We start from the raw sequence: 57,671 nt of genomic DNA, 5'->3' as shown, positions 1-57,671 counted from the left end.
CGCGCTTTCAAACCTCGCCGGTCCTCGCGCAGATTATCGATCAGGCGCGACCGGCTTCCTCCAAGATGCGATGTCATCAGAGCTGTCGCTTGCGACGCATCTCCTTCCCGCACGGCATCAAGAATTGCGCGATGCTGCTGCCACGCACGCGCAAGCGCGTCCGCGTCGCGCACTTCAAGCCAGCGCGCCCGTGACAGCCGCTGCATGGCATCGCGAACACCACGGCTCAGAAATTCATTGCCTGAAAGTCGCGCGAGTTCGATGTGAAAATCCATACCCACACGATGCCACTCCTCGCGTGTGCTTGTGGCATCGCAACTGTTGAGCATTTCGGCAATCGCCTCCACGCCACTGCGATCTTCCAGCGCGCAAGTGACATTGAGGGCGGCTATCTCCAGCGCTTCACGATAAACGCCGATCTGTTCAATCTCCGCAAGATTGATCGGTGAAACAGTCCAACCGCGCCCTTCCCGCCCCACAAGCCCTTCCGCCTCAAGACGCAAAAGCGCTGCGCGGATCGGCGTGCGCGAAGCATTAAACTGCGCTTCGATCCAGCGTTCAGTCAGCCGCTCACCCGGCCCCAGTTCAAGCCCGAGGATCATATCGCGTAGCTGTTCTTCGACTTGACGCATCTGTGACATTGGACCCTCAATAATTCTGGCGCGCGACTGATTGACAAGCCGTCAGGACAGGCGCATGTGTGTATTCCGTTTTGGTATCCCAAAATGGCATACAATGCAATCACGCATAAAAACACGGAACACAGCATGAGCACCCAGCACGCCACAAGCGGCGGCAAGGCCACAATCAACGCGGATGCGAAAAACACGACCGTCGCAGACGAAATTCACGAGCGCTACTGGAAGCAGAACCTTCTCATCTGCCTGATCGGTTCGTTCACCACGCTTGTTGCCATGTCGCTGCTTCTGCCGTTCCTACCGCTTTATGTCGAACAACTGGGCGTCGCCGATCATGCCGCTATCGTGCAGTGGTCAGGCATTGCCTATGGCGCGACCTTTCTCGCAGCCGCAATTGTAGCTCCATTCTGGGGCAAGCTCGGCGATCTTTATGGCCGCAAGCTGATGCTGATCCGGGCGAGCCTTGGCATGGCTATTGCCATGTCGCTGATGGGCATGGTCACAGATATCTGGCAGCTCGTCGCACTCCGCCTGTTCGTCGGCATTGCAGGCGGCTATTCGTCCGGCTCCATGATCCTCGTCGCAACCCAGACACCAAAGGATAAGACCGGCTGGGCGCTCGGCGCACTTTCTGCCGGCATCATGGCAGGCAATCTAGCTGGCCCTCTGCTGGGTGGCGCGCTTCCACCGCTGATAGGCATCCGCGCAACCTTCTGGCTGGCTGGCAGCGTGATCTTCCTGACCTTCCTTGCAACAACATTTCTGATCCGCGAAGATCGTAAACCGCCCAAGCGAAACAAGGAACAAAAGAAGCAATCGATATGGGCAGCAGTTCCCGACCGCAGACCCGTCATTGCCATGCTTGCGACCGGTATGTTGTTGATGTTCGCCAATATGTCGATCGAACCGATCATCACCGTCTATGTGATGCAGCTGATGGATGACCAGACCAAGGTCACTCTGATTTCCGGTGTCGTGATGGCTGCGGCAGCGCTCGGCAGCATCCTGTCGGCCTCGCGTCTTGGCCGTCTGGCAGATCGTATCGGCCATACCCGCGTTATCACTGGCGCTTTGGCGATTGCCGCAATCCTGCTGATTCCGCAGGCTTTCGTAACCGAAGCCTGGCAGCTGATCGGTTTACGCTTCCTGATGGGCTTGGCGCTCGGCGGCCTTTTACCCTGCATCAGCAGCGTCATCCGGCACAATGTCCCTGACCGTGTTGCAGGCAGCGTGCTTGGCCTCTCTGTTTCGGCGCAATATGTCGGACAGGTTGCGGGTCCGGTCGCCGGTGGCTTTGTCGGCGGACGCATGGGTATGCCGTGGGTGTTTATCGGCACCTGTCTCTTGATGGCGATGGGCGCGCTTTATAACTGGATGGTTTTACGCAGGGCTTCACAGAACTGACGTATGGCGGGAATAGGTACACCCATCAATTGAGTCCTTTTTGAAAGCCTGACATGACATTCCAACCATTCGCGCCCTTCGATGCACTGGCAGAACAGCTTCTGCCGCACGCCCTGGAGGCAAAAGCCGACGGCTCGCATGATCTGTCCCACATTGCGCGCGTATGGAAAAATGCTGCTGCAATTCAAAAGTCGGAAGGCGGCGATGCGGAAATACTCTTCGCCGCCGCCCTGCTCCATGATTGTGTCAGCGTCGAAAAGAATTCGCCAGATCGCCATCGCGCATCAGGACTGGCCGCTGAAAAAGCGTCCAATCTCCTGCGTGAGCTTGGATGGAATGAAGAACGTATTGCTGCCACCGCCCATGTGATCGAGGCACACAGCTTTTCGGCCAATATAGAGACGCGCACGCTTGAGGCAAAGATATTGCAGGATGCGGACCGGCTGGATGCGATTGGTGTGATTGGTGCCGCGCGCTGCTTTTATATTGCAGGGCGCATGGGCAGCGCACTTTATGACAGCAACGATCCGATGGCCGAAAATCGCCCGCTGGATGATAAAAACTATGCGCTGGATCACTTCCGCACCAAGCTTTTCAAACTTGCTTCCGGCTTCAAAACTGAAACCGGAAGCCAGATGGCGGCGGCACGCCATGAAAAACTGGAAGCCATATTCAATGACTTCCTGAGCGAAGCGGGTTATTAGAGCGCGTCCCGAAAAGTGCGAAGCGGTTTTCGGAACAAGATGCGCGGAAGTACGAATAAATAGAGCATTTCCAACGATTAATAAAAACCGGAAATGCTCTAGATCGAATACCCGCCATCGACGCTAAGCGCGGTTCCAGTCACCATCGATGATGCATCCGATGCCAGGAAGAGTGCGGCTTCCGCCACATCTTCCGGTTTGGAGAAACGGCCAAGCGGAATGGTGGCTTTCAGACCTTCACGCGCCTTCGGTGTGTCTTCCGCCAGGAACAACCCGAGAGCCTCACCCTCGCTTTCGGCGGGGCAGATGCAGTTGACGCGGATATTCTTCTCAGCAAGTTCAAGCGCCATCGCCTTGGTGGCGCTGACAACCCAGCCTTTGGAAGCAGCAAACCATGTGAGGCCCTTGCGTGGACGATTGGCCATCGCCGATGCGGTATTGATGATGACGCCGCTGCCCTGGTGTTCCATGATCGGCGCGACAAGCAATGTCGAATAATAAATCGCCTTCATGTTGACCGCATTGATGAGATCGAAATTATGCTCATCTACCTCCGTCAAAGGCATGTTACGATGCGTAAAACCGGCATTGTTGACCATGATGTCGATACGACCGAACTTGTCGAATGCCGCACGCGCCAGCCGCTCCATATCATCCTTGCGCGAAACATCAGCCTGCACAGACAATGCATTCTCGCCAATATCGGCTAGCTCGTCTTCAAGGCGCTTCACATTGACATCAGCCAGCACGACTTTTGCACCTTCGGCTGCAAATCGGCGCGCTATGGCAGAACCGAAACCCGATCCCGCACCTGTGATGATCGCAACCTTATCCTGCAGCCTCTTCATGTCATTCTCCTTTTGCGGATGAGAGATATGATCCGCCCGTCAAACCATTAAAAACTTTGTTCAGCACAGCTGTGTTCATGCCTGAATATGGCTCTATGTTGAACATGTCATCTATGCATATGCGGTTAACCGGAATGCAAAGACAGCTGTAATTGGCAACATTCGCGAGAATGTTATATTGGACGGTTGAATTTAAATCGATTAGATTATAGACAAAGGCTGCACGAAAATCGCAATCTGCAATTAGAGCGCCGTACGCCCTCTTGGGCGTACAAAGGACGCTCTAAATTATTCAGTCTACGCATCGTGCTTTCCAAAAATCGATTCCGATTTTTGGGCAGATGCTATAGCACAGTGATTTGCGTCAGAAGTGGAAGAGAGCAATATATGACCAGCCAGATAATACCGGTAGAGCCCTTCGATTGTATCGTTTTCGGCGGTTCCGGCGATCTTGCCGAGCGCAAACTGATTCCTGCGCTTTATCAGCGCCAGCGTGCAGGTCAGCTCAGTGAGCCGACGCGCATCATCGGTGCTTCGCGCAGCGCCATGACCGATGAGGAATATCGCAAGTTTGCCCGCGATGCGATCAACGAGCATGTCAAAGCTTCTGAAATCGACGCCAAGGAAGTCGAGACTTTCATTGCTCGCCTTACCTATGTTGCAGTCGATGCGAAGTCGGAAGACGGCTGGGCCGCTCTGAAAGATGCCATTGGCAAGAAGCCTGAAAAGATTCGCGCATTCTATCTGGCCGTAAGCCCGACGCTGTTTGGCGATATTGCAAGCCGCCTCAAGTCGCATGGCCTTATCACCCGCGACACGCGCATTATCGTAGAAAAGCCGATTGGCCGCGATCTTGAATCCGCCAATGCGCTGAACGACACCATCGGCAGCGTTTTCCGCGAAGACCAGATTTTCCGTATCGACCATTATCTGGGCAAGGAAACTGTTCAGAACCTTATGGCTCTGCGCTTTGCCAATGCTCTTTATGAGCCACTGTGGAATTCCGCACATATCGATCATGTGCAGATCACGGTTGCCGAAGCCGTCGGCCTTGAAGGCCGTGCAGGCTATTACAACACCGCAGGCGCGCTTCGCGATATGGTGCAGAACCATATTCTGCAGCTTCTCTGCCTCGTCGCCATGGAGCCGCCTTCGTCGCTCGAAGCAGATGCCGTGCATGACGAAAAGGTCAAGGTGCTGCGTTCGCTGAAGCCAATCACCACGGCCAATGTCGAAGACGTTACGGTTCGCGGTCAGTACCGCGCTGGTGCATCCGCAGGCGGCCCTGTTAAGGGCTATCTCGAAGATCTCGGCAGCGACGACAGCAACACCGAAACCTTTGTTGCGCTGAAGGCTGAAATCGACAACTGGCGTTGGGCTGGCGTTCCTTTCTACATGCGTACGGGCAAGCGTCTTGCATCGCGCGTTTCGGAAATCGTCGTCACCTTCAAGCCGATCCCGCATTCGATCTTCGGCGAAAATGCTGGCAAGGTCGTCGCCAACCAGCTCGTCATCCGTCTGCAGCCTGATGAAGGTGTGAAGCAGTGGCTGATGATTAAGGATCCAGGTCCGGGCGGAATGCGTCTTCGTCACGTTCCGCTCGACATGAGCTTCGCCGAGTCGTTCAATGAACGTAACCCGGATGCATATGAACGCCTGATCATGGACGTTGTTCGTGGCAACCAGACCCTGTTCATGCGACGCGACGAAGTTGAAGCTGCATGGCGCTGGGTTGACCCTATTCTCAAGGGTTGGGATGTGAACAACCAGCAGGTTCAGGGCTACACGTCAGGCACATGGGGTCCGTCGTCTTCAATCGCTCTTATCGAGCGTGACGGACGGACCTGGCACGAAAGCTGATAAAGCAAAGACCCGGAGACGTTGACAGACATTTCCGGATCAGTCTTTGTGCCAAAAAGAAAGAGCGAGCGCGAATACCTGGTAGGGGGTGCTCGCTCTGTCCTGACTTGAAAGGTATGGCATGAGCATCGAACGGCACGATTTTACCAGCGGAACGGAATTGGCACAGTCGCTTTCTGAAGCGATTGCGGACAAGCTGGCTGCCGCTATCGCTGAGCGGGGGCAAGCGACAATCGCTGTTTCCGGCGGCACAACGCCGCTCAAGCTGTTCGACATCCTGTCCCGCAAGATGATCGACTGGACGCTTGTTACAATCACGCTCGTCGATGAGCGTTTTGTTGCACCAACCAGCGAGCGTTCCAACGAAAAGCTGGTGCGCGACCACCTGTTGCGCGATCATGCAGGCGTTGCGAAGTTTGTGGGCCTCTATAATCCGGCAGCGACCGCAGAAACCGCAGCACTTGCAGCAGCAAATCGCATCGATGCATTGCGTCGCCCGTTTGATGTTGTTGTGCTTGGTATGGGCAATGATGGCCACACAGCTTCGTTCTTCCCGAATGCTGACAGGCTTGATCAGGCAATCGATCCCAAGACCAAAGCCGTCGTTCTGCCAATTCATGCGGAAGGCGCAGGCGAAAAGCGTCTGACACTGACTTTGCCGCTGTTGGTGGAAGCGGACATGCTTGTTCTGCATATCGAAGGCGCTGCCAAGCAGGCAACGCTTGAGAAAGCACTTGCCAACGACGACGAAAATGAAATGCCGGTTCGCGCCGTGTTCCGTCACGCGCGCAAGCCGATACAACTCTACTGGACGAGCTAACAGTCCCATCGAACGCAGCAGTTTGCGTTTGGGACTGTGGGTTTTATAATTAGCCACAGGCAAGCCTGGCAATATTTCAGCAGGTGATACCCATGACGACGCAGACTGCGCATACCCGCATCAAAGCCATTACCGAGCGTATCATTGAGCGCTCGAAACCGACCCGCGAAGCCTATATTGGGCGCGTTCGCGAGGCGGCTTTTCGCAAGCCGCATCGCTCGATCCTTGGATGCGCCAATCTCGCCCACGGTTTTGCCGCCTGCGGCCCGAATGACAAGGCGGCTCTGACCGCCGATGTCGTACCAAACCTCGGCATTATTACCGCTTACAATGATATGCTTTCGGCCCATCAGCCGTTTGAAACCTATCCGGAGCTGATCCGCACAGCCGCGCGCGAAGCAGGCGGCGTGGCGCAGGTTGCGGGCGGCGTGCCTGCAATGTGCGATGGCGTTACGCAAGGCTTTGCCGGGATGGAGCTTTCGCTGTTCTCCCGCGAAGTCATTGCCATGGCAGCAGCCGTCGGCCTGTCGCATGATATGTTCGACGCTGCGGTCTATCTCGGCGTTTGCGACAAGATCGTACCGGGGCTGATCGTCGGCGCCCTCACCTTTGGACATTTGCCAGCGGTCTTCATTCCGGCCGGGCCGATGACAAGCGGTCTGCCGAATGACGAGAAAGCAAAGACCCGTCAGCTTTATGCAGAAGGCAAGGTTGGTCGCGCGGAATTGCTCGAATCCGAGTCAAAATCCTATCATGGCCCCGGCACCTGCACTTTCTATGGCACGGCCAATTCCAATCAGATGCTGATGGAGATCATGGGGCTGCATTTGCCCGGCTCATCCTTCGTCAATCCCGGCACGCCATTGCGCGACGCACTGACCCGCGAAGCTGCCAAGCGCGCGCTGGCGATTACGGCTTGTGGCAATGAATATACGCCTGTAGGCGAGATGCTCGACGAGCGGTCTTTCGTCAATGGTATCATTGGGTTAAACGCCACTGGCGGCTCGACCAATCACACGATCCATCTGATTGCGATGGCAGCCGCCGCCGGTATCAAACTGACGTGGCAGGACATTTCGGAGATTTCAGACGTGGTGCCTTTGCTGGCGCGCGTTTATCCAAACGGTCTTGCCGATGTGAACCATTTTCATGCTGCGGGCGGTATGGGCTTTTTGATCCGCGAATTGCTCGATGGCGGCATTTTGCATGAAGATGTTCGCACCGTTTGGGGTGAAGGCCTGCGCCCTTATGCGATTGAGCCAAAGCTCGGGCAAAATGGCACGGTTGTTCGCGAGCCCGTTCCTGAAAAGAGTGGCGACGACAAGGTGCTGGCAAAGATCGGCTCGCCCTTCCAGCCAAGCGGTGGCATCAAGGTTCTAACCGGCAATATTGGCAATGCGATCATCAAGGTTTCAGCCGTCAAGCCGGAGCGCCATGTCATTGAAGCGACAGCGAAAGTCTTCAACGATCAGGCCGAATTGCAGGCGGCCTTCAAGGCTGGAGACCTGACCGGCGACTTTATCGCAGTTGTGCGTTATCAGGGGCCGAAAGCCAATGGTATGCCCGAACTGCACAAACTGATGACGGTGCTCGGTATTTTGCAGGATCGCGGACAGCGCGTGGCGCTTGTTACCGATGGTCGTCTTTCCGGCGCGTCCGGCAAGGTGCCGTCTGCCATCCATGTGACGCCGGAAGCACTCGATGGTGGCGCAATTGGGAAAATCCGCACCGGCGATATTGTTCGTCTTGATGCCGTGAACGGTACTCTGGACGTTCTCATCAGTGATGCGCTCCTTGATGAACGTATCGAACAGTGCCCCGATCTTTCAGCCAATGAACATGGCATGGGACGCGAACTTTTCCGCGCTTTCCGCAACATCGCCGGGCGAGCTGACGAAGGCGCTTCGGTCTTCTGAAATCTGACGTGTTAAAAATAAGGCAAAGCGGTTTTTATGCCGCTTTGCCTCTTAAACTGACGAAAACTCACAAAAAGGCGCAAAAAACGCCTCTCAATTGTGTCAAAATACTGGCTTTTCGAAGTCAACACTGCGGCAAGCAGCCGTCAAAGTGTTGGCCATCAGCATAGCGATGGTCATCGGACCAACGCCACCCGGAACCGGCGTAATGGCACCTGCCACCTTTTCCGCATCCGCAAAATCGACATCGCCAACTAGACGTGTCTTGCCTTCGCCCTTTTCAGGTGCAGGGATGCGATTGATACCAACATCGATCACTGTTGCTCCCGGCTTGACCCAGTCGCCTTTGACCATCTGCGGACGACCTACAGCCGCAACCAGAATGTCGGCGGTGCGGGCAATCGCTGGCAGGTCCTTAGTACGGCTATGTGCTACGGTTACTGTTGCATTGGCTGCGAGCAGAAGGTTGAACATCGGCTTGCCAACGATATTGGAACGACCAATCACAACGGCATTAAGGCCCGACAGATCACGGCCATGAATGCGCTCGATCATAATCATTGCGCCAGCTGGCGTACATGGAACAAAAGCCGTGTCGACTTCGCCGGTGCCAAGCTTGCCCACATTGATGAAATGGAAGCCGTCAACGTCTTTTTCTGGCGAGATTGTCTGGATCACGCGACCTGAATCGATGTGCTTTGGCAGCGGCAGCTGCACCAGAATACCGTGGATGGCAGGATCGTTATTCAGGCTGTCGATGAGATCGAGAAGCTCCTGCTCAGAAGCATTCTCAGTCAAATCGTGCTGAACGGAAACAAAGCCGCATTCCTTGGCTTTCTTGCCCTTAGAGGCGACATAAACCTGGCTTGCCGGATCTTCACCGACAATCACCACTGCGATGCCCGGCACAACGCCGGTCGCACTAACGAGCTTTTCGGTCTCACGCTTCACCGTGGAAACCACATCCTCGGCGAGCTTCTTGCCATCGATCAATTGGGCCATATCGAATGCTCCGTTTTAAACAGGCGATGCCTTGGGATACAGCGCCTTGATCCTGAAAACATGCCAATAAGCGTCATCGACTGAGATGACAATCTCAGAAAAGGCAAGTTTCAGGATAAAGTCGCAAAATGCCGGAGCGTGAAGGCTATTTCATAGAGGAGCGCGACGCTGACAAAGATCGCATGATAGCGCCGGTTATCGGTGAACATCGCTATGAGACTGCCCGCGATCAGCGCACCGACACGAATTGGGTATTCGATCCCGTAAAGGTTATAGTGCTCCATGCCTTTGATTAGCGTATCGATGACATCAGCGACGTAAACCAGCGCGAGAATGCCGAAGAACCATTTTCGCCGCGAGAGGAAATAATCGCGATAGCCGGTATATTCTTCCATGCTGTCGGGAAAGAGCAGCGTGCAGAGCAGGAAATAAAGCCCGGCATAGAAAATGACGAAGAAATATTTCTCGAACGTCCATAGCGGAATGGTGCGCAGGCTAAACTCGAACCACCAGAAATGGATGACGGAAAGCAGAATGAAAGCCACCCAGCCCAGATGAACCGGGTAGATTTTCTGCTTGCCTGGATGCTGGATGAAACGCGCGAAACCCGTCAGAAGGCGGGATACGCAAAGACCAAGAATAATGCCGATGATGATGCGAACATGCGTGAAAGCTTCCGCAGGTGGCACGCCAGTCGTTAATGCCGGATCCATTGTTCCCCTCAATGCAATGTGCACCGCATCTTGGAACATAAAGAGTAAGCAATCAATAAATCACAATAAAATTATAAAAAGAAAGTGGCGCCAACTTACGTCAGCGCCACTTATTATGAATAACAAAAGCCTGCGCTTAGTTACTAAGCATTAGTTGATCGAGTTCAGGAAGCTTTCCCAGCTTTCCGACCAATGCGCACGGCTCTTTTCATCAGCTGAACGCACATTGCATGTCTGCAAGTCGCTCTCAGGAATATCTTTTTTGGTCGGTCCGCATACCCATACATCGTTATTTTCAGGCACAGTTGACGCTACGACGCTGACGATCTTGCCATCTTTAATGCCGAAAAGGACATCAAAATCGGCCTCTTCATTGTTGAAGACCCATGAGCAATACTCGTCAAAGTCCGGGCGATTTTCATCTGGCTTGCCACAAGCTTTGTCGTGATCAGGAGCCAGCTTATCCATAAGTGCTTTGCCTGCGGGTGACGAAATAACAAGATCAGCATCGGACAGCTTGCTGATTTCCTTAACGGCCCATTCCGGACCGTTTGGCGTTTCGGCGACGGCTGCACCTGCGGTCATAACACCGGCTGCAATTGTAGCCACACGCACGATATGGAAAGCTTTTCCAAGCATTTGCTCACCTTTTAAAGCAATGATTTACAACAGATTTTATTAGGTCGTAACTATTTTCCAGAAAGAGACCTATCCATAAAACAGCATCTGTTCAACAAAGAATTGATTGCAAGTTTGAAACATTAAAGCCTGTCTCTTCTCCAGAGTTTTTGCCTTCGCGCCTTGCGGTTTGTGTTTATGGAGGGCTATATCGGACCCAACAAACGACAGTGCTTAAACACTCGATTCATGAAGGTGGAACTTTCTCATGCAAGATACAGTCATTCTCGTCGGTTGCGGTAATATGGGCTTTGCCATGCTCAAAGGCTGGCTCGACAGCGGCATTTTACAATCCGAGAATGTGCATGTGGTTGAACCTTCCGAAGCCCTTCAGAGCCGCGCAGCGCTTGCAGGTGTAAATGCCTGCTCAAGCGCCGACTCCCTCTCCGATGATCTCAATCCGCGCATGGTGCTGGTTGCCGTCAAGCCGCAAGTCATGGGCGATGTATTGCCTGCCTATAAGCGCTTTGCACCGAATGCTACCTTTGTCAGCGTGGCTGCTGGCATTCCGGTTTCATTCTTCGAACAGCACCTGGGCAGCGATGCAAAAATCATGCGTTGTATGCCAAACACGCCTGCCGCAATCGGCAAGGGAATGCTTGTCACCTATAAGAATGCCAATGTCCGCGATGACGACGCTGCTTTCGTAAAGAGCCTGCTCAAAACATCTGGCAAGGTCGCAAGCATCGACGATGAAGCACAAATGGATGCCGTGACTGCCGTTTCCGGCTCCGGCCCTGCTTATGTTTTCCACTTCATTGAAGCGCTGACCGATGCTGGTGTGACCGCTGGCCTGCCGCGCGAAACGGCAGCGCTTCTTGCCATGCAGACCGTCATGGGAGCAGGTGCATTGGCTGCCGCAAGCAGCGACAGCCCAACCAAGCTGCGCGAGCAGGTTACAAGCCCCAACGGCACAACTGCCGCAGCACTGAACGTCTTAATGGGTGAAGATCGCCTCAAGAATCTGGTGGCCGAAGCTGTTGACGCGGCACGCAAGCGTTCGATTGAGCTTGGAAAAGCCTAAGTCGATATTTTCGGCACCGCATCGATAAGCGCCTTTGTAACAGGCGCTTGCGGTGCCGCGATTAACTCCCGCGCCGGGCGGCATTCGACAATTCGCCCGCGTTCCATCACAGCAATCCGATCGGCCATTTGTGCAGCAACCGCCAGATCATGCGTGATGAAGAGATAGGCCGTGCGTTCGGCCTTCTGTATTTCCTTCAATAATTTCAGAATAGAGCCACGCACCGTCACATCGAGCGCCGACACCGCTTCATCCAGAACGATGAGCGTCGGTGTTGTTGCAAAGGCCCGCGCAATTCCCACCCGCTGACGCTGGCCACCGGAAATCTCATGCACTCCGCGTTTGCTCAACTTGGGATCAAGGCCAACCTTTTGCAAAAGCTCGGAAATATCGCGTCTTATCCCATGAATGCGCAGCGGTTCGCTGAGCAGATCATGCACCGTTGCGCGTGGATTGAATGCCGAAAGCGGATCTTGAAACACCATCTGCATCCGTGCGCGACGCTTTCTTAGTTTGCTGCCTTTGAGCGCAAGCCAATTCTCATTCTCAAACTGGATAAAACCGGATTCAAGCGAATGCAGCCTTAGAAGTGCGCGCGCCAATGTGGATTTACCACTGCCGGAAGGCCCGACCAGCGCCAGCGTTTCACCTGCTGCAATCTCAAGATTTACATGATCCAGCGCCAGCTTCTCGCCATAACGCACGGTCAAGTCAGTCGCCTGCAACAAAGTCCTATCCATGTTGCGGCTCCAGCTTGGGAACGGCTGCAATCAGCGCTTTTGTATAATCGCTCTTTGGGTTTGCTATGATCGCACGCGCCGGACCGCTCTCCACCAGTTCGCCATGACGGAACACGGCAATACGATCCGCCAGATTGGAAGCCAGCGCAATATCATGTGTGATGAAGATCAGCGTCATGCCGTCAGCCTGAACCAAGGCGCGCAGCAGTGCTACAATTTCTTGTTGCACAATGGTATCGAGCGCACTGGTTGGCTCGTCCGCAATCAGCAGTTTGGGGTTGGCTGCGATGGCAAGAGCTATAGCGATACGCTGTTTCTGCCCACCGGAAAACTGATGCGGATAGCGCGAAAAACTTGAATTAGGCTCTGCTATCTGAACGCGCGCTAACAGCTTGAGCGCCTTATCTTTTGCCGCATGACGATCAATGTTTTCGTGGGCACGGATTGTCTCAACCAGTTGCGCACCAACGCGCATCGAGGGATCGAAACTTGAAGCCGGATCCTGAAACACAAAGCCCACATCACGGCCCGGCCTTGGTTCTCCATTCGGCCATTGGATCGAGCCTGAAACGCGAGCATTGGCTGGCAGCAGGCCCGCAAGGGCCAACGCCAATGTGCTTTTTCCGGAACCGCTTTCACCGATAATGGCAAGCGTTTCACCGGTATCTATATCGAGATTAAGATTGTTAAGCGCTGTATCGCTGCCATAGCGCACGCCGAGGTTTTCAATATGGGCGAGCACGCTCATGCCTGCACCTCGCGCCGCGATGCAGCCTGCGTGATGCCTTCACCCGCGAGATAGACACCAACAACGGTCAAAGCCAGCGCAAGTCCGGGCAGAATGGACAACCAAGGCGCAGAGCGTAAAACCGTGCGGCCTTCGGCAATCATGCCGCCCCATGTCACGCGATTGGGATCACCAAGCCCCAGAAATGACAACGCTGCTTCAATCAGAATTGCAGAGGCGACAATCACCGGCACAAGCGCCAGCACGGGCGGCAAGGCATTGGGCAGGATTTGCCGGAAAGCAATTTCCAACGGGTGCATACCGATAACGTGGGCTGACGCTACATAATCGCGCTCACGGATCGACAACACCTGCCCGCGCGTAAGGCGTGCAGCCTGCGTCCAGCTTGAAAGCGCTATCGCCGCAACCAAGATCGGCAGCGAGGGCCCGGCTATGCTGACCAGTGCCAGCGCCAGCAGAAAGCCCGGCACAGTCTGAAAAGCTTCCGTGATGCGCATCAGCACTTCATCGACCAGACCACCCGCGAAACCTGAGAGTGTACCGACAATGCTGCCAATCAAAATAGATGCAGTCGCTGCGGCCAGCCCTACGACCAGCGATGTACGACTCGCATGGAAAAGCTCGGCCAGCACATCACGACCCAGCCTGTCTGTTCCGAGTGGAAAGGATGCATTGTCGAATGGCGCAAGCATCGGCGTTGCAACAATACGCAGCGGATCGCCGGGAAAGAGCAGCGGTGCAAAAAGCGCTGCTGCGATAAGCACGAGCAGAATAATCGCGCCTGCAACGCCCTCGCCAGATCCGAAGTAACGTCTCATCCCACTCATGGCCGGACCTTTCCCGCAGATATGCGCGGATCAAGCCAGAGATAGAGAAGATCGACGACAAAATTGACGGCAATCACCATGATGGCACTCGTCAAAATGACGCCCAGCAGCAAAGGCGTATCGCGGCTGGCGACCGCCTCCTGTGCGAGCCTTCCAAGGCCGGGAACTGCAAAGACGCTTTCAATCACCACGCTGCCACCCAGCATGGAAGCAGCTTGCAGCCCAAGCATGGTGACAAGCGGCGAGAGCGCGTTACGCGCCACATGACTCAGCACAATGCGCGGGCGTGATATGCCTCGCGCTTTCAGTGCGCGGACGAAATCCATACGCCAGATGTCAGCCATGGAAGCGCGCATCACACGCAGATAAAGGGCCAGATAAATCAGCGCCAGCGAGACCACCGGCAGCAGGAGATGACGCGCTATATCAAGCCCACGCGCCAGACCTTCCTTGCCGGAAGCAATGGTCTCAATGCCGCTTGAAGGCAGCCAGCGCAGCCGGATTGAAAACAGGATGACCAGCACAAGTGCCAGCCAGAAACCGGGAATTGCATAGAGTACAAGCGAGGCAACCGACAGGAAACGATCGCGAAAGCTTCCCGGTCTTGCGCCTGCGACAATCCCCAGAGCCGAACCGACCGCGAAAGACAGCGCCGTCGCAGCGCCCATCAGCAAAAGCGTATTGGGAAGGCGCTCAAGAATGACATCGAGAATGGGGCGATTGAAACTGACCGACCAACCAAGATTGCCCTGCAAAAGTGCAGCAAGATAGGCAGTCAACCTGTGCCAAACGGATTGATCCAGCCCCCAGCGAGCGCGCATTTCAGCAATGGCATTCGCATCACCGCCGAAGCTTACCGCATAGGCATCAACAGCATCGCCCGGTGCTGTTTCCAACATCAAAAAACAGCCAATAATAACAATCAGCAGCACAATCATGCTGCTGATCAGACGTTTCCTGAAAAGGGTTAGAATCTGCGCCACGCCGCGAGCGTACAATCAAAGCAACGCTTCGTCACAATATTTCGTCACTGTGCAATAAACACATCTGCCCAGTTGGAAACTGCCCAGCGCGGATTGTTGGAGACATTCTTAACACGCTCATTGGCAACCGTGATAAAGCCCCATTCCGCCACATTGATGAGCGGCAGATCAGCTTCGACCAGTTGCTGGAACTGTTGATAAAGCGCGGTGCGCTTTTCCTCGTCAATTTCATGTGCAGCCTTGGCAATCACCGCGTCCAATTCCGCATTGGCATAACCACCCTGATTGGAGAACGGCACACCTGCTGCAATCCCGCTTTCCACCAGAATAGTCGTCGAAATTGCGGGGTCGCCGCGATAGACGGTCGGTGCGATGGCGAGATCAAAATCGTGATCGGTATAGACTGCCTTTTGATGTGCTGCTGAATCATTGTTGACGATACGCGCATCAATGCCGATTTCCGCCAACGCCTGCCGCAGATAATCGCCAAACTGCTTGGTTTCGTTGAAATATGGGGCTGGCAGCAGCTTCAGTGCAAAGCGCGTCCCGTCCTTGCCGCGCTTATAACCCGCCTCATCCAGCAGCGCATTGGCCTTCACCACATCGAAAGGATAAGCGGCAACATCGCCGGTATAAAACTGGCTGTCATATTGCGGAACTGGCCCAGTCGAAGGCTTGGCATAGCCCAGAAAAATCGTCTTCACGACGAAATCGCGATCAATCGCGTGAGCGATTGCCTGACGAACTTTAAGGTCTGAGAGTTCCTTGCGGCGATGATTGATTTCGACGACCAGCTGATATGTCAGCGCTTCATAGCCTTTGGAAATGACACTGATCCCCGGCACTTTTGAAATGCGGTCGAGATCAGCCAGAGGCACGGCGGAAAACGCAGCAAGGTCAATTTCCTCGGCTTCCAGCGCACCTGCTGCGGCAGCACGATCCGGCAGCACACGATAGATGATTTCATCGAGATAAGGCTCGCCCTCGCCCCAATAATCTTCATTTTTCGCAAGGCGATAATATTCACCGGTCTTGTGCTCGGCATATTGGAATGGGCCAGTGCCAATCAGCTTCTCATTGGCGGGATTGGCGGCAATATCCGTGCCCTCAAACACATGCTTCGGCAGCACTGCGGTCAGCGCAGGCAGCGCATTGCGAATAAGCTGAAACGGTGTTGGTTCGCTGAAGTGGAAAACTGCCGTATGCTCATCCGGCGTTTCGACTCTCTCCAAGGCCTTGAACACCACGCGGCCGAGATTTTGCAGCGGTTTCCAGACCTGCAACGCCGAAAAAGCAACGTCTGCGGATGTGAAGGGCTTACCGTCATGCCATTTGACGCCATCACGCAGGCGGAAGGTTGCGGTCAGACCGTCACCAGAACCTTCCCAACTGATTGCAAGGCGCGGCTCCAGACCGTTTTCACCGTCGAAGGAAGCTTCGGCCAAAGGCTCGATTACCTTGCTCGCCACGAAGAAAACGCCGTTGGAAGCGACAATGGCCGGATTGAGATTGCGTGGCTCGGAATCTGCGGCAACGACCAGTCGCCCACCTTTTTGCGGAGTGTCTTCGGCCCGCGCCCAACGGGGTAACAGCGGCAAAGCCGCAAGCGATGTCGAACCAATCAGAAATGCCCTGCGTGATGCAATAAACCGAGCCATATTGCTGCCCCTGAAATTCAATTCCCTTTGTATTTGTCTACACCGGGCCTCAGCGAATTGCAGGGAAAATCCTGTCACAGTGGCAATAAATATCGAAAACTGTTTCTCTTTTTCGAATGAATGTCATTTTCAAATAAGCCCGAAAATCCCACAAAACAGCGGTCAAAAGCAATGTTGACCGTCTTAAGGGAAGCGAACTGATTTTCCCCTTCCGGCTCGTTTAAAGAAATTTTCTCCTTGCCAAACACCCTCCCTTGCATAGATCATGGTTAATTATGTGTTGTCGTATTTCGTGAGGAGAAATTGATACGGCACACAGTTGAAGAGCCGAGATCAGCTCTTTTGAACCGCATTTGCGGAGTCCTGTGTGAGAGTATTAGAGCAACCTTTATGTGCCCAGGAGGGCGAACGACGCTCTAAAGTTCCGTAAGTGCCTGTAGCTGAACCACCATTGGAAGAGAGGAAACAGAAATGTCTAGTTTGCTGCCCCCACTTCATGACGGTCATGCACCGATCTATTTGCATCACGCATTTCAGGACGCAGTGGATGCTTATGAAGACTGGAATCTTGAAACGGCCGAACCAGTCGTAGCAATCAATGGTAAGATCACGCGTATCAGCGTCGTTTTCCGTCGCTTGTGGCGCTGCACCGATACAGTCCCTCGCCATACGCTTGAAGCATTGAGGGATATCGTTCCGTCAAATCTTATTCATACGGAACGCTGGAAAGACAATGCCACATTCGCCGAAGCTGCCCATATGATGCGGACAGCACTTGAATGGCGCAAAGCACGGCGCGTTCCTGTCGTCTGCTAAGCCAGACTAACTTATGCTGCGGGCGGGATTTACCCCGCCCGTTTTCAATCACAATCTCTAATTCAAAGCTTGCGGAAACGCACACGCGCACTGCGCTCAATGGCTGCAACGGTCAGCTCATCCAGTGCCCAGCGATCACGAAGCATCTGAAGAAACTCAAGCTCTTCCTGCTCGACATGCAGGTCAGCCGCCGCCACTTCAACCGCCAGTGCATAGGCTGTGTCGTAAAGCTTTTCCGGCATTGCATCATGCGCAAGATCGAGAATGCGCTCCAGACCGTCGTCATAAGAAAGCATTTCGAGGCAATCACTCGCCAGCTTTGGCAATCTCGCAGCATCAAAGCCCTGAAAAACTGGAAGGCGCGACACCACATTGCTGATCGACGCCAGCTCTGCATCAGTCATGGTTGTATCTGCGGCGGAAGTCGTCACCATGATGTAAACGAGCGCGTCCTGCGGCGAAATATTTTTCATCGAATGCTCCTGCATCGTCTCACCGGAATCATAGTTTCGGCTAATTTCCAAGAAAATTAGGGAGCCTGTAAGACTTGCGCAAGGAAATTCGGTCGGAATTGCCGCGGCAAAGATTGACGTGTGAGTTCCACCGCGCCATAGAGCAATGACACGTTTCAGTGTAAAAGATTTCAACAAATAAAGCCCTTCACAGGACATCAGGATAAAATCATGACTTCGCACCGTCTTCCCGAAATTACGCTGACCCCGGAACTGACCGCGGCGGCTGCGGAAGCGAAATCGTGGCCTTTTGAAGAGGCAAAGAAAATCCTCAAGCGCTATGAGAAGACCGGGTTCCCTGAAACCGTGATCTTTGAAACCGGCTATGGACCATCGGGCCTGCCGCATATCGGTACGTTCGGCGAGGTCGCACGCACTTCGATGGTGCGGCACGCTTTCCGCATTCTGACGGAAGACAAGGTCAAGACGCGCCTGATCTGCTTCTCGGACGATCTCGACGGGATGCGCAAGATCCCGGACAATGTTCCGGATAAGTCAGCCCTTGAGCCATATCTGCAACTGCCGCTTTCAGCCGTGCCAAACCCGTTTGGCGGCGAATACAAGAGCTTTGCCGAACATAATAACGCAATGCTCTGCCGATTCCTCGATACTTTCGGCTTTGATTACGAATTTGCGAGCGCGACCGAGTACTACAAGTCTGGCAAGTTCGATGCCGTGCTGTTGAAAGCTGTCGAGCGCTACGACGACATCATGAAGGTGATGCTGCCTACACTCGGCGAAGAGCGTCAGGCGACCTACAGCCCGTTCCTGCCGATCTCGCCAAAGTCTGGCCGCGTGCTTTACGTGCCGATGAAAAGCGTGGATGCCAAGGCTGGCACCATTACCTTTGACGATGAAGATGGCGTTGAAACCACGCTGCCTGTCACCGGCGGCAATGTGAAGCTGCAATGGAAGCCGGATTTCGGTATGCGCTGGGCAGCGCTCGGCGTCGATTTTGAAATGTTCGGCAAAGATCACCAGACCAATGCGGGCATTTATGACCGCATCTGCGAAATTCTGGGCGGTCGCGCGCCGGAGCATTTTGTTTACGAACTCTTCCTCGACCAGATCGGCCAGAAGATTTCGAAGTCGAAGGGCAACGGCATCGCGATTGACGAATGGCTGGCCTATGCGCCAACTGAAAGCCTTGCACTCTATAACTTCCAGAAGCCAAAGACCGCGAAGAAGCTCTATTTCGACGTGATCCCGAAGGCCGTGGACGAATATTTCACCTATCTCTCGGCTTATAACCGTCAGGAGTGGAAAGACCGACTGAACAATCCGGTCTGGCACATCCATTACGGCAATCCGCCAAAGGTTGAACTGCCGGTTACATTCGCGCTGATGCTCAATCTGGTGAGCGCATCGAATGCAGAAAACCCAAGCGTTCTCTGGGGCTTCATCTCGCGCCATGTGCCGGGTGTTACACCGGAAAACAATCCGGAACTCGACGCACTCGTTGGCTATGCGATCCGCTACTTCAATGATTTCGTCAAGCCAACCAAGCAGTTCCGCACGCCGGATGATGTCGAACGCGCAGCACTGGAAGGCCTTGATGCCAAGCTTGCAACGCTGCCTGCCGGTACTGATGGCACCGACATCCAGAACGCCATTCTGGACGTTGCCCGTGCAATCGAGCGTTATCAGGATCACACCAAGAAGAGCCCTGAAGGTGGTCCGGGCGTATCGGTTTCCTTCTTCCAGATGCTCTATGAAGTGCTGATCGGTCAGGAACGCGGCCCACGCTTTGGTTCATTCGTTGCTCTTTATGGCATCGATGAAACCCGCGCACTCATTCAGAAGGCTCTTGCTGGCACCTTGTCATAAGCGCTTGATATTTTTATGCGAAGCCTCACCCGGAATCGTACCGGGTGAGGCTTTTTTATGCCCGGTCTTTAAGCATGTCGCGGAAAAGTGGGAACCGGTTTTCCGGAAACGACATGCGCAAAAATATAGAGATAGAGCAAGCGCAATGACTACGATTAAATGCGAGCCGCTCTAGCCGGAGCAGAAATGATCTACCCCCAATGCGACCCCTTCGCCAAAGGCCTGCTGGCTGTATCAAACGGCAATGAAATCTATTGGGAGGCATCGGGCAATCCGGAAGGAAAGCCAGCGCTTTATCTTCATGGCGGGCCGGGAAGCGGCTTGCGCACGGGCAGCTATCGGCAGCGCTTTAATCCCGAAAAATACCTTATCATCGGCATTGACCAGCGCGGTTGCGGGCGCAGTCGTCCGCTGGTGATTGATGATCTCGACCAGCTTCATCTCAATACGACCCAGACGCTGATTGAAGATATTGAAACAGTCAGAAATCATCTTCGCGTCAATGCCTGGCTGATCGCAGGTTCATCATGGGGTGCTACGCTTGCGCTCGCCTACGCACAAGCGCATCCCGACCGGGTGACTGAATTGGCACTCGTTGCCGTCACGACCACGAGCCGTGAGGAAGTGAACTGGATCACCGAAGGCGTTGGATGCCTTTTTCCGGAAGAATGGGAACAGTTCGAGAAAGCCTCTTCAAGGTGCGCGGGTGAGCGGGTTGTTGAGGCCTATGCGAGACGGCTTGCCAATGGCAGTCTGGAAGAACGCTTGCAGGCCGCGCAGAATTGGAATGCCTGGGAATCGACGCATATCTCGCTTGATCCCAATTGGACACCAATCGAAAGCCGTTTCTGTGATCTGCAAGGCCTGGCCTTCGCAACGCTTGTTACGCATTACTGGGCCAATGACGGCTTCCTTCGCAATGGCGCTGAAATTCTGGCGAATATGGGCCGGATCGCACATATTCCAGCGTTTCTGATTTGCGGACGCAGGGACTTCAGCAGCCCTGTGATAACCGCATGGAAGCTCCATCAAACATGGCCTGCAAGTCGGCTGTGCGTTATCGAAACGGAAGGCCATGGCGGCCCGCTCTCAACGAATGAAATGCGGATGGCGCTCGACGCGTTTGCCCTTGGTCAAAATCAGCTCCGTTGACTCAATCCTCGTTAGTAGGTAGTACGACCTAACTACTGACGAGGCAGGACTATGAGTATCGAAAAAGCTCCATCGGAGAGTGCGCGCGACAAGCTGCTCAAAGCCGCTGCTGTTCTTTTTTATAATAACGGTGTCGGTGGCACCGGTATTGACGCTATTGTTGAAAGAGCGGGCGTTGCAAAGAAGAGCCTTTACAACAACTTCGCCTCGAAAGCTGATCTGGTAAACCAGTATCTCGAAGCACGACATGCCGAATGGTTAGGCCTTTATCATGCACGATTGGAACATGCGGCGACGGCCAAAGGCAGAGTTCTTGCCGTTTTTGACGCCTATCAGGACCATGCCGAGCATGAATATGAACGCGGCTTTCGCGGCTGCGGCCTGCTCAATGCTGCGGCAGAACTAGCCGCAGACGATATTGGGCGGCAGGCAGTCAAACATCACAAAAGAGAGGTTGAGGCGCTACTCGTCACGCATTTGACAGAGCTTCTGCCCGACGCCCCCGATCATGCTGCTGCACTCGCAAGACATATGTCTTTTCTGCTTGAGGGATCAATCTCAAGGGCAGGTCTCGAAGGTAATAGCGGCTGCGTTCAAGATGCCCGTGCAATCGTCTCTGATATGCTGGAGGCATTGTGAGCAATTCATCCCGTGATTACACAATTGGTGTGTCTGCCGTTCTCTTCTCATCCGTTGTATGGGGAACGACTGGCACTGCTGCCACTTTCGCGCCCGAAGTCAGTGCAGTTGCAATCGGTGCCGCAGCCATGGGGATCGGAGGCTTGTTACAAGCTCTACTCGCCGGGCGCGGGATTGTGCGCAGCTTGTCCCTTCTGAATAAGCAATGGGCGCTTCTTGTTTTAGGTGGGCTTGCGGTTGCCATTTACCCACTGGCTTTTTACGCATCCATGCGGATGGCTGGTGTCACAATCGGAACGGTCGTCACCATCGGCTCGGCACCACTGCTTTCCGCTCTCATCGAATATCTGTTCGACGGCTCACGCCTTTCGCGTCAATGGCTCGTGGGCGCTTTGATTGGACTGATCGGGATCGTCTTGATTACGGTCGCAGAAGGTGCAGACCATGCAGCTATAGAAACAAATAGCTCCGTTATTACAGGCATTTGTCTGGGACTTCTTGGTGGCCTCACATATGCGCTTTATTCATGGACAGCGCGCCGCATGATGCTCAATGGCGTTCGGTCCTCTGTTGCCATGGGCGCTACATTCGGGCTCGGCGGATTATTACTTATGCCGGTTTTGATAGTGGCCGGCGGTCCATTTCTGGCGTCATGGAACAATGCAGCAGTCGGCATCTATATGGCTATTGTGCCAATGTTTCTTGGCTACGTCTGCTTTGGGATCGGTCTTGCGCGTATTCCGGCCAGCATGGCGACAACTATCACACTGATCGAACCGGTAGTCGCTGCGATACTGGCCATAATCATTGTAGGCGAGCGTTTGCCGCTGATGGGTTGGTTTGGCGTGGTACTTGTTATCTCATGTCTCGCTGTGATCACGATCCCACTCAGGAAGCCTTTGAGACAGGAACAGAAAGCCGTGGTCGGGACATAAGCAGATCGCAGGCTTCAGAAGCAGCAAGAGAAGAAATCAGTCCGGCGAACTGATTTCCTTGCGGAGGCGCTTCGCACTTCTGCTGGCAAAGCTATAACTCAGTTTGCTGGAGCGGGTACTGTGGGCGCCGGAGGAAACTCGCCTTGCTGTGGTGACGGCGAAGTCGGCACTGGTTCCGTCTGTGGTGCGAGCGGAGAAGGATTCTCCAACGCCCCACCATTATCAGGCTCCAGACTTTGAAGGGATGCATCAGGCTTGTTCCCGAAGATACCCAAACGATTGTCTTCGGCTTTTTGCCCTGCTTCCTGATAGGCACCGCCCGCGACAGCTTTCGCCCAACCATTGGCAACCAACCACTGTGCGGGATCTTCATTGCCAACACTGCACTGCGTTGAAACAGCAGCACCACTGTCATTTTGTGGCAAACGACACATGACTGCACGCGCCCGCAACCATTGCCGAAACGCCGTGCGCGCCTGCATGCCACAAAGCCAGCTTTCACCAGAGGACGACTGACAGGTTTGTTCAATTGGCATGGGTTCTATACCCTGCAGATCAACAGTCCTGCCCTGGCTCTCGAGCTTACCCGCGGCAATTGCAACAGGACGCTGCAAAAGCTGCATCGGCTCGCCCTCGTCTACAGATGCGGCAGGTGCTGGCGGCTCTGGTGGTTTTGGCGTTGAGGCCAGCCCCAGATCACTCAGAGGTGGGCGCGCAGGCTCGCGCTCCAGTCCATCCTGCTGCGATCCGCTTTGACCACTCTGACTGGCAGAGTTCTGCTCATTAGTGTTTGGCGCAGCTTCTGGAACCGGTGTCTCTGGCGCCGCAGGATTATCTGCTCCTGTGTCCTTATCAGGCTCGTTATAATCGAACTGCTCGACGACAATTCCATTGCCCGAACCCGCTTCCGGTTTGCTTTGACCGTCGCCACTTTCGACAACAGTGATCGGGCGGTCAAGCGCGCCATAAAACGGCGCGACAAATGCGGCCACAAGAATGGCCCCGGTTATGCCTGCGAAAACACCAAAAACAATGCGTGCATGGCTCTTTGTCTGCTGTTTTGCCATTACTGACTCGCCCATAGAATACGGGCGATCCACTCGACATCCTTGGTCTCAAAGGAACGGTTTGGAAATTCTGGATTGAACGAGTGAAGTTCAATCGTACGCGGTGTCTGGCGATGCAGGATTTTAGCCATAACCTCTCCGTCTTTGGTACGAACAACCACGCGGTCGCCGCGGCGAACCGGTGCATTGGGTGCTACAACCAGCGTATCGCCATCACGATAAAGCGGCAACATGGAGTCGCCAGAAACTTCCAGCGCATAAACATTATCGGTGGGTGCGGCTGGAAACTGCACGACATCCCAGCCCTGGCCTGCAGGGAAACCAGCATCATCAAAATAGCCCCCCCCGCCTGCTTCTGCCATGCCAAGCAGAGGAATAGCGCTCGGCTCCTGCAAATAGTCACCATAATTAGGCGTCGAGGCTTCGCCACGAATGAGCCGGGTCAACTCATCGAATGTTGCGCCCGTCGCTTCCATGACTTTAGCCAGCGATTCCGTCGATGGCCAACGTGCGCGTCCATCAGAGGCATACCGCTTGGATTTATTGAAAGTGGTCGGATCAAGCCCTGCACGGCGCGCAAGACCGGACGCACTTAAAGAATTGCGTTCTGCCAAGGCATCGATCGCAGCCCATACGCTATCATGAGAAAACATTGCTATAACCCGCCAAAGAGGATTTTAAACCTAATCATCCATCCTATATTGTGCCAAACCTAGCTGAAAACCTGATTTTACGCAAGATGTGCTATTTTACAGGGAAAATTTTCTTATTCATAAATAAAAACGCGCGACATCGGAATGCCGCGCGTATTTTTAATAGCTAATGGAAATAGCAGATCACGCTGCTTTCTTGGCCTCGCCCTTATATGGGTTGAATCGCTGATAAAAGCTTTCGCCATTCTCTGCCATATCAAGGAGCAGCTTCGGTACCTTGAACTGTTGGCCGTATTGGCGCTGCAACTCCTTGGCAAGCTTGACGAATTTCTTCGCTCCCATGCCATCGATATAAGAAAGCGTACCGCCAGTATAAGGTGCAAAACCAAAGGCCAGAATGGAGCCGACATCGGCTTCACGCGGGTCGGTAACGATACCCTCTTCCATCACGCGTGCAGCTTCCAGAGCGATCGTCACGAGGAAGCGCTCTTTCAGCTCCTTCACGTCAATTTTATCCGGGTTCTGCTGCGGATAGAGGTCTTTCAGACCGGCCCAGAGATGCTTCTTGGCAGGCTTGGCTGGATATTCGTAGAAGCCCTTGCCGTTCTTGCGGCCCTTACGGTCAAACTCATTGACGAGCTTGTCCACCAGCTCCACATGACGCGGATCAACGGCCTTTTCGCCAAGATCGGCAAGTGTGGCCTTGAGGATTTTTTGCGAGAGATCGATTGCCGTTTCGTCGTTGAGCGCAAGCGGGCCAACCGGCATACCGGCCATACGGGCGGCATTTTCGATCATCGCAGCCGGGACACCTTCAACAAGCATGTTGTAGGCTTCCGACATATAGCGCAGCACGCAACGATTGACGTAGAAACCACGCGTGTCGTTAACGACAATCGGCGTCTTCTTGATCGCACGAACATAATCAAGGGCTACTGCCAATGCCTTGTCGGACGTCTTCTTGCCCAGGATCACTTCCACCAGCATCATCTTATCGACTGGCGAGAAGAAGTGGATGCCGATGAAGTTCTTTGGACGTTTGGAGACTTTCGCAAGGCCAGTGATTGGCAAGGTCGAGGTATTGGACGCAAAGACCGCAGAAGTTTTCAGCACTTCCTCAGCCTTTTCGGTCGCCACACGCTTGACTTCGCGGTCCTCAAACACGGCTTCGATCACCAGATCGGCACCTTCAAGCAGCGCATAGTCAGGCGTTGCGGTGATGAGCGACAGAAGTGTTTCCTTGTCGGCTTCCGTGGCACGGCCCTTCTGCATTTCCTTGATGATAAGATCAGCCGTATGCGCCTTGCCCTTATCGGCAGATTCCTGATCGCGATCGATCAACACCACCGGAATGCCAGCCTTGGCCGTCACATAGGCAATGCCTGCCCCCATGAAGCCAGCGCCAATCACACCGATCTTCTTGAACTTGGTTGGCTTTTCTTCAACCGGGCGACGTGCGCCCTTGTTCAATTCCTGCAGCGACACAAAGAGCGAACGGATCATCATGCCCGCTTCGGTCGTCTGAAGGATTTCAGTGAAATAGCGCTGTTCGATCTTAAGGCCGGTATCGAATGGAACCAGAAGGCCTTCATAAACCGATTTCAGGATAGCGAGCGCCGCCGGATAATTGCCGGAGGTTTCGCGACGCAGAATAGCGGTTGCAGCAGGCCAGAGATTTGCACCAGCAGCAGAATAGATCGCGCCGCCCGGCAGCTTGAAGCCTTTTTCATCCCATGGCTGAACCGGCTTGAGACCACCCTTGATAAGCTTCTTGGCGGTTTCAACGAGCTTTTTGGCAGGTGCTACTTCAGTGACAAGACCCATCGCCTTGGCGCGCTGCGCCGTCAGGCTTGAGCCGGTCGTCATCATCTGCAAAGCGTCCTGCTGGTTGGCAAGGCGCGGAACGCGCTGCGTGCCGCCAGCACCCGGAAACAGACCGACTTTCACTTCCGGCAGACCCATCTTCACGCCCGGTGCATCGGATGCTACGCGAGCATGGCAAGCGAGCGACATTTCAAACGCGCCGCCCATGCAGGTGCCATTAATGGCCGAAACCCATGGCTTGCCCGAGGTTTCCAGCTTGCGGAACAGTCCGCCCATACGACCTACATTGTCGAACAATGACTGGACAGCAGCCTGCTTGTCCTTTGCCTTTTGCTTCTGGAATTCCTTGAACATGCCTTCGAGCATGGTCAGGTCTGCGCCACCGGAGAACGTGTCTTTGCCGGACGTGATAACCACGCCCTTGACCTTTTCGTCAGCGGTCGTCGCGTCGATGATGGCATTCAGTTCCTGCATCGCATCGACGGTGAAAACATTCATCGACTTTTCAGGCATGTCCCATGTGACGAGAGCGATGCCATCTGTGTCGGTTTCAACTTTGAAATTTACATAAGCCATTATTCGCCTCCTCCCCTTACACGCGCTCGATGATCGTGGCCGTACCCATGCCGGCACCGATGCACAAAGTGACCAGTGCGGTGTTGAGGTCGCGGCGTTCCAATTCATCCAGCACCGTGCCGAGGATCATGGCACCGGTTGCACCCAGCGGGTGGCCAAGCGCAATCGCGCCGCCATTGACGTTGATCTTGTCGTGCGGAATGTCAAAAGCCTGCATGTAACGCAGAACCACGGCAGCGAAGGCTTCGTTCAACTCGAACAGATCAATGTCCGAAAGCTTCATCTTGGCCTGTTTGAGCAACTTTTCCGTTACATCAACCGGGCCAGTCAGCATAAGGGCTGGTTCAGAACCGATATTGGCAAAAGCACGGATACGCGCGCGCGGCTTGATATCAAAGGCTTTGCCAGCCTTCTTCGAGCCAACGAGAACGCCTGCTGCACCATCAACGATACCAGACGAATTACCGGCGTGGTGAACGTGATTGATGGTTTCGACTTCTGGATGCGCCTGAATGCCAACAGCATTGAAGCCGCCCATTTCGCCGGGCATCACGAAGGATGGGTTGAGCTGGCCAAGCGCCTGCATATCAGTGCCGGGACGCATATGCTCGTCATGGTCAAGAATGGTGAGGCCGTTCTGATCCTTGATCGGAATGACCGAATTCTTGAAATAACCCTTTTCCCACGACTTGGCGGCGCGCTTCTGGCTTTCGACTGCATAAGCATCAACGTCATCGCGCGAGAAGCCGTATTTCGTGGCAATCAGATCGGCGGAGACGCCCTGCGGCATGAAAAAGCCCGGAAAGCCAACAGATGGGTCCATGTACCAGGCACCGCCCGACATGCCCATGCCGACGCGGGACATGCTTTCAACGCCACCAGCAATCACCAGATCGTCGGCACCGAACGCAACCTTGGCAGCAGCGAGATTGATGGCATCAAGACCAGATGCGCAGAAGCGCGAAATCTGCATTCCCGGCGCCTTGAAGTCGTAACCCGCTTCAAAAGCCGATGAGCGCGGGATGACAGCTCCTGCTTCGCCGACAGGATCAACGCAGCCGAAAATAATGTCATCGACCTTCGCCGTGTCGATGCCGTTGCGGTCGCGCAAGGATTCCAGAACCTTCGCGCCCAGACGAACGGCAGGCACTTCATGCAGGCTACCGTCTTTCTTGCCACGTCCGCGCGGTGTGCGGACGTGATCGTAAATATAAGCCTCAGCCATTTTTTCTCCTTCCCGCTAAGTTCGAAAACTTAGCCTGATCTCTAACTCAAAATGCGTCTGCGTTAAGCGCCATCATGCTATCCGCACCCGACTGGATGCGCGCGAGATGGGCCACACTTTCCGGCATGATCCGCTCGAAGTAGTAGCGCGCTGTGACAAGCTTTGCTTCAAGATAGGCCTTATTGCCTTCGCCCGATGCCAGCTTTTCTTCGGCAACCTTCGCCATGCGCGCCCACATGTAACCAAGCGCCACCAGACCAAAGAGATGCATGTAATCATTCGATGCCGCACCAGCATTGTCGGGCTTTGCCATCGCGTTCTGCATCAGCCACATGGTTGCAGCTTGAAGATCGTTGACGCCCTTCTTCAGATGCTTAGTGAAGAATGAGAGCTTTTCATTTTCGCGGTTGGTTTCGCAGAACTCGCCCACTTCTTTGAAGAAAGCAGTGATCGCACGACCACCATTCAGCGCCAGCTTGCGGCCAACCAGATCAAGCGCCTGAATGCCGTTGGCACCTTCATAGATCATGGCAATACGCGCATCGCGCACATATTGGCTCATGCCATGTTCTTCGATATAGCCGTGACCGCCGAACACCTGCTGCGCCATGACAGCATGTTCAAAGCCCTTGTCGGTCAGAACGCCTTTTAGCACCGGCGTCAGCAGGCCAACCAGATCGTCAGCCGCCTGACGCTCTGCTTCATCGCCAGAGCGATGGGCAATATCGGAATTGAGCGCAGTCCAGAGGATAAGCGCACGACCGGCTTCATTGAAGGCGCGGATATTCATAAGGTTGCGGCGGATATCCGGATGCACAATGATAGGATCGGCCTTCTTGTCAGGTGCTGCCGCACCTGAAAGCGCACGGCCCTGAATACGCTCACGCGCATAGATCGCGGCGTTCTGATAAGCAGTTTCGGCAATCGAAAGCCCCTGCAAAGCTACACCGAGACGCGCTTCATTCATCATGGTGAACATGGCGCGCAGGCCTTTGTGTGCCTCGCCAATCAGGAAGCCGGTCGCATCGTCATAGTTCATCACGCAGGTTGCATTGCCGTGGATGCCCATCTTCTCTTCGATGGAACCACACGACACGCCATTGCGCTCTCCCGGATTGCCATCAGCATCCAGAATGAACTTTGGCACGATGAACAGCGAAATGCCTTTCACACCTTCCGGTGCGCCGTCGATACGAGCCAGCACCAGATGGATGATGTTTTCCGACATGTCATGTTCGCCAGCCGAGATGAAAATCTTCTGGCCGGAAATCTTGTAGGAACCATCTTCCTGTGGTGTCGCCGTTGAACGCAGCAGACCCAAATCCGTGCCGCAATGCGGCTCGGTCAGGTTCATGGTGCCAGTCCATGTGCCTTCCACCATCTTTGGCAGATAGGTGTCTTTCTGCTCATCCGTTCCATGGGTAAGGATCGCTGCAATCGCGCCCTGCGTCAGGCCCGGATACATGGTGAGCGCCATATTGGCAGACGACATATATTCGCCAACCGCTGTATGCAGCAGATAAGGAAGCCCCTGCCCGCCATATTGCTCAGGCACCGCCAGACCAAGCCAACCGCCTTCGCGATACTGGTCATAAGCTGCTTTGAAACCCTTTGGCGTTTTCACCGAACCATCAGATGCACGGGCGCAGCCTTCCTGATCGCCGGTATGGTTGACCGGAAACAGCGTGCCTTCGGCAAGCTTCGCGCCTTCGGACAAGATCGCCTCGACGACATCGGGTGATGCATCGGCAAAACCCGGCAGATTGTTATAACGCTGATAATTCAGAACGTCATTGAGAACGAAATTTGTATCCTCAACTGGCGCGCGATAGCTCGGCATCGAAATCCTCCAAATCAATTACCCGCTCGGCTCCGCATGAAGCGGAACAGGCTCCCACCTGCATCTAAAGCGCGGCGCGCTTTAGTTTTATTCTCTCGCATATCGCGATCCCCGGACGGGCTTCCCCTCCAAGGAAGATATGCTTTCAGAATGATTGTCACAGCAAATGCTCAAATGCGTGACATCATGCCCTTCGCAACAAAAATGGGGTTAAAAATTCAAAAAACCAGCCAGTTTTGCTACTTTTGAAGCTCTCGCCGCTCTGAAATTGATGACGAGACTCCAATTCCGAGCCGAAACTAGCGCACTTTGACGTTTCCGTAAACGTCAAAAATTACACTTGTTTGTGCGCTGCCGATTTTCGGTGAATTATAGACGTCTATCGGGTTAATCTTGCGCTTTGGTGGACCATTCGTTGTGATGGTTCTGCCAAATTGTGAATCTAATCATGGGCCAGAAGCGTCCTCTTCTGCAGGCCATTTCGTCAAAATTTGCAAGGATTCTTAAAATAGGAAACTTGTTCACCCGCCGATGATCAAGGAGCAATGCGCAATCGAGGATAACGGAGTCTGGCATACTGAACGAGGCTCGATATTGCTGCCAGATGGTCTGAACTGGTTTCCGTGCTTGCGGGAATGTTATTCCCAAGCTGATCGCGCGTCGGAATTTGTTTCGGCAGTATCTTAATTGAAGCGGGCAGCGGTTAGCGATGCAAGCGCTGCTGGCCAACTGATCTCAATGTCGCGACACCTGTTTGTAAACGATCTGCCCTTTAACCGTTCTGGAGTGAAGGTCGGTTGATTGCCTAAACACTGAGGTAGCGACGCATACAATAGAGCAGCGCTGCTTGTTTTTCATTCTCACGAATATCGATTACGCGCCCAAAAAGGATGCGGTGTGTGGCCTCATCGACGGCATTTGTTAATTCGCACTCAAAGCTGACCGAAGCACTGGCAAGGACCGGAACTCCAGTGAGTCCCTCCACCCATTCCCCATAGGCGAACCGGTCCTCCACCGACGTCTTACCACCGAAGTGGTTCGAGATATCCTCCTGGCCGGGCATCAATGTGTTGACGCAGAAATAGCGCGCGTTCTCAAAGGCATGAAAACACGAGCTCTCCCGATTAAGGCAGACAAGCAGTGTCGCTGGAGTGTCGCTGACACTGCAGACAGCGGAGGCGGTAAAGCCGTAACGCTTCCCGCCGAACTTTGTGCTGGTGACACTTACCGCCGAACCCAGCCGTGACATGCCATTACGAAACGTGGCTTTATCTACAATGTGGAACCGGCGTTCCACCATATTCATGTCGGCCTCCTGCTGCCCAGCCACAACTAAGCCGAAAGCTCTCTTCTGATAATTTCAGCACCCGCAGTTAAAGCCTTCAGCTTGCCCGTTGCCACCCGACGAGACAAAGGCGCCATTCCACAGTTCGTGCAGGGATAGAGCTTGTCGGCATCCACGAATTGCAGTGCTTTCCGCAGAGTATTGGCAACTTCCTCAGGGGTCTCGATCGCGTTATTGGCCACATCAATGGCCCCTACCATAACCTTTTTACCTCGAATGAGTTCGATCAAGTCGATTGGAACATGCGAATTATGGCATTCGAGAGAGATCAGATCGACACTGGATTTCTGCAGTTTTGGGAAGGTTTCTTCATATTGCCTCCATTCTGATCCGAGAGTTTGCTTCCAGTCGGTGTTGGCCTTGATACCGTAGCCATAGCAAATATGGACAGCAGTTTCACACTGAAGTCCCTCCATTGCTTTTTCCAGCGTTGCAACGCCCCAGTCGTTTACCTCATCGAAGAAAACATTGAATGCCGGCTCGTCGAACTGGATGATATCGACACCAGCAGCCTCCAACTCCTTGGCTTCTTCATTGAGGACTTTGGCAAATTCCCAGGCCAGCTTTTCGCGGCTTTTATAATGAGCATCATAGAGCGTATCAATCATGGTCATGGGACCCGGCAAAGCCCATTTGATGGGCTGCTTCGTCTGCTGACGCAAGAATTTGGCATCTTCGACAAAAACAGGTTTTGGACGTGAGATGGCGCCGACAACTGTCGGCACACTTGCGTCATAGCGATTGCGAATTCGGACGGTCTCGCGCTTCTCGAAGTCGACACCGCTGAGATGCTCAATGAAGGTCGTGACAAAATGTTGGCGCGTCTGCTCGCCGTCGCTGACAATATCAATGCCTGCCTGTTGTTGGTCGTCCAGCGACAAACGCAGAGCGTCCTGTTTGCCAGCAGCTAATTCCTCATCCTGCAATTTCCAGGGTGACCAAAGTTTCTCGGGTTGTGCAAGCCAGATTGGTTTTGGCAAGCTGCCAGCCGTTGAGGTGGGCAACAGTGGTTTCATTCTAGGCAACCTTGTGTTTTGGTTCGTCAATGAACGCTATTGGCAAACCATTCCTCAAGAAGGGTCTTGTATGGTTTGATGAAGTGCTCGTCCGCAAACTTGCCCTGTTCGACAGCCAACCGGCTACGCTCTTCGCGGTCGTAGACAATTCGTGTCAGCGAATAGTCCTGATGCTTCAAATCCGGTTGATAGCAGGCGCCCGCCGCAGAGTTGGCGTTGTAAATCTCGGGCCGATAGATCTTCTGGAAAGTCTCCATCGTACTGATGGTTCCGATCAGCTCAAGATTGGTATAATCGGCAAGCAAATCGCCGATAAAATAGAAAGCCAAAGGCGCAACACTATTCGGAGGCATGAAAAATCGAACCTCCAATCCCATTTTTTTGAAGTATTGATCAGTCGAAGAGAACTCGTTCTGCTCGTATTCAACCCCTAATACGGGGTGTTGATTTTCAGTTCGACGATAGGTCTTGCTGCTTGAAGCACTCAGACATATTACAGGCGGCTTACTGAAGTTCTCTTTATAAGCATTTGAATTTAGGAAACATTTAAAGAGGTTTCCATGCAATTCGCCGAAGTTGTCAGGCGTGCTGAATTCAAGCCGATTCTTATTATGCTTTGGCAATAATACGCTGAAGTCGTAATCTCGCACGTAGGACGAGAAGTTATTCCCGACAATGCCCTCAATGCGCTCGTCGGACTTGCGATCCATGATATTGGTTTTCAATATTTCAATCACCGGGAAAGCATCGTTCTTGCTTTCAGCACCAATATTCATTTCAACCGAAATGATTTCCAGTTCGACCGAATACCGATGGCCTTCCGGGTTATCCCAATGCGCCAGAGCGTTGAAACGATTGTCAATCATCCTGAGTGCATTGCGCAGGTTTTCTTGGCGATTGTTACCTCTCGCCAAATTAGCAAAGTTGGTCGTGATACGAGTATTTTCTGAGGGATGGTAATCCTCATCAAAGCAAATACTCTTAATGTTGAATGTAAAATCTCTATTCATCGCGACATGACATCCCAATCTATGATTTAAATTCACTTTGATGTCTTTGCTTTCTTTAGTTTCTATTTCTACTCAGGCCTTCTGCAAAGTCTGTATTGATACGGACTTCGGATAAGAGCGTTAAACCTCTTATGCCGAAGGCGTTGAACGATTAAAATTGATTTCATTTCATACAAGCATGAGCCACGTTCATAAGTTGGCGGATTAGGCCGACTTTGACAGAACACCGCACCCGAATATGAATGCTTGACGCAATTGTTATGAGCCATGGGCCGAAAGGCTTGACCGGACAGTTGGCATAGGACATTGGTTCACTGTCGTGGTTCTGCGGATTTAAATCCGTAGCTAAGAGGGAATTCGGTCAAACGCCGGAGCTGCCCCCGCAACTGTAAGCGGTTAGCAAACGTCCAATTTTGTCACTGGGTCTACCCCGGGAAGACGGACGAGAGCGATTACCCGTGAGCCAGGAGACCTGCCACGTCAGATAACGTTCACGGGCGGGGTGTCCCGGAGTGCCGCTTTCGCGACCGGTATTCCGTGCCGTCGTTTCTGCGCCATTTCACCGCCCAGCTGAAATTTGATGGCTGTACTGGTGACAAGTACAGATGAGTGAAGGCGGAAATAATCATGCTGGACAGACAACATCTGTCAATCCTGCGCGAAGTTGATCGCATGGGAAGCCTGACGGCGGCGGCGGAAAAGCTGAACGTTACACAGTCGGCGCTTAGTCACACCATCCGTAAGCTAGAAGAACGCTATGGCGTGGCCATGTGGGAGAAGAATGGCCGCAATCTTCGTCTCACCGAGGCTGGACGCTATATTGTGACACTTGCACACCGCATTCTGCCACAGATCGAAAGGGCGGAGGATGTCTTATCAGATTATCGCTACGGGCAGCGAGGCTCCCTCAGGATTGGGATGGAATGTCATCCCTGCCATCAATGGCTGATGGGTGTAACAAAGCCTTTCCTGGTGGAATGGCCGGATGTTGATCTGGAACTAACGACATCATTTGCATCCGGCGGCGTTGCAGCATTGACGGGATACGAAATCGACATTCTGATTACGCCAGATCCGATTGAGACCTCCGGCATCCGTTATGTGCCAGTGTTCGACTACGAGCTCGTGCTTGCCGTTCCTGACGGTCATCCTTTATCGCTTCTGGACAATGCAGAGCCTGCCAATTTGCTGGAGGAAACCCTATTCACTTATCCCGTACCACCAGAAAGGCTTGATGTCTTTACGCAATTTCTGGTGCCTGCCAATTGCCGCCCACGGCACCATCGAAATGTCGAGACTACGGAAATGATGCTGCAACTTGTTGCGGCAGGCCGCGGCGTCAGCGCCATTCCAAACTGGCTGGTGCGCCAAGAAGCAAAGACACTCGGCGTTCACCCCGTCAGGATCGGCAAAACGGGAATTCAGAAAAGCATTCATCTCGGTCTAAGAAGCGGTGACGAAACCATCGATTTTGTCGACGGATTCCTTGCGACGTCGCGGCAAGCATCAATGCAACTTTGAACACGATAGACCTGAGCGCCTGTTCGCACGGCCGGCCGATGCTATTTCTTCTGCAGCGCTTTGACTTGCAGGGCAATATTCCCGCGATCCAGTTCCGAAACAATGATCTCGGCGGGAACCTGCGGCTTTAAACGGAAGATTTTAGCGCCAGACCTCTGATACGCCGCATCAGGGGTTTCAGGCTTGCCCACGCATTTCGAAACGAAAGCTGCAACCGCTTTCACGGTCGTATCTTCAACAACGCACGACCAGCTGACCGAAGATACGCTCGTGCGCAGAACAACACGGCAAGAATTGCTGCCGGTTAATGTGAGCTTTGATGGATAAACATCCACATCCTGGGGAGCTGCATCAGCTGTAACATTCTTGAAGTTTATCTTCGATTCTTTGATGACCTGCTTCAACGTGGAGCAATCTTTCTGAGCATCCAAAGCATAGGCCGAGCTGGATGCGAGAACCAAAACCGATACAAATGCAGACGTGAATAAAGATTTCATAAGATCCTCCGAATAAGTGAGGCATAAACGATTGAAAAGGATCAAACAATCATGTTGTTGTCGGACCGCGCCCCTGATCGGCAAAGTGACGATTACGCCCCTGACTTCACGCGATAAGCCATTCCAAGGGATCGTGGCGCAGTTTCATTAAAGCCGAATTGCTCATAAAGCTTATTCGCTGGCACATCAGCAATCAGGCTTACATAGGCAGAAGACGGAAGTTCGGTATTAACATAGTTCATGATGGCGCTCATGATGGCTTTGCCCAAGCCTCGCCCCTGATGTTGCGGCTCAACGGCAATATCCACCACCTGAAAAAAGCAACCGCCATCCCCGATCAACCGACCCATTCCGATTGCAGAGCCATCGTGCAAAACAAGTACAGAATAGACCGTGCCTTCGAGCCCTTTGGCAGCGGCGGCTTTCGTGAAGGGGCTAAGGCCCGCCACCGCACGAAGATGCAAATATTCCTCCACCGATGGGCAGCGGGCTACAGTGTTATAGGTTAGCTGGCTCACATTCATCTCCTCTGGCGACAGATATGAGCTTTAGCCCAAGAACGATTGATTCAACAATATTCATGATGATGCTGAAAGATTTTTCCTAAGTAGTTGAGTTCCCACTCTTCTTGATATCTAAGTATTTTCAGTATCAAGCTCGTCCGGATCATCACAGTGACCACAGAACACGCTCCTTCCAACGTTATGCTCTCGCGCACTGCAGTCACCAGCACTGCGATGATCTTCGGCCTGACCTACAGCCTAAGCGCTGCACTTATCGCTCTTGATCTTGATGAGATGGGCTTCAGCGAAGCAATCATTGGCGCCAACGCGGCCATGCACGCCGTCGGCGTGCTTTGCATGGCATTCCTTTTGCCGCGACTGAGCGCGTGGCTTGGAATGCGGTCGCTGGTGATTGTCGCACTTGCTGCGGCTGCAGTCCTGCTGGGCCTATTTCCCGCAGTTCCGTTGATCTGGCTGTGGTTTCCGCTGCGTATTCTGTTAGGCGCCGCATCTGAAACCCTGTTCGTGGTTTCTGAAACCTGGCTCAACTCGCTGAGCACCGATGAGAACCGCTCGAAGACCATGGGCATCTATACAGCGGCATTGTCGCTTGGCTTTGCGCTTGGACCGCTCATTCTCTCGATTGTCGGCTCAAGCGGCTTCCTGCCTTATCTCGTTGGTTCAGTCCTTGCCCTTCTTGCAGCGCTCTTAATCGCCAACCCAAAGGTTAGTGCGCCGCCGATCACCGACAAACCGCACGGAAGCCCGCTGCATTATCTGGCACTTGCACCTGTCGCGCTTGCAGCAACCGTACTCAATGCAGCGATTGAATCTGCAGGCCTGTCGTTCCTGCCGCTTTATGCCGTCGATCTTGGCTGGAGTGAAAATCAGGCGACACAGCTTATGTCGGTGATGATGTTCGGTGCGATTGTACTGCAGATTCCAATCGGCTTTCTGGGCGACCGCATGAGCCGCCAGACACTTCTCATCATCCTTGCAGGCTTGTCTGCTGCGGGAGCCGCGATCTGGCCATGGGCCCTCACCCTGCCATGGCTCACCTACACGTTGCTGTTTGTGTGGGGTGGCGCATTTGTCGGCATTTACACAATCATGCTGAGCGTTGTCGGCAGTCAGTTCAAAGGCGCGCAGCTTGTGGGCATTTATGCCAGCATGGGCCTCATGTGGGGCGTCGGCGCACTGATCGGCCCGCTCTTTGCAGGCATCGCGCAGCAATATTTGACACACGGCCTCCCGGTCTTCGTCACGGTTGCCTGCCTGCTGTTTCTCGCGCTTGCACTTACCTTGCGTCCACGCACAGTACTTGTCGCCGAATAATCCCTATTTTTCTGAAACTTAAAACAATCGCAGCCTCCCCAAAGGAGGCTGTTTTTATGCAATCGATGATAGATTTTAATAACTTGTTTACCACGTTTGTAAGAATATAGCCTCAGCAAATATGGCTTCGACTCATTGGTGAATTCGGCTCTCGGCTGTTTCTATTTTTGGAAAAGTGATTTCACATGGCAAACAACCACCAGGCATCCGGTTCACGTTCCATCATTGACGAGCTTAACGCCTTGCGCGAGCGCCATGCGCCTATCGCGCCGAAGTCGAGCGCTATGAACGAATTGCACAACACTTTGGCGGAACTGGAAAAGCGTCTCGGTCATATTGGAAACGCAGCACCCCATCCACGCTCGCCTGAGCCAAAGGCTGAAAAGCACATCACCGGCCTTGCGGAGATTGCAGAACATCTGCGCCGCCTTACAGAAGAGCAGAACCGGGCTGAACAATACGATGCCCGCCCCTCCATGCCCCTAGCTCCCCGTTTCGCTGAAATGCGCGAAGAGCCACGCGCACCGCGGTCGGAAAACAATACATTGCGCCAGATCGACAGCCGTCTTGATGAAATAAGCCGGGCTGTGATCGCTGCCAATCGTCATCCGCACTCAGATCGCGAAGAAACATTACGTCTTGAGCGCATCGAACAGCGCCTGAACGAACTGACACATCAACTGGATAATTCGGTCGCCGAACAGAATGCGGACACACTGTTTCGCCGCCTTGGCGAGCTCTCGCAACGCATCGATGCACTGAGCGAAGGATCGCAGTTGCCTGAGCAGGCCATTGATCAGCTCGCACAGCAGATCAACCTCCTTGCCCATCAAGTCGGCAAGGTTATGGAGAATTTGAGCCAGTCGGACTATCACAGTGTTGAAGTCCGTCTGTCGGCTATCGATCAGAAGCTGGCAGCAGCAGAAAAGCTCGCGCATGAACCAAATCCCGCTGTTCTTGATAAGATCGACAATCGCTTCAAGGAACTGACCAAGCGCCTTGATGCGCAATATGCGAGCCATTACGCCGAAGGCGGTATGCTCCATGCGATTGAAGGTCGTCTCGACGACATCTCGCAGCAAATTTCGTTGAGCCTGCTGCAGACCCCACAGACTGAAGAAGTTGCCCACGCTGAGCGCGAAGCCATTCGCGGTCTGGAAAACCAGATTGCAAACATCGCTCGCCAGCTCAACAAGCCTTCAGCCGAACTGGCCGAATTGAAGCCGCGCCTGGATTCCATTGAGCGCTCCATCGCTGACAATCGTGAAACTGTTCTGGATGCAGCACGCGAAGCGGCAGAAACAGCCGTTGCGCATGTACTCAAGCATGGTTCGCAGAACGACACGGCGATTGCTACGCAACTTGCCAATGATATCAAGTCGCTCGAAACGCTTGCCCGCAATGCCGATGAGCGTAACGGTAAGACTTTTGAAGCTGTTCATGAAACGCTGGTTAAAGTCGTTGATCGCCTGTCCAATCTGGAACAGCAGATCGAAACACAGCCCCATCTACCTCAGCCAGCAGTGGCCAAGACAAAGCCAGTTGTTAATCCGTTTTCAGCGGCACCACAGTCTTTCCCATCGGTGGCAGTAGAGAAGACAGACAAGCCAGCCAGCCCGGCAATCGATGCGCCGGTGGCAAGCGAAAAGCTTGCAAAGCTTACGCCAAAAGCACGCCAGGAACCGGAACTCAGCGCTTCGCTCGATTCCGTCCAGCCAGACAATGACAGCGTGCTTGATCTGAACACGATTATGAAGCGTGTTCGTGAAGAGCGAAGCCAGCAGGACACAGCCAAGACAGAAACCAGCCGCAAGGCGGATTTGATCAGCGTGGCACGTCGTGCAGCTCAGCAAGCGGCCGAAGAATCCAGCAAGCTTGAAGCGCAGCAGGAAAGCGATACCGACAAAAAGAAGGGATCGATCAGCAGTCTCTTTAACCGTCAGCGCAAGCCGATACTGCTGGCAATCGGTGCGATCATGCTTGCCATTGCTGGCTTGCAGGTTGGCTCGGTCTTCCTCGAAGAAAGCCAGCAGACAGAATTGACGGCAAAGACCGAGACGCCAGCAATCGACAAGGGCACAACAGCCTCAATCGCACCCGCGAAAACTGAGACACCGGCCCCAGCAATGCAGCCAATGCCGGAAGTTGTGGTGCCTGAAACCACAATTGCCAAGCCACAGCAGCAGAGCAGCCTGACTACTCCGCAGCCTGCAATTGAGCAGCACGAAGAGGCCATCTCCGACACGACGCCTGCACAGGAACCCGAAGCAACAGCAATCGATGTGCCTGACGATGCTGGCCCTGCCCCCTTGCGCGAAGCAGCAATGACGGGCGACGCCCGCGCATTGTTTGAAATCGGCAATCGCTACATGGAAGGCCGTGGCGTTAAAGAAGACTACGCTGAAGCTGCAAAGTGGTATGAGCAGTCAGCTGGCAAAGATTTTGCACCTGCGCTTTATCGCATGGGCAACATGAATGAGAAGGGGCTTGGTATGCCCCGCGATCTCAACAAGGCAATCGACTGGTATCAGCAGGCCGCAAAACAGGGCAATGCAAACGCGATGCATAACCTCGCCGTACTGTTTGCCTCCGGTGCCAACGGTAAGCCTGATAATACGTCTGCCGTTCGCTGGTTTAACGAAGCGGCAGAACTCGGCGTGAAGGACAGCCAATACAATCTTGGTATTCTCGCAGCTCAAGGCCTTGGGACGCCGGTTAATCTGGAAGAAAGCTATAAGTGGTTTGCGCTTGCTGCCAAGGCTGGTGACAAGGATGCGGCTGACAAGCGCGATCAGATTGGTGCAGCTCTTAAGCCAGATCAGCTTGAACGTGCGAAGGGCTCTGTCGAGCTCTGGAAGGCCAAGCCAATGAATGAGGCTGCCAACGCGCTCACCATTCCGCAAAACTGGTCGGATGGCGAACCAGTCGCTCAAGCTCCTGTCGATATGAAAAAGGCGGTCCGTAACATTCAGCTCATCCTTCAGAAGAATGGCTATGATGTGGGAAGCGCCGACGGCGTGATGGGAAATAAAACCCGCAATGCCATCGCTGAAATTCAGAAGGCAAATGGCCAGGAGCCAACGGGCGAAGTAAATCAGCAGCTTGTGCAGCTTCTTCTTGAAAAGAATAAATAGACTTCACAAAGTCCTTTATTAGCAATGATTAAAGCGCATCCCGAAAATTGTGAAACGGTTTTCAATTAAAGATGCCGTTAAATAGATAATCAGAGCGCCGGAATAATGTTCTGGCGCTTTTTTGTTATGCCTGCCCTGCCAAACAACGAATATGGACCAGCGCAGTTTTATACACAGAAGTTGCGTCGTTCTGCGAGAAGTAGCAGGTTGAATTTATTCCCAAGGGTTTATTATCTGACCAGTAAACCGGGGGCCGTATAATGTTGCTGCACGTCAATAATGAAATGGAAAACGGCATTATTGCCAAAATTCCTCTTGCGCTCGACAAAGACATCAAAGGCTTTCAAGGCGACGCGATTGACTTTGAAATCTCATCGCCGGAACGACAATTCATACAGGCCGACGATTTTCATCCCTACAAGTCGTTGTTCAAGGTCTTTTCCGGAACAACGGAACTCAAGAATATTTTCATAGCGCTATCGTTCAATCTGAATTTTTCGACGCCAGACGGCAAAAAAACAGCAATGTCACGTTCAAATCCGACCGATGACTGGCTTGTCACGAACGGCGAATATTATTCGGAAGGCGCAAGCTCTTTCGGCTTTACATCGAATAGCAAATTCGCCGGTTCTTATGGAGCCAGTATCACCAATTCCTATCTTTATGTGATCAAAAACGGCAGCCTTGTCGATAACAAGATATCGAACCACATTTCGATAAGAGCGCAATTCTATCCATCATCGACTTATGCAGTCATAACGCCGAAAGACCATATTTCGATCATTCTCAGCAACCGTCAGGGACATATAGAATAGCGGTTTTCGCAGCCATAATGTGAAGCATTTGTGGCAAACCTGGTGACAACTTTGTTGTTCGCAAACAACAATGTGCCATTTTCATCCCACATCATTTGTCAAAGTAACTCTAATCTCAATCTGGGTTTGACTTCGCCTTGCTGAAAGAGCAAGACCGTTAGGAGCGCATTCCGAAATGTGTGAGATGGTTTTCGGACAAGATGCGCGGCAAATCAAACTGTTAGAGCAATGATCTGATTCAACTGAATGAGGCCATGTTTTAACGGAAGCGAGACAGACCTTGCGGCATAGCGCGACCGCAAAGGGCTGCGTGTTGTGCGTTGTGAAAACCGGGTTCGGAATTGGGTATTTACCTTCCCATTGCGGAATTGTCGGTCAACATGCTGGTTCTGCTCGGCATGGGCGCTGCCGTGGGCTTTCTGTCGGGATTGTTCGGCGTGGGCGGCGGATTTCTCATCACACCGCTGCTGATCTTTTATAACATTCCACCGGCCATTGCCGTTGCAACCGGCGCCAATCAGGTCATCGCTTCGTCGGTTTCCGGCGCGTTAGCGCATTTCAAACGACGAACGCTTGATATCAAGCTCGGGCTGTTTCTGGTTGCGGGCGGTATCGTTGGATCATTGCTCGGTATCTTTGTTTTCTCCTGGCTGCGCGATCTCGGTCAGCTCGATCTGATTGTTTCGATCCTTTACGTCTTCTTTCTGGGCACGGTCGGTGGATTGATGCTGGTTGAAAGTGTGCGCGCGCTGCGCCGTGTGAAAAAAGGACAGGCAGGCGCAATCCGCCGCCCGGGCCAGCATACGTGGATACACAAGCTACCGTTCAAGATGCGGTTCCGCGCTTCAACCATCTATGTCAGCATCATTCCAGTGCTCGGCATCGGTTTTTTCATCGGCTTGTTGTCATCTGTAATGGGTGTCGGTGGCGGCTTCATCATGGTGCCCGCACTGATCTATCTGCTGCATGTACCGACCAATGTTGTTGTCGGCACGTCGCTGTTTCAGATCACTTTCGTTACGGCTTTTACCACGGTCATGCAGGCAACGACCAATCAGTCCATCGACATTGTGCTGGCGTTCCTGCTGATGCTTGGCGGCGTGATCGGTGCGCAATATGGTGCGCGTGCCGGACAGAAACTGCGCGGTGAACAGCTGCGCCTGTTGCTGGCACTGCTGGTTCTTGCGGTGGGGCTGCGTCTCGCTTTCGGCCTTTTCGTACGGCCTGACAATCTGTTCTCGATTTCAATTGCGGATATGTGACATGAGGAAACTCACGCTCATATCTGCATTATTTTTTAGCGTTACGGCAGCAACTGCCCAGACCAATTCAAGCGGCGATGGCAACGGCGTGCCGCAGTTGCAGAACCCCTCTGAAGAAACAATCGAAATCGGCCTTTCGACCGAAACAATTGCCATTACTTCCAATTTCGGCGGCACAGATCTCACGATTTTCGGCGCGCTTGACAATGCCGATCCATTGATTCAGCGTCAGGGCCGCTACGACATTATCGTCGTGCTGCAAGGCCCTTCGCGCGATCTGGTCGTGCGTAAGAAGGAACGCTATCTCGGTGTCTGGGTGAATGCGGATTCCGAAACCTTCCTCGGCGTACCGCTGTCCTACTCGCTCGCATCAACCCGCAATCTGCAGGACATCGCAGAAGAAAAGCTTTACCGTCAGCTTTCGGTTGGTGTGCGCAATTTCTACCTTCGACCGGAAGACCCATCCAGCCTCTCAGGCAACATCCCCAAATTCGGAAACGAATTGCGTGAGATGAAAATGCGGCAAGGCCTTTATAGCCAGCGCATTGGCGGCGTTGAGTTTCTCTCACGCACCCTGTTTCGCGCAACGCTGAACCTCTCGGCCAATGTGCCGGTTGGACGTCACAAGGCGCGGGCTTTGTTGTTTCGCAATGGTGTTTTCCTGCGCGAAGCCAATGCAAGCCTTGAAATCGTGAAAGCCGGTGTCGAGCAAAGCATCTATGATGCGGCCCATAAATACAGCTTCTATTACGGCTTGTTTGCCGTGTTCCTGGCTGTCTTTACAGGCTGGGCCGGGCGTATTCTGTTCAGAAAAGATTAATGCGCATCCCGAAAAGCGGGGATCGTTTTTCGGAATCCTGTGCCCGTAAAATGCCTCAGCCGCCAACCAGCGCACCATGTGCAATCGGATAAATCTTACCCTGCCCCAGCATATAGGCGCGCAGGCTTGCATCGACGAACAGCCCGCGAAACGCACGATCCAGCACATTGAGCGCTCCTGTATAAGCACCAAATGCAGGCATGATCAGCCTTTCGCCGTCGCTTGCAAAACATGGACGCCGAACCGACCGTCCTCGCCGGACGATGCGCGCTGCCGGGTGAAGATGACCTGCCACCTCACCCTTCGCTTCTATGCGCGATGGCTCATGCCGGAAAGTCAGCGTTCCGATTGCAAGTTCCTCAACACAGTCGCCGGGCAAGTCAGCGGGGCTATCAGGATCATGGTTGCCGGTGATCCAGAACCAGTCCCGGCGGTCAATCAACGATTTGAGACGGATCGCATATAACGACGGCAACCGCTCGCTGGCCTTTGCATCGTGAAAACTGTCGCCAAGGCTGATAACGGTTCGCGGCTGATAACGCGCGATGACAGCAGCCAGCATATCGAGCGTCGCGGCCGTATCATAAGGTGGTATGAGCTGGCCACGTCGGGCAAAAGACGAACCTTTTTCAAGATGCAGATCGGAAACGACCAGCATATGCAGGTCCGGCAGGAAAAGCGCGCCGCACGGATCATAGATCGTCGCAACACCGCGCAATTCCGCATGCGCCAGACTATAAGCCTCTCCATTTCCCCAGACTGCTGTACTCATCCTATCGCTTCTCTGATCAGATCATCGGCTGCTTCTTCAAGCAGCATTTCATCACCTTCACCAGCCACACGCTCGCGGCCGATTTCAAGCATCACAGGCAGCGCCAACGGCGAAATACGGTCCAGCGGCTTATGCAGTAGATGACCCTTCACACGCGCCAGCATGTCGCCAAGACGCTTGATATCCAGAAGCCCGGTCGCAGCATCGGCACGCGTTGCCTGTAGCAAAATATGGTCCGGTTCGTGGGTTCTCAGCACATCATAGATGAGGTCGGTCGAGACCGTCACCTGACGGCCTGTCTTCTCCTGCCCCGGATGCCGTCGCTCGATAAGCCCCGAAATCACGGCACAATTGCGGAAGGTGCGCTTCAGAAGATAGCTTTCATCAAGCCAGGCTTCGAGGTCGTCACCCAGCATGTCTTCATCGAACAGCCGTTTAAGGCTTAATTTGCCTGACCCGATCATCGCGCCCATGTCTTTGAGGCCCCACAGCCCCAGCGAATAATCGGTGGCGACAAACCCAAGAGGATGCGCCCCCATGCGCTCAAGACGACGGGTGAGCAACATGCCGAGCGTCTGATGCGCAAGCCTGCCCTCAAAAGGATAGGCGACCATATAGAAACGCCCACCTTTGGGGAAAGTCTCGATCAGCAACTCGTCTTCACGCGGCAGGACCGACTTGAATGCCTGCACTTCCAGCCATTCGCGCACCTGTTGCGGCAGAAACGGCCAGCGCGAACGATCTGCCAGCATCGCGCGTACCTGCGATGCGAGATAGGTGGAAAGCGGGAATTTACCGCCAGCATAAACCGGTATTTTAGCGTCCTGTCCCGCAGCATTGGAAGCGATGCATTCGTTCTCACGAATGCCTTCAAACCGCAGCACCTTGCCTGCGAACAGGAATGTGTCGCCCGGCGTCAGCGTTTCGAGGAAATATTCCTCGATGCGACCCAGAACACGCCCGCCCCTTCCAACGGCACGGGCATTAGCTCCCTTACCGCCACGCGTGAGCCGGACATTCAGCTCCGGCGCTTCAACGATCGTGCCGATGTTAAGGCGATATTGCTGAGCGATGCGCGGGTTAGAAACCCGCCATGTGCCATCGACAGTCTTGCGGATTTTGGCAAAGCGCTCATAGGTCTTGAGCGCATAGCCGCCAGTTGCCACAAAATCGAGAATTTGATCAAAGGTTTCGCGCGAGAGATTTGAATAGGGCGCAGCACTCTGCACTTCCCGATAAAGCTGATCGGCGTTGAAAGGCTCGGCACAGGCCATGCCCAGCACATGCTGTGCCAGCACATCCAGCGCGCCATCGATCAGCGGCGGCGTATCCTGTGCGCCGAGATAGTTGGCGTCGAGTGCTGCCCTACACTCCATCACCTCGAAACGATTGGCAGGCACAAGAATGGCGCGGCTCGGCTCATCCATACGGTGATTGGCGCGACCGATACGCTGCGCAAGACGGCTCGCCCCCTTTGGCGCACCGACATGAATGACCAGATCGACGTCGCCCCAGTCGATGCCGAGATCAAGCGTCGAGGTGGCAACCACGGCACGCAATGTGTTGGCAGCCATCGCCTGTTCCACCTTGCGGCGCTGGCCGGCATCAAGCGAGCCATGATGCAGGGCGATTGGCAACGTATCCTCGTTGACGCGCCAGAGCTCCTGAAACAGCATCTCTGCCTGACTGCGCGTATTGACGAACAGCAGCGTCGTGCGATGGGCGCGGACCGCCTCATAAATATCCGGTATGGCATAGCGGGAGGAATGCCCTGCCCACGGCACCCGCTCCTCTGAATCGAGAATCGTAATTTCAGGCTTGGCCCCACCATCAACCGTGACCAGACCGGATTTCGGCTCTGTGCCATCCTGTTCGACCAACCAGCGACGCAATTCGTCAGGCTGCGCCACAGTTGCCGACAGTCCAATGGTTTGCAATTGTGGTTGCAGTCGGCGCAAACGCGCAAGCCCCAGCGCCAGCAAATGACCGCGTTTGGAAATGACCAGCGAGTGCAGCTCATCCAGCACCACATAACGCAAGCCCTTGAAAAACTGCTCTGCCCCTTTTGAGGCAATCAGAAGTGCAAGCTGTTCCGGCGTCGTCAGCAGAATGTCAGGCGGCACAAGCTTCTGGCGCTGACGTTTATGTGCAGGTGTATCGCCAGTCCGGGTCTCAATCGTAATGTCGAGCCCCATTTCCTCGACAGGTATGGTCAGATTTCGGTGAATATCGACCGCAAGTGCCTTTAGCGGCGAAATATATAAAGTGTGAACACCTTGTTTTGTTTTAGGCGCAACCCTGGACGGAGAACCGGTTCCCACTTTATTACGCATTCGCTCCAGATCGACCAACGCAGGCAGAAAACCTGCGAGTGTTTTACCAGCACCTGTGGGCGCGATCAGCAGCGTGGACTGCCCCTGTTCAGCGCGTGAAAGCAGCTCCAGCTGATGGGCGCGCGGCGACCAGCCCTTTTCTGCAAACCATTTTACAAAACGGTCTGGCAGATGAAAGGCAGCGGTCTCAGAAGTGGGTGTCAGGTTCAGCGTCACACACCCAATCTAATGCGGGCAAGGGTCGTCGCCAAGATGTTTGTTCACTTTTGTTCTCATTTTGTCAGCAGTTCACTTTACGCACTCTTTCCAGCAGGAAGTTGCTGACCTATCTAATAAATCATGCGTTTTGACGAGTTGCTGCGTTCCACACCCAGAGGTCTTTACTGCCCGCCCGGCGATTTTTACATTGATCCGGTGCGGCCTGTTGATCGCGCGCTGATCACCCACGGACATTCCGATCATGCACGCGCCGGACATGCCCATGTTCTTGCGACGCAACAGACACTCGACATCATGGCTATCCGCTATGGTGCAGATTTTGCAGGCAGCACACAAACCGCTGATTTAAGCGCGGTGCTGAATGTAAACGGTGTCACTGTCAGCTTCCACCCGGCAGGCCATGTGCTTGGTTCGGCGCAAATTGCAGTCGAAAAGGACGGCTCACGAATTGTCGCGTCAGGTGATTACAAGCGTGCCGCCGATCCGACCTGCACGCCCTTTGAGCCTGTTGCCTGTGATGTGTTCATCACCGAAGCGACCTTTGCGCTTCCTGTATTTCGCCATCCCGAAGCGGGTCATGAAATTGCGACTTTGCTGAAGTCACTCTCACAGTTTCCTGAACGCGCGCATCTGGTAGGTGCTTACTCGCTCGGCAAAGCCCAGAGGGTTATCAAGCTCATTCGCGATGCAGGCTATGACGAGCCGATCTATATTCACGGCGGCCTGCAAAAGCTTTGCGATTATTATCAGACCCAGGGCATCGATCTTGGTCCGCTGGAGCCTGCAACGCTTGAACGTGGCGAAGCCTCGCCCGATTTTGCTGGAAAGATCGTGGTTGGACCGCCCTCGGCCTTTTCCGACCGCTGGGCACGGCGTTTTCCCGACCCATTGCCCGCCTTTGCTTCTGGCTGGATGCGTATCCGCCAGCGCGCAAAACAGCGCGGTGTCGAGTTGCCACTTATCATATCTGATCACTGCGACTGGGATGAGCTGACCGCAACGATCAGCGAGATAAAACCTGCGGAAGTCTGGGTGACGCATGGGCGTGAAGAAGCACTCGTGCGTTGGTGCGAGCTGCAAAACATCCCCGCGCGCCCGCTCCATCTCGTCGGCTACGAAGATGAGGGCGATTGATGCGTGCTTTTGCTGAACTTCTCGACCGCCTTGTCCTCACGCCGCAACGCAATGGCAAATTGCGCCTGCTGGTCGATTATTTCCGCACCACACCCGATCCAGATCGTGGCCTTGCACTTGCCGCCATCACCCGTGATCTGGAATTGCAGAGCGTCAAGCCTGCCATGCTGCGGGCGCTGATTGCCGAGCGCAGTGATCCGACGCTTTTTGCCTATTCCTATGATTATGTCGGTGATCTTGCCGAAACGATTTCGCTGATCTGGCCTGGCCCGAACGAAACCCCGGCGGGTGCCAACCTGCCGCTCAGCGTCGTCGTGCATGAATTGCAAAACGCCTCGCGCCGTGAGGGGCCGTTGCTCGTGGCTGGCTGGCTCGACCTGCTTGGCATATCAGAGCGCTATGCTCTTTTGAAACTTGTAACAGGTGGCTTACGCATTGGCGTTTCCGCCCGTCTAGCCAAACAGGCACTGGCAGATTTTGGCGGCGTGGATGTCGTTGAAATCGAAGAACTTTGGCACGGACAGACGCAACCCTTCACAGCGCTGTTTGCATGGCTTGAAGGCCATGGCCCCAAACCTGCAGCCACTGCCGACGCGCCATTTCGGCCCGTCATGCTTGCCACGGCACTGGATGAGGCCGAGATTCCAGCACTTGATCCATTAGCCTATAGCGCCGAATGGAAATGGGATGGTATTCGTGTGCAGGCCGTTGCAGAAAATGGCGTGCGGCGGCTTTATTCGCGCACTGGCGACGACATTTCCGGCACTTTTCCCGATGTGTTGGAGGCCATGGATTTCGAAGGCTCGATTGATGGCGAATTGTTGGTAGGCCATCACGGCGAAACGGGCATCGAAACCGCAACCTTTTCTGATTTGCAGCAGCGGCTTAATCGCAAAACGGTGACGGCCAAACAGTTGCGCGAATATCCGGCCTTCATCCGCGCATACGACCTTCTGCACGATGGCACGCAGCAGTCGGGCGAAGATTTGCGGTCGCTACCCTTCTCGGAACGACGAGCGCGGCTCGCTCAATTCGTCGAAAAGCTCGACAAGCGCCGGTTTGATTTGTCGCCAGTGCTTCAGTTTTCAGACTTCGACGAACTAGCGAAATTGCGTCTTAACCCACCACATCCGGTGATCGAAGGCCTTATGCTCAAACGGCATGACAGCGCCTATGTGCCGGGGCGCCCGAAAGGGCCATGGTTCAAATGGAAACGCGATCCGTTCACAGTGGATGCGGTGGTGGTCTATGCACAGCGTGGCCACGGCAAACGCTCAAGCTACTATTCGGACTTCACTTTCGCGGTTTGGACCGGCCCCGAAGAAGACCCCATGCTCGTACCCGTCGGAAAAGCCTATTTCGGTTTCACCGACGAGGAATTGAAGCTTCTCGACAAATTCGTGCGCGAAAACACGATTGAGCGTTTTGGCCCGGTGCGTTCCGTTCGCGCGGAACCGGATCATGGATTGGTCGTGGAGGTCGCCTTTGAAGGGCTCAACCGCTCAACCCGACACAAATCCGGTGTCGCAATGCGCTTTCCCCGCTTCTCGCGACTGCGCTGGGACAAGCCGCCCCGCGAAGCAGACCGGCTTGAAACACTTGAAAAGCTGCTGAGTTGATTATTCGGCAACCGCAGTCGTGACGCGGATTGCGTAAATATCCACAGCCTTGCCGGAACCGCTCAGATCGGAATTGATCGTGATCTTGCCTGCACGTCCAGCTGATTGACCTGCCTGAAACTCCTGATCGAACAGGAAATCACTGACAGAATCGCGGACATCATAGCGTCTGCGGCCACAATCCCCGAGACCCGCGAAATCGCAATTGACCGACATCTGTGTGGTTTTGCCATCATCACTGCGCGCAACAATGTCGAAAGTCGCTTTCTTGCCAGCAAGCTGATTAAGAACGCCCTCACCGACATCAAAGGTCACACTGTCGTTTGCACCCGAAGTCTGAACCCGCGCGAAACTGTTGGTGCCCTCGCGCTTGATCTCAGCTGTTGCGCGGCCCTGAACAGACATGCGTGTCGCATCCGCAGGCGTGAAAATATTGATCCAGGTGCGCCCTTCCGGGTCTTCGCCTTCCTTGATCGGTGCCATGCTGTTGTCAGTCAAAAGCGGGCTTGAGCCGTTGCCTCGCGTGAAATCTGCAAAGCTGTTGTAGAGCGAAAAGCCAATCAGCCCCAGAATGACGATAACCATAACCGGGATACCGACACTTACAAGCGGCGAACGCTTCTTCTTCTTGCGATCCTTGCGCGAAACACCTGCTTCATAGCCGAGATCGGCCGAAGCTCGCTTGCCCTTCTTGGAAGAGGTTCGGATATCTGCGGTATCGAGCGCAGGCCCAGCTTGATAGACATCATCGCCCAGAAGCGGATCAGACGAAGATGGGGCATCCAAACTAGGTTCCTGCCGAGACGCGGCCTGCCCTGTTTTGAACTCAGCTTCAATATCGGAAATCGCGTCTTTGATTTTCTGGCGACGCTGCTTTTTCTGTTCTTCACTCAGTGCAGTATTTGTCGTCAGCGCGCGTTCATGCGCCCCCCACGCAGCCTCGTAGATACGCTGGCGGGTAGCTGGATTATGTGCATCTGCCTTTGCAAATGCATTTCTAATTGCGCGTTCGATACTTTCCAAAGGGCCGCTCTTCCTTGGTTTCCGTATTCTGTCTGGGTCTTTCGGACACAGATGCTTACATGAGCCTCAGCGAAATTAACGTCTGAATCAAGGCATTTAGCTGTTTGAACCGCATTTTGGCTAGACTTAGGAACTGTCAAAGTTACCAAATCTTAACTTTAACCGTGATTTTCCCCCGACCTTTGACTGCGAGACCGGTTCAGACATTTAATTTTCCGTCTGATTCTCTCCTAATTTTCATGTTGCCGTCGGCAAAAGCCATGTTAAAACTATTACGTTTACGGAAACGTCAATTTTGTGGAGGATGAAATGGCATTGCCGGATATTTTGAAAAGCAGGCTGCGCATTCCCGTGGTCGGAGCGCCACTGTTTATCATTTCCAATCCGGCATTGGTGCTTGCACAATGCAAAGCAGGCGTCGTCGGCTCGTTTCCCGCATTGAACGCACGCCCCGAAGCACAGCTTGACGAATGGCTGGCCGAAATCACCGAAGACCTGGCCACCTATGACGCCAAGAATCCGGATCGTCCGGCTGCACCTTTCGCGGTCAACCAGATCGTACACCGCTCCAACAAGCGGCTCGAACACGACCTTGGCCTTTGCGTGAAATACAAGGTGCCGATCGTCATCTCGTCGCTTGGCGCGGTGCCAGAAGTCAATGCAGCAATCCACTCCTATGGCGGCATCGTGCTTCACGATATCATCAACAACCGCCACGCCAATTCAGCAATCCGTAAAGGCGCTGACGGTCTTATCGCTGTCGCCGCTGGCGCAGGCGGACATGCAGGCGCACTTTCCCCTTTCGCACTCGTTCAGGAAATCCGCGAATGGTTTGATGGGCCGCTACTGCTTTCAGGCGCGATTGCCAATGGCGGCGCAATTCTTGCCGCTCAAGCGATGGGAGCGGACCTGGCTTATATTGGCTCTCCATTCATCGCGACCACAGAAGCCCGTGCATCTGACGGCTACAAGCAGATGATTGTGGATTCCAATTCGTCCGACATTGTCTATTCCAACTATTTTACAGGCATTTCTGGCAACTACCTCAAACCATCAATTGCAGGCTCCGGCCTTGATCCTGACAATCTTCCCGAAGCTGATCCATCGAAAATGGATTTCGACAAAGCACATCAGGAAGGCGCCAAAGCCTGGAAAGACATCTGGGGCTGCGGACAAGGAATCGCGGCTGTGAAAGAAATCGAGCCTGCAGCCAAACTCGTTGACCGGCTCGAACGCGAATATGTTGCGGCTCGCAGCCGCATCCATCAGGGCGCCTGACGCGCCCTGCCCCAAGATTGATGCACGGAGAGCGGATCATTTGAAAAGGTCTGAGACAAACATGCAGAATGTTCGTTTTGGACCTTGCTTTCCTTGATGCTATTGGTTATCAGCGCACCGTTCGGTCATAATTGATCGATATCCTTTCGAGGATATGGAACGTTAGTTCCGGGCCGCTTTAGCTCAGTTGGTAGAGCACATCATTCGTAATGATGGGGTCAGCAGTTCGAGTCTGCTAAGCGGCACCATTTTTAAATACAAAATCAAAATCTTAAAGCAACACAGTATCTCTATTGTGCTTTTATGGCTTTTGACGGACCCGCTTCGGAACCAAAGTGAGCCTAAGTCTCGAGCTTTAGAAAGAGCTATTGCCGTTCTTCGGTATTGCCTTGATCCATTGAAAGCCATTTTCAGCCGATACAAAATGCAGTAAAAGCCGGTCTGCAGATATACTAACTGCTGAACAAGAAATTACAGTCCTGATAATTGAATATTTATTATTATAAGTATTATGCGCTTCGGTCGAATTGTTCTAAAGCTAAAACGCGCATCCGCTTAACTACGATCATGATCGCGGATTACTCGTAACGATGGCCGTTACCCCGATACGCTGCGCGCGATTTGACGCCTTAAATCAGATGGGCTGACGCCGTAATAATTGCGAAACGCCCTGCTGAAATAAGCTGGATCATCAAATCCGACACCATAAGCAATTTTCGCTATGGCAGATGTATCATTATGCAATATTGCAGACTTCGCCGTATCAAGCCTGCGTTCAAGCAGATAACGAGAGAATGTGGTATTCTCTCGTTTAAACAGCTTCTGGATAGCACGCGCAGTTATCCCCTCAGACTGTGCAAGCTCCATTATCGAGAAGCCCGCATCCATGATCCGGGCATCAATCCTAGCTTTTATAGCCCCCATGCGCCCTGTCAAAACCCGTTGTTTACTTCCTGCCTTCAGGTTTGCTGCCAGTATGGGTAGTAACTCGTAAAAGTGATTGACCATAATCTCGGCGTCGCTTTCGGTCTGATATTCCTGCTGCAAGAGATAACCCGCATAGGTCACCAGCAGTTGAAAAGGCAGATAGGTGATAGGGAGCGGTTGCCAAAATAAACAGGAAACTTCTGCCTTGATTTGAGTGATGGCCGCCGATGGCAGATAAGCGCAATCCAAACGCCCTCCCTCCGGAAGGCTTAACGAAAGTGGCACATCCGATGGCATAAAAATGGCATCGCCTTTTGCTAGATCAAGCCGGATTTGTCCCTGCTCCACTTGAACCGGACCACTCATTGCACGCAGAATTATGACGCCTGAATCCCGAGAGCCCGGCGCCGAAAGACGTGTGTGGATCAGCGGAAAATAGATCGTGGTAAGCGCCAGCGATCCATGGTTCCAAAATAGTCCGCGCACCTTTGACAGATCACCCTGAACCGGTGAGACCGAAGGCATACCAATCATATCTCGCAGGATCTTAAGGCAGGGCTTCAACCCATCTGTCGCCCTTGAGGCTGCGCTGCCGAATTTTTGTGGTTTAACAGTTCCCATCATATCCAGTGCAAAAACTCTTCAAGGTTCGCTTTAATCCATTCCCGGTTCGCTCGTCTCCAAGCTATCCGTCTTTTAATGAATTAAACATGATGAGAATAGTCCTCTTTAGAAAATACTGGACGAAGGGCACATACAGCGTTGCTCATGTCCTTGGAGAAATTCATGCACAACAAATATCTCGGGATTTCGGTTGTCGCCTTGGTGGCGGCCGGCAGCGTCGCTGCACAAGCATTGGCGCAAACAGCGACCGAAACGGAGACTGAGACCGGCAAAGTGACGGTACTGAACGCCATCACGATTACCGGGAGCCGCGGTGGACAGCAGATTTCAGAGACGGCCCGCACCGTCTATGTTGTTGAAGCACAACAGATCCAGATGCGCGCGCGTTCAGGCGAAACCATCCAACAGATTTTGGCTCAGGAAATACCAAGCTTTGATCCGGTCAGCCGAGGGTCACGCACCTCGTATGGGCAAAACCTGCGCGGACGCACCGCCCTGGTGCTCATCGACGGGATATCGATGAATTCTGCCAGCGGACTGAGCCGTCAGTTTGATTCTATCGATCCATTCAACATAGAACGGATCGAAGTTCTTTCTGGTGCGACGTCGCTCTATGGCGGCAATGCCACCGGCGGCATCATCAATATCATCACCAAAAAAGGCAAGGACGCGCCGGACGGTTTGCATGGCGAGATCACGGCAGGCATAGAAAGCGGATTCCGCGCTGGCAATGACCTGGATCGCAACGGCGCAGCAGCTGTCACTTATAACAGCGAAACATGGGACGCCCGATTGTCGCTGGCAGGTAACCGTAGTGGTGCGTTTTACGACGCCGATGGTACAATGGTTGTGCCTGACATCACCCAAACTTCGACGGCTTTCAACCGACGTATCGATCTTATGGGCAGCGCAGGTTTCCAGTTTGACCCAGACAGACGGCTGGAGGTCAGCGGACAATACTTTAACTCCGAGCAGAAATCCGATTACAGCGTTTACTTCGGGCAATTTCTGGCTGGACTGCGCAATCCAAGCCTCATCGAAACGCGAGATGGCTATAATTCGGATTTCAACCCGCGCACACGCCGGTCTATGTTAAATGCGACCTATACGGATAATGACTTCTTCGGCCAGCAGTTACTCTTGCAAGGCTTCTATCGCAGCGAGAAGATCAACTTTCATCCGTTCCCAAGCTCGACCTACTTTTACGGCAGCGCGCAGGACACAGATTATTATGGCATGAAGGCCGCACTCATCTCCGAGCCGCTTGACGGATTGCGTGTTACCTACGGTGTTGATGCTGATAGAGATTCACTTTCTTCAAACCAACATATCTTCAATATGAGCAAGGCACTGCAAAGCGGCGCGATGGACTTTCAGACAGCAGGCATTACCGGCCTTTATCCAAAAATTGAGGTTACCACCTTTGCTGGCTTCGTAGAGGCCTCCTATGAAGCAACAGACCGTCTTACCTTCAATGGCGGCGTGCGCTATCAGTACACCAAAACGGAAGTTGGCGACTTTGTTGGCGCGGCGCAACAGATCGCTATTCTCAACGGGACAGCGACCTCTGCCGATTCAATTCCGGGCGGCTCGGTCGATTACGACGCCTTCTTATTCAACGCCGGCGCAACCTATAGCCTGACCAATACACAGCAGGTCTATGCAAATTTCAGCCAGGGCTTTGAGCTGCCCGATCCGGCAAAGTACTATGGTTATGGTGCCTACTCGTTGTCGGGTGGCCATTACACGTTGCTAAGTGGCGTGAATGTTGCAAATTCTGCTCTTGAAGCGATCAAAACCAATTCCTTCGAAATCGGCTACCGTCTTGATGATGGCACCTATAATCTGGAGGCTGCAGGCTTCTACTCCACCTCCGATCGCTCCATTGTACTCAATCGTACTACACTGGCAGTCGAACTTGAGGATAATGAACGTCGGGTCTATGGCATCGAAGGCAAAGCGGGCATGAAACTTAATCATGGCTTCGATGTAGGCATTCTGGGTCAATGGGTACGTACCGAAGTTGATCAGGATGGTGACTGGGTCAAGGATACGATCGGCTCTGCCAGCGTTTCCAAACTCGGTGGCCATATAGGCTGGGGCAATGAAACACTTAATCTGCGCTTACAAGGTCAGCACGTCTTCGATCTGGGAGACAACTCCGGTTACAAGATCGAAGGTTACACGCTGTTTGATCTCATCGGCTCTTATCACGTTGAAAAGGCCGACATGACAGTGAATTTCGGTGTGCACAACCTGTTCAACAAGGAATATAACACTGTCTGGGGGTCACGGGCCAAAGCACTTTATGGGGCACTCGCACCTGAAGAAATCTTCGACTACAAGGGCCGCGGCAGGACTTTCGCCCTCGCTTTGAGCAAAAACTTCTGATGATCGCACAACAAGACATGCTACCGACAAAGACTAAAGGCGCCAACGCGCGCCTTTATACCGTTCTCGGAGGGCTTTATCTCGCGCAGGGCATCCCGACCTATCTTCTATTGGTGGCATTGCCCCCACTGATGCGCGAAAGCGGTGCCTCGCGCACGGCTATCGGGCTTTTCTATCTCCTGATGATACCCCTGATCGCAAAATTCGCGATCGCACCGCTGGTGGATCGCTATCCGCTGATCGCAAGCTGGGGGCACCGGCGAAGCTGGGTCGTTGTTACTCAGCTTCTTGTCTCTTTCGGCATTGCTTGTATGGCTTTCGTAGAACCGCAACAGGCGGGTGCGCTATTTGCGATCTGCCTATGTATAACGCTTCTCTCCTCTTTGCAGGACATTGCGACCGACGGCTATGCTGTGCGTCATCTTAACGATAAAACACGTGCCACCGGCAATGCAATTCAGGCCGGGGCAGTTGCGCTTGGTGTCATCGTGGGTGGCACGCTGGCACTGGTTCTCTTCCACAAGATCGGCTGGCGTCCAACGATTTTCATCGTTTCCGCTCTTTCACTCCTGCCACTTCTGGCAGGGTTCTGGATGCAAGAAACAAGTGATCAGAAGCAGTCTCGGGAAAAGCCGCGCGCAAGCCTGAAACGTTTCTTCCAGCAGCCGAACGCGTGGCTCATCCTTTGCTTTGCCCTGACCTATCGGGCGAGCGAAGGCATGGTAAGGGGGATGGAAGGCAGCTATCTCGTGGATATCGGGCTGCCGTTATCGTGGATTGGCTATCTTTCTGGAGCTGCCGCTGCGACTGCTGGTATGATTGGAGCTGTTTTGGCCGCGCTGCTGATCCGCTGGACAGGGCTTTTCTCAGCGCTCATTCTGCTTGGATTATTGCGCAGCCTCTGCTTCCTTGCTTTCAGCTTCAATGCTGCAGAAATCTGGCCGGGTGTGACGATTGCTATGACTGTGTCAGCAATCCAAACCTTTCTGCGCTATATGGAACTGGTCGCAATCTACTCGCTGTTCATGAAAGCATCTTCCTCCGACCAGCCAGGCACGGATTTCACAATCCTCGCCTGTGCCGAACTGCTGATTTATCTTGTTGGTTCCTCGGTGGCTGGTTATCTTGCAGATAAATTTGGATATGCCGATCTTTTCACACTGGCAACCGTACTCTCTGCACTCGGGATCGCTTTGACATTCTATATTTTACGGAGATTACGGGGCAATGGACTTGCCCTGTAATTGTTTTTTGCATGATAACCAGCGATTACTTTTATCGTCTCCCGCACAGCCATCAAAACCACCATTCATTTCCAATCGCCCTGCGAGTTTGGACAGAACCTATCCGCGTGACATATCCAATGGTGGCGAGACATCCGAACCAAGCGGGGAAATGTAGGGTGTTCTGGACGTATGTTCTGCCAACGCTGCTTTCGCATTTTTCAACAAAAGCGGGTCGGTTATTACATTCAGTCCAGTAACAGCCATCGCTTTTGCTGCATGCACCATCGCCTTATGGGCTGCCGGTGATTTACCTTGGGCAACAATCTGCCACGTATGAAAGGGCGTGCCGATGGCGACTGTCGGGGCATGTACCTGAACCGTCGGGACAACCCAGCTCACATCACCTATATCAGTCGACCCGATGAATGGCTTACGATTGGTGTTCTCGGGGGTTAAGAAGTTTGCGAGCGGCTCATCGGTGATTGGCAAACCTATCGCTTTATAGACCGAGGCTATGTCCTTTTCAGAGAAAGTTTTCCGAATTTCACGGGCAAAGGCACGATCTTGACTGTCAAAATCGGGTACGCCCAATTCATCCATAGCCGTGTGGAGCGCGTGTTCCAGCGGCTTATTATCCAACGTATTGGATACCGCGCTTACTATTTTCATCTCGACGGTTGTCTCAGTCATCATGGCTGCACCCTGCGCAATCTTATGCACACGATGAACAAGATCATGCATGTCCTGCAATTCCATTGCGCGGATTGAATATCGAACACGCGCATTTGCTTGGACAACATTCGGCGCAATACCACCTGTATCAAGAATTGCAGAGTGGACTCGCGCGTCAGATGGCATATGCTCGCGCATATAATTGACGCCGACGCTCATCAGCTCAAGCGCGTCAAGCGCACTGCGCCCCAAATGGGGTGCAGCTGCGGCATGGGCTGCACGCCCTTTGAACGTGAAATCTGCACGCGTGTTCGCGAGAGAAAGTGCTGGCGCAACTTCCCAGAAACTGTAAGGGTGCCATGAGATCGCAACATCCACGTCGTCGAATGCGCCTGAACGAACCATAAAGGTTTTCGCCGCGCCACCCTCTTCTGCAGGGCAACCATAATAGCGTACGCGCCCAGCAATGCCTTTCTCGGCAAGGTAATTCTTGAGCGCAATTGCGGCTAGCATAGCGCCAGAACCAAGAAGATTATGCCCACAGCCATGGCCATGGCCGCCAACTT

General features: G+C 53.5%; 48 protein-coding genes, 1 tRNA gene and 1 riboswitch (2 of these 50 cut by a window edge). Of the genes, 23 read left to right on the top strand and 26 right to left on the bottom strand.

Going from position 1 to position 57,671, the window contains the following annotated elements:
* Positions 1 to 641, bottom strand: the 5' portion of a protein-coding gene (locus CEV34_RS21635; protein ID WP_007879700.1) for a GntR family transcriptional regulator. 25 nt of this gene lie to the left of the window's left edge; only the first 641 of its 666 coding nucleotides appear in the window; the start codon lies at positions 639 to 641; the stop codon falls past the left edge of the window.
* Between the two features lie 126 nt (positions 642 to 767).
* On the opposite strand from CEV34_RS21635, the gene CEV34_RS21630 reads away from it, so the two are divergent.
* Both CEV34_RS21630 and CEV34_RS21625 read left to right on the top strand, forming a co-directional pair.
* Positions 768 to 2,042: a multidrug efflux MFS transporter gene (locus CEV34_RS21630; protein ID WP_007879702.1), complete on the top strand. Its 1,275-nt coding sequence runs from the start codon at positions 768 to 770 to the stop codon at positions 2,040 to 2,042.
* A 53-nt stretch (positions 2,043 to 2,095) separates the two neighbouring features.
* Entirely contained in the window at positions 2,096 to 2,746 is a 651-nt protein-coding gene (locus tag CEV34_RS21625) for an HD domain-containing protein (RefSeq protein WP_007879703.1), read from the top strand.
* A gap of 98 nt (positions 2,747 to 2,844) precedes the next feature.
* Here the strand turns inward: CEV34_RS21625 and CEV34_RS21620 are convergent, their stop codons facing one another.
* Entirely contained in the window at positions 2,845 to 3,594 is a 750-nt protein-coding gene (locus CEV34_RS21620) for an SDR family oxidoreductase (RefSeq protein ID WP_007879704.1), read from the bottom strand.
* A 387-nt stretch (positions 3,595 to 3,981) separates the two neighbouring features.
* Between CEV34_RS21620 and zwf the strand changes: the two genes are divergently transcribed.
* The 3 genes from zwf (at position 3,982) to edd (ending at position 8,190) form a co-directional block, all read left to right on the top strand.
* Positions 3,982 to 5,454 (top strand): glucose-6-phosphate dehydrogenase, encoded by a 1,473-nt coding sequence (gene zwf / locus CEV34_RS21615; RefSeq protein WP_007879705.1) that lies wholly within the window; start codon positions 3,982 to 3,984, stop codon positions 5,452 to 5,454.
* Positions 5,455 to 5,575: 121 nt separating this feature from the next.
* The gene (gene pgl / locus CEV34_RS21610) at positions 5,576 to 6,274 is read left to right on the top strand and encodes a 6-phosphogluconolactonase (RefSeq protein ID WP_007879706.1); all 699 of its coding nucleotides are present in this window, start codon (positions 5,576 to 5,578) and stop codon (positions 6,272 to 6,274) included.
* A 92-nt stretch (positions 6,275 to 6,366) separates the two neighbouring features.
* Positions 6,367 to 8,190 (top strand): phosphogluconate dehydratase, encoded by a 1,824-nt coding sequence (gene edd, locus CEV34_RS21605; RefSeq protein WP_007879707.1) that lies wholly within the window; start codon positions 6,367 to 6,369, stop codon positions 8,188 to 8,190.
* Positions 8,191 to 8,292: 102 nt separating this feature from the next.
* Here the strand turns inward: edd and folD are convergent, their stop codons facing one another.
* The 3 genes from folD to CEV34_RS21590 all read right to left on the bottom strand — a co-directional run bounded on the left by folD (position 8,293) and on the right by CEV34_RS21590 (position 10,544).
* Positions 8,293 to 9,192, bottom strand: coding sequence for a bifunctional methylenetetrahydrofolate dehydrogenase/methenyltetrahydrofolate cyclohydrolase FolD (gene folD, locus CEV34_RS21600; RefSeq protein WP_007879708.1), 900 nt, complete (start codon positions 9,190 to 9,192; stop codon positions 8,293 to 8,295).
* A gap of 110 nt (positions 9,193 to 9,302) precedes the next feature.
* Positions 9,303 to 9,905 carry a hypothetical protein gene (locus CEV34_RS21595; protein ID WP_007879710.1) on the bottom strand — a complete coding sequence of 201 codons (603 nt, stop codon included), beginning with the start codon at positions 9,903 to 9,905 and terminating at the stop codon, positions 9,303 to 9,305.
* Between the two features lie 150 nt (positions 9,906 to 10,055).
* The gene (locus tag CEV34_RS21590) at positions 10,056 to 10,544 is read right to left on the bottom strand and encodes a hypothetical protein (protein ID WP_007879717.1); all 489 of its coding nucleotides are present in this window, start codon (positions 10,542 to 10,544) and stop codon (positions 10,056 to 10,058) included.
* A gap of 247 nt (positions 10,545 to 10,791) precedes the next feature.
* On the opposite strand from CEV34_RS21590, the gene proC reads away from it, so the two are divergent.
* Positions 10,792 to 11,607, top strand: a complete 816-nt coding sequence (proC, locus tag CEV34_RS21585) for a pyrroline-5-carboxylate reductase (protein ID WP_007879719.1) — start codon at positions 10,792 to 10,794, stop codon at positions 11,605 to 11,607.
* Here the strand turns inward: proC and CEV34_RS21580 are convergent.
* The 5 genes from CEV34_RS21580 to CEV34_RS21560 are packed head-to-tail and all read right to left on the bottom strand — an operon-like array spanning position 11,604 to position 16,563.
* Entirely contained in the window at positions 11,604 to 12,347 is a 744-nt protein-coding gene (locus CEV34_RS21580) for an ABC transporter ATP-binding protein (protein ID WP_007879722.1), read from the bottom strand. The genes proC and CEV34_RS21580 overlap by 4 nt on opposite strands.
* Complete coding sequence (locus CEV34_RS21575; protein ID WP_007879724.1) at positions 12,340 to 13,095, bottom strand: ABC transporter ATP-binding protein; 756 nt, start codon at positions 13,093 to 13,095, stop codon at positions 12,340 to 12,342. Before CEV34_RS21575 ends, CEV34_RS21580 begins: the two co-directional genes overlap by 8 nt.
* Positions 13,092 to 13,922, bottom strand: coding sequence for an ABC transporter permease (locus CEV34_RS21570; RefSeq protein ID WP_007879726.1), 831 nt, complete (start codon positions 13,920 to 13,922; stop codon positions 13,092 to 13,094). Before CEV34_RS21570 ends, CEV34_RS21575 begins: the two co-directional genes overlap by 4 nt.
* Complete coding sequence (locus CEV34_RS21565; protein ID WP_374891547.1) at positions 13,919 to 14,905, bottom strand: ABC transporter permease; 987 nt, start codon at positions 14,903 to 14,905, stop codon at positions 13,919 to 13,921. The genes CEV34_RS21570 and CEV34_RS21565 overlap by 4 nt, the downstream gene beginning before the upstream one ends.
* Positions 14,906 to 14,949: 44 nt before the next feature.
* On the bottom strand, positions 14,950 to 16,563 hold the full coding sequence (locus tag CEV34_RS21560; RefSeq protein ID WP_007879730.1) for an ABC transporter substrate-binding protein: 1,614 nt from the start codon (positions 16,561 to 16,563) through the stop codon (positions 14,950 to 14,952).
* A gap of 471 nt (positions 16,564 to 17,034) precedes the next feature.
* Here CEV34_RS21560 and CEV34_RS21555 point away from each other — a divergent pair, with 471 nt between their 5' ends.
* On the top strand, positions 17,035 to 17,379 hold the full coding sequence (locus CEV34_RS21555; RefSeq protein WP_007879732.1) for a BRA0787 family protein: 345 nt from the start codon (positions 17,035 to 17,037) through the stop codon (positions 17,377 to 17,379).
* A 62-nt stretch (positions 17,380 to 17,441) separates the two neighbouring features.
* On the opposite strand, the gene CEV34_RS21550 is transcribed toward CEV34_RS21555, so the two are convergent.
* Complete coding sequence (locus CEV34_RS21550; protein WP_007879733.1) at positions 17,442 to 17,852, bottom strand: tellurite resistance TerB family protein; 411 nt, start codon at positions 17,850 to 17,852, stop codon at positions 17,442 to 17,444.
* Between the two features lie 210 nt (positions 17,853 to 18,062).
* Here CEV34_RS21550 and CEV34_RS21545 point away from each other — a divergent pair, with 210 nt between their 5' ends.
* From CEV34_RS21545 to CEV34_RS21530, 4 genes are all read left to right on the top strand, one after another.
* Complete coding sequence (locus CEV34_RS21545) at positions 18,063 to 19,718, top strand: lysine--tRNA ligase (protein WP_094544474.1); 1,656 nt, start codon at positions 18,063 to 18,065, stop codon at positions 19,716 to 19,718.
* 186 nt (positions 19,719 to 19,904) lie between these two features.
* Positions 19,905 to 20,870 (top strand): prolyl aminopeptidase, encoded by a 966-nt coding sequence (gene pip / locus CEV34_RS21540; RefSeq protein ID WP_007879745.1) that lies wholly within the window; start codon positions 19,905 to 19,907, stop codon positions 20,868 to 20,870.
* A 51-nt stretch (positions 20,871 to 20,921) separates the two neighbouring features.
* The gene (locus CEV34_RS21535; protein WP_007879747.1) at positions 20,922 to 21,509 is read left to right on the top strand and encodes a TetR/AcrR family transcriptional regulator; all 588 of its coding nucleotides are present in this window, start codon (positions 20,922 to 20,924) and stop codon (positions 21,507 to 21,509) included.
* The gene (locus tag CEV34_RS21530) at positions 21,506 to 22,444 is read left to right on the top strand and encodes a DMT family transporter (RefSeq protein ID WP_007879749.1); all 939 of its coding nucleotides are present in this window, start codon (positions 21,506 to 21,508) and stop codon (positions 22,442 to 22,444) included. Before CEV34_RS21535 ends, CEV34_RS21530 begins: the two co-directional genes overlap by 4 nt.
* A gap of 98 nt (positions 22,445 to 22,542) precedes the next feature.
* On the opposite strand, the gene CEV34_RS21525 is transcribed toward CEV34_RS21530, so the two are convergent.
* From CEV34_RS21525 to CEV34_RS21490, 8 genes are all read right to left on the bottom strand, one after another.
* Positions 22,543 to 23,511 carry a thermonuclease family protein gene (locus tag CEV34_RS21525; protein WP_007879751.1) on the bottom strand — a complete coding sequence of 323 codons (969 nt, stop codon included), beginning with the start codon at positions 23,509 to 23,511 and terminating at the stop codon, positions 22,543 to 22,545.
* Entirely contained in the window at positions 23,511 to 24,164 is a 654-nt protein-coding gene (locus CEV34_RS21520) for a S24 family peptidase (RefSeq protein WP_064321904.1), read from the bottom strand. Before CEV34_RS21520 ends, CEV34_RS21525 begins: the two co-directional genes overlap by 1 nt.
* A 183-nt stretch (positions 24,165 to 24,347) precedes the next feature.
* A complete protein-coding gene (locus tag CEV34_RS21515; protein WP_007879755.1) occupies positions 24,348 to 26,564 on the bottom strand; it encodes a 3-hydroxyacyl-CoA dehydrogenase NAD-binding domain-containing protein in 2,217 nt (738 codons plus the stop codon).
* 16 nt (positions 26,565 to 26,580) lie between these two features.
* Positions 26,581 to 27,789, bottom strand: a complete 1,209-nt coding sequence (locus CEV34_RS21510; RefSeq protein ID WP_007879756.1) for an acetyl-CoA C-acetyltransferase — start codon at positions 27,787 to 27,789, stop codon at positions 26,581 to 26,583.
* A gap of 46 nt (positions 27,790 to 27,835) precedes the next feature.
* Entirely contained in the window at positions 27,836 to 29,629 is a 1,794-nt protein-coding gene (locus CEV34_RS21505) for an acyl-CoA dehydrogenase C-terminal domain-containing protein (RefSeq protein WP_007879757.1), read from the bottom strand.
* 805 nt (positions 29,630 to 30,434) lie between these two features.
* Positions 30,435 to 30,935, bottom strand: coding sequence for a flavin reductase (locus CEV34_RS21500; protein ID WP_051064002.1), 501 nt, complete (start codon positions 30,933 to 30,935; stop codon positions 30,435 to 30,437).
* 26 nt (positions 30,936 to 30,961) lie between these two features.
* Positions 30,962 to 31,990: a methionine synthase gene (locus CEV34_RS21495; RefSeq protein ID WP_007879759.1), complete on the bottom strand. Its 1,029-nt coding sequence runs from the start codon at positions 31,988 to 31,990 to the stop codon at positions 30,962 to 30,964.
* Positions 31,991 to 32,016: 26 nt separating this feature from the next.
* Complete coding sequence (locus CEV34_RS21490; protein WP_007879761.1) at positions 32,017 to 33,000, bottom strand: DUF1852 domain-containing protein; 984 nt, start codon at positions 32,998 to 33,000, stop codon at positions 32,017 to 32,019.
* A 303-nt stretch (positions 33,001 to 33,303) separates the two neighbouring features.
* Positions 33,304 to 33,494, top strand: a riboswitch (cobalamin riboswitch).
* Positions 33,495 to 33,627: 133 nt separating this feature from the next.
* Here CEV34_RS21490 and CEV34_RS21485 point away from each other — a divergent pair.
* Positions 33,628 to 34,521, top strand: a complete 894-nt coding sequence (locus CEV34_RS21485) for a LysR substrate-binding domain-containing protein (RefSeq protein ID WP_007879763.1) — start codon at positions 33,628 to 33,630, stop codon at positions 34,519 to 34,521.
* A gap of 41 nt (positions 34,522 to 34,562) precedes the next feature.
* On the opposite strand, the gene CEV34_RS27480 is transcribed toward CEV34_RS21485, so the two are convergent.
* Together CEV34_RS27480 and CEV34_RS21470 are read right to left on the bottom strand one after the other, a co-directional pair.
* The gene (locus CEV34_RS27480) at positions 34,563 to 34,925 is read right to left on the bottom strand and encodes a hypothetical protein (RefSeq protein WP_235819149.1); all 363 of its coding nucleotides are present in this window, start codon (positions 34,923 to 34,925) and stop codon (positions 34,563 to 34,565) included.
* Positions 34,926 to 35,110: 185 nt separating this feature from the next.
* On the bottom strand, positions 35,111 to 35,542 hold the full coding sequence (locus CEV34_RS21470) for a GNAT family N-acetyltransferase (RefSeq protein WP_039860906.1): 432 nt from the start codon (positions 35,540 to 35,542) through the stop codon (positions 35,111 to 35,113).
* A gap of 180 nt (positions 35,543 to 35,722) precedes the next feature.
* On the opposite strand from CEV34_RS21470, the gene CEV34_RS21465 reads away from it, so the two are divergent.
* The 5 genes from CEV34_RS21465 (at position 35,723) to CEV34_RS21445 (ending at position 42,887) form a co-directional block, all read left to right on the top strand.
* Positions 35,723 to 36,856: an MFS transporter gene (locus CEV34_RS21465; RefSeq protein WP_007879767.1), complete on the top strand. Its 1,134-nt coding sequence runs from the start codon at positions 35,723 to 35,725 to the stop codon at positions 36,854 to 36,856.
* A 389-nt stretch (positions 36,857 to 37,245) separates the two neighbouring features.
* Positions 37,246 to 39,990, top strand: coding sequence for a peptidoglycan-binding protein (locus CEV34_RS21460; protein WP_459562090.1), 2,745 nt, complete (start codon positions 37,246 to 37,248; stop codon positions 39,988 to 39,990).
* Positions 39,991 to 40,250: 260 nt separating this feature from the next.
* A complete protein-coding gene (locus CEV34_RS21455; RefSeq protein WP_007879771.1) occupies positions 40,251 to 40,805 on the top strand; it encodes a hypothetical protein in 555 nt (184 codons plus the stop codon).
* A 380-nt stretch (positions 40,806 to 41,185) separates the two neighbouring features.
* Positions 41,186 to 42,067, top strand: a complete 882-nt coding sequence (locus CEV34_RS21450; protein WP_231195638.1) for a sulfite exporter TauE/SafE family protein — start codon at positions 41,186 to 41,188, stop codon at positions 42,065 to 42,067.
* 1 nt (position 42,068) lies between these two features.
* Complete coding sequence (locus CEV34_RS21445) at positions 42,069 to 42,887, top strand: TIGR02186 family protein (protein WP_007879775.1); 819 nt, start codon at positions 42,069 to 42,071, stop codon at positions 42,885 to 42,887.
* A gap of 55 nt (positions 42,888 to 42,942) precedes the next feature.
* On the opposite strand, the gene pdeM is transcribed toward CEV34_RS21445, so the two are convergent.
* Both pdeM and CEV34_RS21435 read right to left on the bottom strand, forming a co-directional pair.
* Positions 42,943 to 43,659 carry a ligase-associated DNA damage response endonuclease PdeM gene (pdeM, locus tag CEV34_RS21440; protein ID WP_007879777.1) on the bottom strand — a complete coding sequence of 239 codons (717 nt, stop codon included), beginning with the start codon at positions 43,657 to 43,659 and terminating at the stop codon, positions 42,943 to 42,945.
* Positions 43,656 to 46,208: a ligase-associated DNA damage response DEXH box helicase gene (locus tag CEV34_RS21435; RefSeq protein WP_007879779.1), complete on the bottom strand. Its 2,553-nt coding sequence runs from the start codon at positions 46,206 to 46,208 to the stop codon at positions 43,656 to 43,658. Before CEV34_RS21435 ends, pdeM begins: the two co-directional genes overlap by 4 nt.
* Positions 46,209 to 46,331: 123 nt before the next feature.
* Here CEV34_RS21435 and CEV34_RS21430 point away from each other — a divergent pair, with 123 nt between their 5' ends.
* The gene (locus tag CEV34_RS21430; protein ID WP_007879781.1) at positions 46,332 to 47,345 is read left to right on the top strand and encodes a ligase-associated DNA damage response exonuclease; all 1,014 of its coding nucleotides are present in this window, start codon (positions 46,332 to 46,334) and stop codon (positions 47,343 to 47,345) included.
* Entirely contained in the window at positions 47,345 to 48,964 is a 1,620-nt protein-coding gene (locus tag CEV34_RS21425) for a cisplatin damage response ATP-dependent DNA ligase (RefSeq protein WP_007879785.1), read from the top strand. Before CEV34_RS21430 ends, CEV34_RS21425 begins: the two co-directional genes overlap by 1 nt.
* Here CEV34_RS21425 and CEV34_RS21420 read toward each other — a convergent pair whose 3' ends face one another.
* Complete coding sequence (locus tag CEV34_RS21420) at positions 48,965 to 49,987, bottom strand: hypothetical protein (RefSeq protein WP_007879786.1); 1,023 nt, start codon at positions 49,985 to 49,987, stop codon at positions 48,965 to 48,967.
* Between the two features lie 309 nt (positions 49,988 to 50,296).
* Here CEV34_RS21420 and CEV34_RS21415 point away from each other — a divergent pair, with 309 nt between their 5' ends.
* Positions 50,297 to 51,265: an NAD(P)H-dependent flavin oxidoreductase gene (locus CEV34_RS21415; RefSeq protein ID WP_007879789.1), complete on the top strand. Its 969-nt coding sequence runs from the start codon at positions 50,297 to 50,299 to the stop codon at positions 51,263 to 51,265.
* 172 nt (positions 51,266 to 51,437) lie between these two features.
* Positions 51,438 to 51,513: transfer RNA gene (locus CEV34_RS21410), tRNA-Thr, on the top strand.
* Between the two features lie 349 nt (positions 51,514 to 51,862).
* Here the strand turns inward: CEV34_RS21410 and CEV34_RS21405 are convergent.
* The gene (locus tag CEV34_RS21405) at positions 51,863 to 52,816 is read right to left on the bottom strand and encodes a helix-turn-helix transcriptional regulator (RefSeq protein WP_007879791.1); all 954 of its coding nucleotides are present in this window, start codon (positions 52,814 to 52,816) and stop codon (positions 51,863 to 51,865) included.
* Between the two features lie 162 nt (positions 52,817 to 52,978).
* Between CEV34_RS21405 and rhtA the strand changes: the two genes are divergently transcribed.
* Together rhtA and CEV34_RS21395 are read left to right on the top strand one after the other, a co-directional pair.
* A complete protein-coding gene (gene rhtA, locus CEV34_RS21400) occupies positions 52,979 to 55,207 on the top strand; it encodes a TonB-dependent siderophore receptor RhtA (RefSeq protein WP_094544473.1) in 2,229 nt (742 codons plus the stop codon).
* Positions 55,207 to 56,451: a RhtX/FptX family siderophore transporter gene (locus CEV34_RS21395; RefSeq protein WP_007879794.1), complete on the top strand. Its 1,245-nt coding sequence runs from the start codon at positions 55,207 to 55,209 to the stop codon at positions 56,449 to 56,451. Before rhtA ends, CEV34_RS21395 begins: the two co-directional genes overlap by 1 nt.
* Before the next feature lie 99 nt (positions 56,452 to 56,550).
* Here CEV34_RS21395 and CEV34_RS21390 read toward each other — a convergent pair whose 3' ends face one another.
* Positions 56,551 to 57,671, bottom strand: the 3' portion of a protein-coding gene (locus tag CEV34_RS21390) for a M20 family metallopeptidase (protein WP_007879796.1). It continues 304 nt past the right edge of the window; the window shows 1,121 of its 1,425 coding nt (coding positions 305–1,425); the start codon falls outside the window, past its right edge — the gene reads right to left on this strand; it ends in the stop codon at positions 56,551 to 56,553.

Origin of the sequence: Brucella pseudogrignonensis (assembly GCF_002252525.1) — a bacterium.
Classification (GTDB): domain Bacteria; phylum Pseudomonadota; class Alphaproteobacteria; order Rhizobiales; family Rhizobiaceae; genus Brucella; species Brucella pseudogrignonensis.
The sequence above is the reverse complement of the archived record's forward strand: the minus strand, read 5'-3'. Positions and strand labels throughout refer to the sequence as shown.

Bases quoted from the DNA above. Each gene is read 5' to 3' on its own strand.
- CEV34_RS21415 (WP_007879789.1), top strand. From the start codon at position 50,297: ATGGCATTGCCGGATATTTTGAAAAGCAGGCTGCGCATTCCCGTGGTC.
- CEV34_RS21500 (WP_051064002.1), bottom strand. From the start codon at position 30,935: ATGAATATGGTGGAACGCCGGTTCCACATTGTAGATAAAGCCACGTTT.
- CEV34_RS21510 (WP_007879756.1), bottom strand. From the start codon at position 27,789: ATGGCTGAGGCTTATATTTACGATCACGTCCGCACACCGCGCGGACGT.
- CEV34_RS21485 (WP_007879763.1), top strand. From the start codon at position 33,628: ATGCTGGACAGACAACATCTGTCAATCCTGCGCGAAGTTGATCGCATG.
- CEV34_RS21405 (WP_007879791.1), bottom strand. From the start codon at position 52,816: ATGATGGGAACTGTTAAACCACAAAAATTCGGCAGCGCAGCCTCAAGG.
- CEV34_RS21545 (WP_094544474.1), top strand. From the start codon at position 18,063: ATGACTTCGCACCGTCTTCCCGAAATTACGCTGACCCCGGAACTGACC.
- CEV34_RS21470 (WP_039860906.1), bottom strand. From the start codon at position 35,542: ATGAATGTGAGCCAGCTAACCTATAACACTGTAGCCCGCTGCCCATCG.
- CEV34_RS21455 (WP_007879771.1), top strand. From the start codon at position 40,251: ATGTTGCTGCACGTCAATAATGAAATGGAAAACGGCATTATTGCCAAA.
- CEV34_RS21580 (WP_007879722.1), bottom strand. From the start codon at position 12,347: ATGGATAGGACTTTGTTGCAGGCGACTGACTTGACCGTGCGTTATGGC.
- CEV34_RS21595 (WP_007879710.1), bottom strand. From the start codon at position 9,905: ATGGATCCGGCATTAACGACTGGCGTGCCACCTGCGGAAGCTTTCACG.
- CEV34_RS21465 (WP_007879767.1), top strand. From the start codon at position 35,723: ATGCTCTCGCGCACTGCAGTCACCAGCACTGCGATGATCTTCGGCCTG.
- pgl (WP_007879706.1), top strand. From the start codon at position 5,576: ATGAGCATCGAACGGCACGATTTTACCAGCGGAACGGAATTGGCACAG.
- CEV34_RS21450 (WP_231195638.1), top strand. From the start codon at position 41,186: ATGCTGGTTCTGCTCGGCATGGGCGCTGCCGTGGGCTTTCTGTCGGGA.
- CEV34_RS21505 (WP_007879757.1), bottom strand. From the start codon at position 29,629: ATGCCGAGCTATCGCGCGCCAGTTGAGGATACAAATTTCGTTCTCAAT.
- CEV34_RS21575 (WP_007879724.1), bottom strand. From the start codon at position 13,095: ATGAGCGTGCTCGCCCATATTGAAAACCTCGGCGTGCGCTATGGCAGC.
- pdeM (WP_007879777.1), bottom strand. From the start codon at position 43,659: ATGAGTACAGCAGTCTGGGGAAATGGAGAGGCTTATAGTCTGGCGCAT.
- CEV34_RS21395 (WP_007879794.1), top strand. From the start codon at position 55,207: ATGATCGCACAACAAGACATGCTACCGACAAAGACTAAAGGCGCCAAC.
- CEV34_RS21620 (WP_007879704.1), bottom strand. From the start codon at position 3,594: ATGAAGAGGCTGCAGGATAAGGTTGCGATCATCACAGGTGCGGGATCG.
- CEV34_RS21590 (WP_007879717.1), bottom strand. From the start codon at position 10,544: ATGCTTGGAAAAGCTTTCCATATCGTGCGTGTGGCTACAATTGCAGCC.
- rhtA (WP_094544473.1), top strand. From the start codon at position 52,979: ATGCACAACAAATATCTCGGGATTTCGGTTGTCGCCTTGGTGGCGGCC.
- edd (WP_007879707.1), top strand. From the start codon at position 6,367: ATGACGACGCAGACTGCGCATACCCGCATCAAAGCCATTACCGAGCGT.
- CEV34_RS21445 (WP_007879775.1), top strand. From the start codon at position 42,069: ATGAGGAAACTCACGCTCATATCTGCATTATTTTTTAGCGTTACGGCA.
- CEV34_RS21430 (WP_007879781.1), top strand. From the start codon at position 46,332: ATGCGTTTTGACGAGTTGCTGCGTTCCACACCCAGAGGTCTTTACTGC.
- CEV34_RS21555 (WP_007879732.1), top strand. From the start codon at position 17,035: ATGTCTAGTTTGCTGCCCCCACTTCATGACGGTCATGCACCGATCTAT.
- folD (WP_007879708.1), bottom strand. From the start codon at position 9,192: ATGGCCCAATTGATCGATGGCAAGAAGCTCGCCGAGGATGTGGTTTCC.
- CEV34_RS21515 (WP_007879755.1), bottom strand. From the start codon at position 26,564: ATGGCTTATGTAAATTTCAAAGTTGAAACCGACACAGATGGCATCGCT.
- CEV34_RS21490 (WP_007879761.1), bottom strand. From the start codon at position 33,000: ATGAATAGAGATTTTACATTCAACATTAAGAGTATTTGCTTTGATGAG.
- zwf (WP_007879705.1), top strand. From the start codon at position 3,982: ATGACCAGCCAGATAATACCGGTAGAGCCCTTCGATTGTATCGTTTTC.
- CEV34_RS21570 (WP_007879726.1), bottom strand. From the start codon at position 13,922: ATGAGTGGGATGAGACGTTACTTCGGATCTGGCGAGGGCGTTGCAGGC.
- CEV34_RS21520 (WP_064321904.1), bottom strand. From the start codon at position 24,164: ATGTTTTCTCATGATAGCGTATGGGCTGCGATCGATGCCTTGGCAGAA.
- CEV34_RS21535 (WP_007879747.1), top strand. From the start codon at position 20,922: ATGAGTATCGAAAAAGCTCCATCGGAGAGTGCGCGCGACAAGCTGCTC.
- CEV34_RS21625 (WP_007879703.1), top strand. From the start codon at position 2,096: ATGACATTCCAACCATTCGCGCCCTTCGATGCACTGGCAGAACAGCTT.
- pip (WP_007879745.1), top strand. From the start codon at position 19,905: ATGATCTACCCCCAATGCGACCCCTTCGCCAAAGGCCTGCTGGCTGTA.
- CEV34_RS21630 (WP_007879702.1), top strand. From the start codon at position 768: ATGAGCACCCAGCACGCCACAAGCGGCGGCAAGGCCACAATCAACGCG.
- CEV34_RS21560 (WP_007879730.1), bottom strand. From the start codon at position 16,563: ATGGCTCGGTTTATTGCATCACGCAGGGCATTTCTGATTGGTTCGACA.
- proC (WP_007879719.1), top strand. From the start codon at position 10,792: ATGCAAGATACAGTCATTCTCGTCGGTTGCGGTAATATGGGCTTTGCC.
- CEV34_RS21550 (WP_007879733.1), bottom strand. From the start codon at position 17,852: ATGAAAAATATTTCGCCGCAGGACGCGCTCGTTTACATCATGGTGACG.
- CEV34_RS21425 (WP_007879785.1), top strand. From the start codon at position 47,345: ATGCGTGCTTTTGCTGAACTTCTCGACCGCCTTGTCCTCACGCCGCAA.
- CEV34_RS21525 (WP_007879751.1), bottom strand. From the start codon at position 23,511: ATGGCAAAACAGCAGACAAAGAGCCATGCACGCATTGTTTTTGGTGTT.
- CEV34_RS21495 (WP_007879759.1), bottom strand. From the start codon at position 31,990: ATGAAACCACTGTTGCCCACCTCAACGGCTGGCAGCTTGCCAAAACCA.